The sequence below is a fragment of the Xanthobacter oligotrophicus genome (assembly GCF_008364685.1).
Taxonomy (GTDB): Bacteria; Pseudomonadota; Alphaproteobacteria; order Rhizobiales; family Xanthobacteraceae; genus Xanthobacter; species Xanthobacter oligotrophicus.
Window position 1 is genome coordinate 56,432 of sequence record NZ_VTTL01000008.1, and the last position, 57,000, is coordinate 113,431.

Consider the following 57,000-nt stretch of genomic DNA (forward strand, 5'->3'; position numbering starts at 1 on the left):
CGCCGCCGGCGTGGTCGGCTCCTTCGCCATGACCAGGCTCTGGCACCTGGTGCTGCTGTGGGGCGTGGTGGTAGGGGTTGGCACCGGCCTCACCGCCATGGTGCTGGGCGCCACTGTGGCGACGCGCTGGTTCGCCCAGCGCCGCGGCCTCGTGCTGGGTCTGCTGACGGCGAGCACCGCCACCGGCCAGCTGGTGTTTTTGCCGCTCCTTGCCCGGCTCACCGATGCGCTGGGCTGGCGCAACGCCCTCGGCCTGGTGCTGGCCATGCTGCTGGTGGCGGTGGTGTGCGTGCTCCTCTTCATGCGCGACCGGCCGTCCGACGTGGGCTTGCTACCCTATGGCGCCAGCGTGCCGCCGCCGGTTCCGGTGCTGCCCACGACGTTCGGCGCCATGCTGGCCTCGCCCTTGGTGGCGCTGCGGGATGCGGCGCGCACGCCCACCTTCTGGGTGCTGTTCGCCACCTTCTTCATCTGCGGCGCCTCCACCAACGGGCTGGTGCAGACCCATTTCGTGTCCCTGTGCGGCGACTACGGCATGGCTGCGGTGACGGCGGCGGGCATGCTGGCCATGATCGGCATCTTCGATTTCATCGGCACGGTGGGTTCGGGCTGGCTGTCCGACCGCTTCGACAGCCGCTGGCTGCTGTTCTGGTATTACGGGCTGCGCGGACTGTCGCTGCTCTATCTGCCCTTCACCGATTTCAGCTTCTACGGACTGTCCCTGTTCGCGGTCTTCTACGGCCTCGACTGGGTGGCGACGGTGCCGCCCACGGTGAAGCTCACAGCCGACCGCTTCGGCGAGCGCGCCAACCTGGTGTTCGGCTGGATCTTCGCCGGCCATCAGCTCGGGGCGGCGGCGGCAGCCTATGGCGCGGGCTACAGCCGGACCTTCTACCAGACCTACCTGCCCGCCTTCTTCGTGGCCGGCGTGCTCTGCATCCTCGCGGCGGCGGCCATCGTCGCGGTCCGCGAGCGGCGCCCCGTCCCGGGCGCCGCGTGAGGCTCAGTTGAGGCCGGACCCGCGCACGGCCTCGGCGGCGCGGCGAATGACCTCCGCGCGGCGGATCACCTGGGGCGGCTGCCCGAAGGTGCGCACGAAGGCCCGCCGCATGCGCTCGCGATCGGCAAAGCCGGTCTCGCGGGCCACCTCGTCCATGGAGCGATGGCCCTCCTCCATCAGCATGCGCGCCGTCTCCAGGCGCAGGTGCTCCACCGCCTTGGCCGGCGACTGGCCGGTCTCCTCACGGAACAGGCGGCTGAACTGGCGCGGGCTGAGGTTGGCGGTCTCGGCCAGTTCCTCCACCGAGAGCGGATGGGTGAGGTGCTCCTTGGCATAGACCAGCGCGCGGCGGATGCGGTCCGATTTCGGCTCCAGCTCCAGCAGGGTGGAGAATTGCGACTGGCCGCCGGGCCGGCGCAGATAGACCACCATGTTGCGCGCGGTGGCCTTCGCCACCTCCTGCCCGAAATCGTCTTCCACCAGCGCGAGGGCAAGGTCGATGCCCGCGCTCATGCCCGCCGAGGTCCACACATTGCCGTCGGCGCTGAAGATGCGGTCTGCCTCCACCCGCACGCGCGGATAGAGGCTCTGCAAGTGGCGCGCATGGGCCCAGTGGGTGGTGGCACGGCGGCCGTCGAGCAGCCCGGCTTCCGCCAGCACATAGGCCCCGGTGCAGATGCCGGCGACGCGCCGGGAGGCGGCGCCGGCGGTGCGCAGATAATCCAGCAGCGCGGGCGAGGAGGGCTTCACCACCAGCGACCCGATGGTGATGGTGGTGTCATGGATCTGCGCCCCGAACGGCGCAGTCTCGATGGCGAAGCCGAGGGAGTTGCGCACCGGACCGCCATGCTCGGAGAGGACATGCACCTCATAGGCCGGCCGCCCCAGGACGCCATTCGCCATCTCGAAAACCGAGAGGGCGGCAAGGCCCATGATCTGGAAGCCGTCGAACACCACGAAGCCAATACCTGGCATTTCGACCTCACCCCCTATTGACGCAGACGCTGCCGCCGGGCCTTCCGGCGGCAGCTCATGGATCAGGCCGCAGCTGTCGCAGTATAGCGCGGGGCGACCTTGGCGCTGGAGAGGTTGGGCAGCATGGCCTGGCGCGCCGCCTCATAGGCCTCCCATTGCGCGCCGTCCTGAAGCGAGGGGATGGTGACGAACTCGCCCCGGTCGAGGCCGGCCAGCGCCGCGTCCACCAGATCCGCCGCCGACATTACCCAGGCCTGCGGCAGCTGGTCGACGGGCAGGCCGGCGGCATCCCAGAAGGCGGTGGCGGTGGCGCCCGGCAGCACCACCTGCACGGCGACGCCGGTGTCGGCCAGTTCCTTGCGCAGCGACTGGCTGAAGCCGAGCACGAAGGCCTTGGTGCCCCCGTAGACCCCGTTCAGCACCTCCGGCCCGATGGCGACGATGGACGAGATGTTGATGATGGTGCCAGCTCCGCGCGCCACGAAGCGCGGCGCCACCGCATAGGTCAGGCGCATGACGGCGGTGACGTTGATGGCCACCATCTCCTCCATGCGGTCCACGTCGGACTGGAGCAGCGTCCCGGCCCCACCGAAGCCGGCATTGTTGACGAGGACGCTGATGGTGTCGTCCTCCCGAAGCAGCGCCTCCACCTGCCGCAGTTGCGCCGCATCGGTCAGGTCGGCGTTGAAGACGCGGACGGAGACGCCATGGCGCGCGCCGATCCGCTCCGCCTGCTGCGCCAGCCGCTCGGCGTTGCGGGCGACCAGGATCACGTCGTGGCCGCGCGCGGCGAGCCGCTCCGCATAGATGGCGCCGATGCCGGAAGACGCGCCCGTGATGACGGCAGTTCCCTTGGTGCTCATGTGCCTGTTCCCCTCTGTCCGGCCCCGTCGCCGGCTCTGATGGGAGAACCATAGGTCTGGCGGCCTATGTCTCAAATGTCGAATAAGCCACGATTTAGGACATGACGGGAGAGCCGAGACGCTGCGCCCGCCACCCGCGCGCGGGCGGCCCCGCCCACCGGCCCCAAGCCGGCGGCGCCGAAGCCCCGCCCCTGCGACAGTTTGGCCGTCGCTCCCCACGCGGGGCCGGCCGGACTGGACAATTTGTCCATCCGCGCCCGGCCGAGCCAAGCCAAGCCCTTGACGGATCAAGCCCCCGCTCGCTGGCCCTGCCCTTGCTAGGCGGGCGTGCCGCGCGTCGGCCAAAGGCGGCGCGCCAAACAAGAAAAGCTGGAGGAAACATGTCCGTCACCGCGTTCGCGCCACCCCCGTTTCTGAGCCGGGAGCGCACCGTCGCCTCGGCCGGCTTCAATCGCTGGCTGGTGCCGCCGGCGGCCCTCGCCATCCATCTGTGCATCGGCATGGCCTACGGCTTCAGCGTGTTCTGGCTGCCGCTGTCGCGGGCCGTGGGCGTCAGCGCGCCCGTCGCCTGCCCGGCCGACATGAGCGCGGTGGCCGCCCTGTTCGCCACCTCCTGCGACTGGCAAATCTCGGCGCTGGGCTGGATGTACACCCTGTTCTTCGTGCTGCTCGGCTCCTCCGCCGCCATCTGGGGCGGCTGGCTGGAGACGGCGGGGCCGCGCAAGGCCGGCCTCGTCTCCGCCTTCTGCTGGTGCGGCGGCCTCGTGATCTCGGCGGCGGGGGTCTACCTGCACCAGATCTGGATGCTGTGGCTCGGCTCCGGTGTCATCGGCGGCATCGGCCTCGGGCTCGGCTACATCTCGCCGGTGTCCACCCTCATCAAGTGGTTTCCGGACCGGCGCGGCATGGCCACCGGCATGGCCATCATGGGCTTCGGCGGCGGTGCCATGATCGGCGCGCCCCTGGCCAACATCCTGATGCAGCATTTCGCCTCTCCCACCTCGGTGGGCGTGTGGCAGACCTTCCTGGTGATGGCGGCCCTCTATTTCGTGTTCATGGTGGGCGGCGCGCTCAGCTATCGGGTGCCACGCGAGGGCTGGGCGCCCAAGGGCTGGACGGCGCCGGCCGCCGCCGCCAACGCCATGGTCACCCACCGCCACGTGCACCTGAACGTGGCCTGGCGCACCCCGCAATTCTGGCTGCTGTGGGCGGTGCTGTGCCTCAACGTGTCGGCGGGCATCGGCGTCATCGGCATGGCCTCGCCCATGCTGCAGGAGGTGTTCGGCGGGCGGCTCATCGGCCTCGACCTCACCTTCTCCCAGCTCGATGCCGGCCAGAAGGCGCAAATCGCCGCCATCGCCGCCGGCTTCACCGGCCTGCTCAGCCTGTGCAACATCGGCGGGCGGTTCCTTTGGGCCTCCTTCTCCGACAAGCTCGGACGGAAGATGACCTACGCCATCTTCTTCGTGCTGGGCTTCGGCCTCTATGCGCTGGTGCCCACCACCGCGCACATGGGCTCGGTGGTGCTGTTCGTGGGCGCCTTCTGCATCATCCTGTCGTTCTACGGCGGCGGCTTCGCCACCATCCCCGCGTATCTGGCCGACATCTTCGGCACCCACATGGTGGGCGCCATCCACGGCCGCCTGCTCACCGCATGGGCCACCGCCGGCGTGCTCGGCCCGGTGCTGGTGAACTATCTGCGCGAATACCAGATCGCCTCCGGCATCCCCCGCGAGGCCGCCTACGACCAGACCATGTACATCCTCGCCGGGCTGCTGGTGCTGGGCCTCGTGTGCAACCTCCTGGTCCGTCCCGTGGCCGAGCACCTCTACATGAAGGACGAGGACCTCAAGAAGATGAGCAAGGCCGCCCTCGCCAAGGAGGACGCCCACGCCGACTTCGAGGACTTCGAGGAAGAGGCGAAGGATGGCGGCGTCACCATCCTGGCGCGCGGCTCCACCCCCGTGGCCTCCGGCTCCACCCCGCTGCCACTGGTGGTCGCGGCGTGGCTGGTGGTGGGCGTGCCGCTGGCCTGGGGCGTCTGGATCACCCTGCAGAAGGCGGTGATCCTCTTCCACTGATCCCCGCCCCTTTCCGGCGCGCTCCCGCCCTGAGCAAAGGGCGCGCCGGACCTTTCGCCATTTGCCCGTTGCCGCGATTTGCGCGATGGATGGGGCGATGACCGGCGATCCCGCGCTCCACAAGACGCGGCGGCGGCATCGGGGAGGAAAGGCGGGACGGATGGCGCGCCAGCGGCGGGCCACACGACGCGTCTTTCGCGCAGGACCCTCAGCGGGCGCCGGATGGGGTGCCGGCGGGGGTCGCAGAAGGACGATCGAGACCTGATGGCCACCACCGCCGATGCCCCGCAGGAGGCGACCCAGCACGCCGCCGGCGACATCGCCTTCAGCCCGCATCTCGCCGGCGCCTCCATCCTGGTGGTGGACGACGAGCCCGGCATGCGGAACTTCCTCGTGCGCATGCTCGCCTCCCGCTGCCGGCACGTGGCGGAGGCGGCGGACGTGGCGGCGGCCTCGCGGTTGCTGGAGGCGACGCCCTTCGACCTCATCATCCTCGACAACATCATGGCCGGGCGCACCGGCCTCGAATGGCTGGAGGAGCTGCGCGGCTCGGGCTTCTACCGGGACGTGATCCTCATCACCGCCTTCGCGGACCTGGAAACCGCCATCAAGGCGCTGCGCGCCGGGGCGGCGGACTTTGTGCTGAAGCCGTTCCGCTCCAACCAGATCCTCAACGCCATCGCCCGCTGCCTCGACCGGGGCCGGCTGATGCGCGAGAATTTCGTGCTGCGCCGCGAGCTGAAAGCCCTGCCCGGCGTCGGCGCCATGGTGGGCGCTTCCAACGCCACCCGCACCGTGCGGGGCATGATCGAGCGCGTCGGCCCCATGCCCACCACCGTGCTGGTGACCGGCGAATCCGGCACCGGCAAGGAGGTCACCGCCCGCTCCCTGCACGATGTCTCGCCCCGCGCCGGCAAGCCGTTCGTGCCGGTGAACTGCGCCGCCATCGCCCCCGAGATCATCGAGAGCGAGCTGTTCGGCCACCTGAAGGGCGCCTTCACCGGCGCCGCCTCCTCCCGCGAGGGGCTGTTCTTCTATGCCCAGGGCGGCACCCTGTTCCTCGACGAGGTGGGCGAGCTGCCGCCCGCCATGCAATCGAAGCTGCTGCGCGTCATCGAGGACAAGAAGGTGCGTCCGGTGGGCGCCGAGCGCGAGGTGCCGGTGGACGTGCGCCTGATCGCCGCCACCAATTGCGACCTCGCCACGGCGGTGGCGCAGGGCCGCTTCCGGCAGGATCTCTATTACCGGCTCAACGTGGTCAACATCCACCTCGCGCCCCTGCGCGAGCGAGCGCCGGACGTGGAGCCGCTGGCCCACCTGTTCATGGCCGAGCTGTCGGCCCAGCTCGGCGTGCCGCCCCTCGACCTGACGGCGGGAGTGCTGCGCGCCCTCGCCCGCTACGACTGGCCCGGCAATGTGCGCGAGCTGCGCAACGTCATCGAGCGCTCGCTCATCCTCGGCGAATTCCCCAGCGACGTGGTGCCCGACGCCGACGAGGAACCGGCGGTGGAGGACACGGACGCCCTCCCGCAGGCCCTCGGCGCGGTGGAGAAGGCCCATATGCTCAAGGTGCTGGGCGAAGCCGGCGGCAACCGGGCGGAGGCGGCGCGTCGCCTCGGTGTCTCGCGCAAGACCCTCGACCGCAAGCTGAAAGCCTGGAATGCCTGAACCGGCGGCGCAGGCCGCACCGAGGCGCCTGTTCTCCCGCCTGCGCTCGGTGCGGGCGCGGCTGCTGGCCATCGCGCTTTTGCCGACGCTGATCATCATGCCGGCGGTTCTGGCGCTGGTGGTGACGTGGTGGACGCGCCAGTTCGACCACCTGCTCATCTCGAAAGTCGCGGGCGACCTCACCATCGCCCGGCAGTATCTCGACCGCCTCATGGAGCGATCCGACGAGACCCTGCACGCGCTGGGGGAATCGGTCGCCTTCGCCCGGGTGGCAGAGGCCGGCGACGGCGCCGCCATGGCCGACTTCCTCGATGCCCGCCGCCGCACCATGGGGCTCGATTTCCTCTACCTGCTGGACCCGCAGGGCCGCCGTATCGCCGCCTCCCCGCCCTCGGTGCAGGATGGTCCGGAAGCGCGCCTGTGGCTGGTGGAGCGCCGGGCGCTTGAGGGGCAGGCCTCCACGCAGATCGACATCTTCGGTCCGGACCAGCTCGCCCGCCTCTCCCCCGAGCTTGCGGCGCGTGCCCATATCGCCCTCGTCCCCACCCCCGGCGCCGTGCCCACCGCGCGCGATGCCGAGGACCGGGGCATGGTGGTGCAATCCGGCACCCCGGTGCAGCTTTCGGACGGCACGCGGAAAGGGGCGCTGGTGGGCGGCATCCTGCTCAACCAGAATCTCGATTTCATCGACACCATCAACGACCTCGTCTACCGCCCCGGCAGCCTGCCCGAGGGCAGCGCCGGCACCGCCACCCTGTTCGTGGACGACGTGCGCGTCTCCACCAACGTGCGCCTGTTCGAGGGTCGCCGGGCGCTGGGCACCCGCGTGTCGAAGGAGGTGCGCGACGCGGTGCTGGGCGAGGGCCGGGTGTGGCTCGACCGCGCCTTCGTGGTGAACGACTGGTACATCTCCGCCTACGAGCCGGTGGTGGACAGCAAAGGCCAGCGCATCGGCATGCTCTATGTGGGCTTCCTGGAGGCGCCGTTCCTGGCGCTGAAGCGGGCGAGCCTTGCGGCGGTGGGCATCGGCTTCCTGCTGGTGGCGCTCATCGCCAGTCCCGTGCTACTGCGCTGGGCCGCCGGCATCTTCCGGCCGCTGGAGGCCATGAACGCCACCATCGCGCAGGTGGAGGCCGGCACGCTCTCAGCACGCACCGGGGTTGCCGCCACCTCCGACGAGATCGGCCGCGTCGCCCACCATCTCGACGGCATGCTGGACCTGCTCCAGCAGCGCGACGCCGAGCTCAGGCGCTGGGCGCAGGAGCTCGACGGCCGCGTCGCCGTCCGCACGGCGGAGCTGAAGGCCGCCAACGCGGAGCTTGCCGCCACCCAGCGCCAGCTGGTGATGTCGGAGAAGCTGGCGGCTATCGGCGAGATCACGGCGGGGGTGGCCCACGAGATCAACAATCCGGTGGCGGTCATCCAGGGCAACCTCGATGTGGCGCGCGACGTGCTGGGGCCGGCGGCTGCCCCCGTGCGCACCGAGTTCAACCTCATCGACCAGCAGGTCCACCGCATCACCATCATCGTGTCGAAGCTGCTCCAGTTCGCCCGGCCGGCCGAGTTCGCCGGGCACCTCGAGCCGGTGGCGTCGTCCGAGGTGATCGGCGATGCGCTGGTGCTGGTGCAGTACCTGCTCGGGCGCGGCGAGATCGAGGTGGTGCGGGACGAGAGCGCGACGCGCCTCGTCCTCATGAACCGGGTGGAGCTGCAACAGGTGCTCATCAACCTGATGGTCAACGCCGCCCACGCCATGCCGCGGGGCGGGACCCTCACCCTGCGAACCCGCGATGCGGCGCACAACGGGCGCGCGGGGGTCTCCATCGCGGTGGCGGACACCGGCCCCGGCATCGCGCCAGAGCATGTGGCGCGGGTGTTCGATCCCTTCTTCACCACCAAGCCGCAAGGCGGCGACAAGGCCGGCACCGGCCTCGGCCTCTCCATCAGCTTCACCTTGGTGGACCGGGCCGGCGGCACCATGAGCCTTGCGAGCCCGCCGGGACAGGGTGCCCTATTCGCCATCTGGCTGCCGCAGGCCGATGCCGCCGCCGCGCAGGGCGGCTGACAGCGGCGTCAGCGATAATAGGCGCCGAGCCGCGCGCCGTTCACCTCGTGCACCGCCACCTCCATGTCGTAGATGGCGCGCAGCACGTCCTCCCGCATCACTTCGTCCGGCCCACCGGAGAACAGCAGCCGGCCGTCCTTCATGGCGACGATGCGGTCGGCGTGGCAGGAGGCGAAGTTGATGTCGTGGATCACCACCACCACGGTCTTGCCCAGCTCGTCGGCGGCGCGGCGCAGGAGGCGCATGGTGGCGGCGGCGTGCTTCATGTCGAGGTTGTTGAGCGGCTCGTCGAGCAGCAGGCAGGCCGGGTCCTGCGCCAGCACCATGGCGATGAAGGCGCGCTGGCGCTGGCCGCCGGACAATTCGTCCAGGAGGCGATCCGAAAGCCCAGCGAGGTCGACGTAGGCGATGGCCTCGGCGATCTTTTCCCCGTCCTCGCGGGTCAGGCGCCCGTGGGAATAGGGAAAGCGCCCGAACGCCACCAGTTCGCCCACTGTCAGGCGCGGCGTGATCTGGTTGGCCTGCCGCAGGATGGCCATGCGCCTGGCCAGCACCGCGCCGGGGGTGGCGAACACGTCGAGCCCGTCCACGTGCACGCTGCCATGGTCCGGCGGCAGGAGCCGCGCCGCGATGGACAAAAGCGTCGACTTGCCCGCCCCGTTGGGGCCGATGACGGCGGTGAGGCCGCCCGCCGGCAGGCTGAGGCTGACATCGTCGAGGACGCGGGTGGCGCCGTAGGATTTCGACACGTGGGCGATCTCGATCACGGCCGGGTGCCCCTCAGAAGCAGCAGGATGAAGACGATGCCGCCGGTGAACTCGATCACCACGCTCAGCGCCCCGTCGTATCCGAGCCCGCGCTCGAGCACGGTCTGGCCCCCGGCGAGGCAGGCGACGGCAATCAACGCCGCGCCCGGCAGGGTGTAGCGATGGCGGTCGGTGCCGAGGGCGAGATAGGCGAGGTTCGACACCAAAAGGCCGAAGAGCAGCACCGGCCCCACCAGCGCCGTGGAGACCGAGACCAGAACGGCGATGACGAGGAGGAGCAGGGTGACCATGCGCCGGTGGTCGACACCGAGATTGATCGCCGTGTCCCGCCCCAGCGCCAGCACGTCGAGGGTGGGGGCGAGGCGCCACGCCAGCACCCCGGCGGCAAGGATCGCCCCCGCCGCCACCGGCAGCAGGCTGGTGTCCATCACGTTGAAGCGGCTGAACATCAGCGATTGCAGCACCGAGAAGGCGTTGGGATCGATGATGCGCTGGAGGAGGTTGGCGAGCCCCCGGCACAGGATGCCGAAGACGAGCCCCGCCAGCACCACGAGATGGAAGCCGCGCCGCCCGTCGAACAGGAAGCGGAAGATGCCGAGTGCCACCACCGCCAGCACCAGCGCCTCGCCGGCAAAGCGCAGGCGGGGATCGAGCGATGCCGCCCCATGTCCGCCGAGGACGAACACCAGAGCGGTCTGGAGCGCCACATAGAGCGCATCGAAGCCCATCACGGCGGGGGTGAGGATGCGGTTCTCGGTCAGGGTCTGGAACAGCACGGTGGCCACCGCCACCGCCACCCCCACCAGCACGAGGCCCGCCAGCTTGCCGCCGCGCAGGGACAGGACGAAGCCCCAATTGCCCCGCGCCCCAACCGTCATGAAGCAGGCCATGGCGACCAACGTCGCCAGCGCCAGCAGGAGGAGCACCCGCCGTGCCCTTATGGTGTGCGCGTCAGCCAAGGCGCAGGCGCCGCCCCAGCAGCAGATAGAGGAACACCGCGCTGCCCACGACCCCCGCCACCGTGCCCACCGGGATCTCGTAGGGATAGCGGATGAGGCGGCCGAGGATGTCGCAGGCGAGGAGGAAGGCGGCGCCGGACACCGCGATCCACGGCAGGGTGCGGCGCAAATTGTCGCCCATGATGAGCCCCACTCCGTTGGCGACCAGCAGGCCGAGGAAGGGCACAGTCCCCGCCGTGGCGATGGCGGCCGCCGTCGCCAGCGCGACGATGACAAGTCCCAGAGCCACGATGCGGCGATAATCCAGCCCAAGATTGCGCGCGAAGGTGTCGCCGAGCCCGGCGACGGTGAAACGGTTCGCCGCCGCATAGGCGATGACGGCCAGCACCACGCAGAGCCACAGCAGCTCGTAGCGCCCGCGCAGCACGCCGGAGAAATCCCCGGTGGTCCAGGCCGCGAGGGACTGGAGCAGGTCCGTGCGATAGGCGATGAAGGTGGTCAGGGCGTTGATCACGCCCCCCAGCATGAGCCCCACCAGCGGCACCACCACCGCCCCGCGGAAGGCGATGCGATCGACGATCCGCAGGAACAGGAAGGTGCCGGCCAGCGCGAACGCGGCGGCCACCAGCATCTTGCCGAGCAGCGGCAGGCCGGGGGAAAGCAGGGTCGCGCAGAGCAGGCCGAGGCTCGCCGCATCGGCGGTGCCGGCGGTGGTGGGTTCGATGAAGCGGTTGCGGAACAGCATCTGCATCAGCGCCGCGCACACGCCCATGGACAGGCCTGCGAACAGCAGCGCCAGCGTGCGTGGCACGCGGCTCGCGAGCAGCAGCAGGAGCCCATGCCCGCCCTCGCCGCCGGCGCCACGCCCGGACACCAGTGCCGCAAGGCCCATGTCGCCGACCCCCACCCCCACGCTCAGCGCCGACAGCGCCAGAACGCCCGCCAGCGCGAGGCCGAGCCGCGCCAGCTCCGCGCGGTCCGACGGCGCCGGACCGGGGCCCGGCCTCGGGTCCGCCATCGTTATTTGCCCTGCCGGGCTTCGAGGGCCGCCGCCAGATCCTCGGTGATGGTGGGCAGGGCCGCGCCGCCGCTGCCGACGATGTACCAGCGCACCGGGTCGAGATAGAGGATGCGCCCGGACTTGGCGGCGCGGGTGGCGGCGATGAGATCGTTGTCCAGCACCGCGCGGGCGGCCGCGCCGCCGTGCCCCACCGCCGCGTCGCGGTCGAGCACCAGCAGCCAATCGGGATCCGTCTTCAGGATGTACTCGAAGGAGATGACCTCGCCATGGGCGACGGTGGTGGCGCTGCTCGCCGCGGGCGTCAGGCCGAGATCATCATAGATCCAGCCGTAGCGCGAGCCGGCGCCGAAGGCGGTGAGCTTGCCGCCGTTGACCATCACCATCAGCACCGTGCCGACCTTCGGTGCCAGCGCCTTCACGCGGGCGATGGCGGCATCCATGCGCGCGGTGAGGGCTTCGGCCTGCGGCTGCCGGTCGAAGATGCGCCCGAGCAACTCCACATTGGCCTTGGTGCCGGCGACGAAGCGGTCGGACGGCACCGTCAGGTCGAGGGTGGGCGCGATCTTCGAAAGGTCGGCATATTTCGCCGCCGAGCGGGGACCCACGATGATGAGGTCCGGCGCGGCGGCGTTCACCGCCTCGTAGTCCGGCTCGAACAGGGTGCCGATCTTGAGATAGCGGGGGTCGCGATACTTGGCGAGATAGTCCGGCAGGTTGGATCCCGGCACCCCCGCCACCGCGATACCCAGCGCATCCAGCGTGTCGAGGGCGGCGATGTCGAACACCAGCGTCGTGCGCGGATGCTCGGGAATGGTCGTCCGGCCACGGGCGTGATCCACGACCCTGTCGGCGAAGGCCGGCAGGGTCGTGAACGGGGCAAGGGCGAGCGGGGCAAGGGCGGCGGCGAGAACGCCGAGGGCCGCGCGCCGCGTCAGGCGGCGGCCGCCTTTCGGGGATGCAATCTGCAAGGCGCAAACACGTTCGGCTTCGCACGTTTCAATGGCACGCATGACGATCTCGCAAATAAAACGGCCGCTCGCACGAAGAAAACGCGGCTCCTCATCAGGTATCGAACGCGGGGATGGGCCGCACCTCATCGCGCGGCTTTGGGCGGCATTCCGAAGGCGCGCTTGAAGGCGGTGGAGAAATTGGCGGCGGAGGTGTAGCCGGCGACGGTGGCGGCCTCGGTGACGCTCACGCCTTCGGTGAGCAGCGCGTCGCGGGCGCGCTCCAGCCGGCGGCCGCGCACATGGTCGAACACGGTGGTGCCGAAGGTGGCGCGGAAGGCGCGCTGCAGGCTGGTGACGCTCATACCCGCCTCCTGCGCCACCGCGTCCAGGCTCAGGCTGTCGCAGAGATGGGCTTCCAGATAGTCCTGCACCTGCCACATGCGCTGCTTCAGGCGCGGCCGGGGGCGTTCCAGCGGAGGGCCGGCATCGCCCACGGCCGAGAAGGCCTCGAACAGCATCTCCATCACCCGGCTCTCCACGTAGAGGTCGCGCAGGAATGCCCCGTAGGGCGGCACGGCCAGCACCTGCTCGGCCAAGGCTAGGAGCCGCGGCGAGGGTTGCCAGCGCAGGCTGGAGAGATGCTCGCCGCTGACGCGCCGCACCGCGCCGGCGCGATCCATCTGCTCGAACTGCGCCTGCTCCAGCCAGTCGGCCGGGATGGTGACGTTCACCTTGCGCACGCGCAGCCCGCGCTGCCCCTTGCGGACGAAGAGGTCGGGCTCGGCGCGGACCAGCAAGGCCGCCTCCGCCTCGCCGGTCCGCGCCGGCCCGAACCGGAACGGACGGCCGCCCAGCTGGACATTGGCGTGGCCTTCCAGGAACAGGCTAAGGGTCACGCCCTCCGCGTGCACCACCTGGCTGGTGAGATCGTGGAGGTCCCGCGCGTCGGTGGCATGAAGCACAGCGCCGCTGCGCAGGGCGGTCATCAGGTAGCGGCCCCGCAGCACGGCACCGTCCCTCATGGCGCGGGGCGCGGTGACGGCGAATTCCGTGCCGGCGAGATGGGACAAGGCGGCGATGTCCGCGCAGCGCACCAGATGGCCGGCGGCCTCGCCCGACCCGGCGCCGACACCCGTGGCCGCCGCGCCGCGCATGGTCGGCGCGGCCGCCGGTGCTGCACGACGGCGATGGGGAGGGCGGGGTTCGGTCATACCCCCAAGAAGGACTTGGTGGGCCACACGCTGTCAACCGCTTTGCGCCACCATGTATTTATTATTATTCAAAAATAGAAGGTGTCTGCCTGGATCGAGTTCGATCAGTTCCATATTTTTGACGATGGCACAAACGAATTGCAACGTCCGGCAAAAGAACATATTGGCGAAAAACGTAAAACTCCCCCTCCAGCGGTACAGCCTTGATTGCTTGGTCATGAGACGGGGAGTGTTATGAGGCCATTTCGACTTTCGGCGCAGGTGCCGGCTTCTGCCACACGGCCTTCATGTCTCGCGGGCGTCGCCCTCGTGTCGTCAGCGGTTTTGTCGTCAGCGATTTTGGCCTCGGTGCTTCTCGCCGGCCGCGCCGAGGCCCAGACGGCGGACGTCAGCCTCGACACCGTGAACGTGGAGGGCACGCAGGACAGCGCGGTCCTCACCGAGGGCAAGGACACTTACACGGCCTCGCAGACCACCATCGGGGTCGGCAGCCCGACGCCGGTGCGCGAGATCCCGCAATCCATCTCCACCGTCACCAGCCAGCGCATGGACGACCAGAACTTCACCCAGCTGGAGGACGCCATGCGGCGCACCACCGGCATGGTCGTGCTGGCCAACGACCAGGGCCGCTCGTCCATCTTCTCGCGCGGGTTCGAGATCGACACCCTGCTGGTCAACGGCCTGCCGGCGCCGCTCTCCTCCATCCTCGGCACCCAGCCGGACCTCTTCATCTTCGACCGGCTCGACGTGCTGAAAGGCCCCGCCGGCCTGTTCTACGGCGGCGCCGGCGGCAACAATGCGGGGCCGGGCGGCATCATCAACGGCACGCTGAAGCCGGCCACCGAAAAGTATTTCCTGAACACGGATTTGAGCTACGGCTCGTGGGACTTCCTGCGCGCGGAAGTGGATGCAGGCGGCAAGCTCAATGAGAAGGGCACGGTGCGCGCCCGCATCGGCGGCGCCTACCAGGACCGCAACTCGTTCGTGAACTACAACGAGAACCAGGTCTGGGTCGGCTACGGCACCCTCGCCTTCGACATCACCGAGAACACCACCCTGTCGCTCTACGCCTGGCATCAGGAACGCGACATGCTGCCGTTCAACGGCCTGCCCGCCATCAATCTGGGCGGCGGCGTGGGCCAGCTGCTGAACGTGCCGCGCTCCACCTTCGTGGGCGGCCTGTGGAACCGCTTCAACAACGAGACCACCGACTATCTGGCGGAGGTGAAACACGACCTCGCCAACGGCGGCGAGGCCAAGGCCTCGCTGCGCTATTCCGACCGGAACATCGACTACAAATACGCCTATGGCGCCTCGGCCGTGAGCACCGCGGCCGCGACCCGTGGCAACTTCACCATGCAGTACACAGCGGCCAAGGTGCAGGAGACCTCGCTCTCGGGCGATGCCCATGTGTCGACGCCGTTCACGGTACTGGGGCAGGAACACAACCTCACCGTGGGCGCCGACTTCCGCGCGGTGGACCAGACCCAGTGGGCGCCCACCTCCACCAGCCTGCCCGGCACCTACAACATCTATGCCTTCAACCCGTGGGCGGTGGCCGAGCCGGCCACCATCTACAACCGCGAGAGCGTCACCGATCCCAACCAGTACGGGCTCTACACCCAGGCCCGCATCAACCCGCTGGACCAGGTGCACCTCATCCTCGGCGGGCGTCTCGCCTGGTATGATTCCACGTCGGACGTGACCACCCTCACCGTCGCCACCAACAAGATCACCGCCACCTCCAGCAGCGTGGATATCGACAACAAGGTCCTGCCCTATGCGGGCTTCGTCATCGACCTGACCAAGGACGTCTCGTTCTACGGCAGCTACACCGCCACCTTCACCCCGCAGACCGAGCTGGACGCGGCCGGCGATGCGCTCCAGCCCCGGCAGGGCTACCAGTACGAGGGCGGGCTGAAGGGCTCCTTCCTCGACGGCGCGCTCAATGCCTCGGCCGCCATGTTCCTGATCCGCGACAACAACCGCGCCCTCGCCACCAACACCGCCAACGTCTACGTGGCATCCGGCGAGGTCCAGGTCTCGGGCTGGGAAGTGGAGGTCAGCGGCAAGCTGGCGCCGGGCTGGGAAATCTATGCCGGCTACACCTATTCGGAGACCGAATATCTCACCGCCACCGCGGCGCAGCTCACGGCGGGCTTCAGCACCTACACGCCGAAGCACAATTACAACCTGTGGACCAAGTACGAGTTCCAGGACCCCATGCTCAGGGGGTGGCACGTGGCCGGCGGCGTCAAGATCCTCTCCAGCTTCTACACCAAGTCCGGCGGCGTGACGCTGACCGAGAACGGCTACACCACCGTGGACGCCCAGGTGGGCTACAAGTTCAACGACAACTGGAAGGCGACCTTCACCGCCACCAACATTCTCGACGAAGTCTACTATACCCGCGTCGGCTCCACATCCGTGTTCAACTTCTATGGCGAGCCACGCGGCTACTGGCTGAAGGTGAGCGCGAGCTACTGACTATGATCCGCACCCTCGTCCATCTGGCGGCGGCCGCCGCCACCCTTTCCACCCTCGCCGGCATCCGGCCCGCCACGGCCGAGCCGGTGACGCTGCCGGGGGTTGAGGAGCGGGCCTTCGTCTCCAGGGACGGGCTCGCCTACCGCATCTTCATCGCCGTGCCGAAGGTGCCGCCGCCGCCGGAGGGCTATCCGGTGGCCTATGTGCTGGACGGCAACTCGGTGGTGGGCACCCTCGCCGATATCGCCCGCGGCGGCACCCTCGCCCAGGGCGGGATCATGGACCCAGCGGTGCTGGTGGCCATCGGCTATCCCGGCGACGCGCCCATCAACATGCCACGGCGGGCGAAGGACCTCACGTCCGCGCCCGCCACGCCCGAGCAGGGCTCCTGGACCTATCTCACCCCCGAAGGCACCGGCGGTGCGGACGCCTTCCTCGCCTTCATCGAGGACGAGCTGAAGCCCGCCATCGCCGCATCCTTCAAGGTGAACCCGGCGCGGCAGGCGCTGATGGGCCATTCCTTCGGCGGGCTGTTCACGTTGCACGTGCTGTTCACGCAGCCTGAGGCCTTCTCCACCTATGTGGCGGCGAGCCCCTCCGTGTGGTGGGCGAATGGCGCCATCGCGCAGGAGGAGGCGGCCTTCGCCCGCCACCTTGCCGGCCACCTGCCGAAGGAGTCGCCGACTTCGCGCAAGCGCCTCGTCCTCACCGTGGGCGCCTACGAGCAGGAGCTGCACCCCGCCCTGCGGACCGGCGCCAACGCGGAAGCCACCGCCCGCAAGCAGGCCGAGCGCCGCATGGTGGACGGCGGGCGCGAGCTCGCCGCGCGGCTCCAGGCGCTGCCCGGCGCGCCGGTGGACGTGACCTTCACCATCTTTCCCGGCCAGACCCACGCCTCGGCCGCGCCCCACGCGCTGCTGCTGGGGCTGGAGACGTTCCTCGCGCCGCAACCCCGACAGCCACCCGTCGAGGCCGGCAAATGAGCACGCTGATGACAGCCGAACCGCGCGCGGCGCGCTATCGCGGCATCCGTGTGCTGGAAGTGCTGCGCACCGAGCAGATCACGCCGCGCCTGCGCCGCATCGTGCTGGGCGGCGCGGAGATCGAGGGCTTCGGCACCGGCCCCAACATCAAGCTGCTGATCCCGCCCGAAGGGGTGCAGCACCCCCAATGGCCCCTCGCCGGGGCGGACGGGCGCGCCATCTGGCCGGCCGAGGGGTTCAGGCCGGCGGTGCGCACCTTCTCGGTGCGCCGGTTCGATCCGCTGCGCGGGGAAGTGTCGGTGGACTTCGCCTGCCACGGCGGGCACGGCCCCGCCGCGCGCTTTGCCCGGCGCGCCCGGCCGGGCGATGTGGTGGGGGTCGGCGGGCCGGGCGGGCGCACCCTGCCGCCGGCGGATTTCCACATCCTCGCCGGCGATGCTTGCGGCCTGCCCTCCATCGCCGCCATCCTCGAAAACCTGCCGTCCCACGCGCAGGGCGCGGCCCTGCTGGAGGTGGAGGACGAAGCCGATGCGCTCGCGCTCCACAAGCCCGACGGCGTGAGCCTGACGTGGCTCTACCGGCGCGGCGCGCCAGCCGGGACCACCACGCTCATCGCCGATGGGATCCGCGCGCTCCGGGTGCCGGAGGGCCTCGCCGTCTCGGCCTGGATCGCGGCGGAATCCGCCGCCGTGCGGGACGCGCGGACGCACCTTGTCAACGAGCGACAGGTGGCGCGCGCCGCGGTGGTGGCCATCGGCTACTGGAAGCGCGGCATCGCCGAGCCCGATTACGACGCCGCCTTCCGCCACGACCGCGAGGAGGAGCCGCAGCCAGCCGGCTAACCCGCCCCCGGATTCGAAACCGTCTGCGCTCAGAGCCGCACGAAGGCGGCCATCATTGCGGCGTAGAGGGCGAGGATGACGCCGATGCCAAGCGCATTGGTGCGCGGCGATGCCGCCTGCACCCACCAGTCGAAGCGGCGGCTGGCCCAGGGCACGAGGCGGGCGAGCATCAGCACGCTCGCCCCGTTGCCGATGAACAGCGCCACCGCGAACGGCAGCCCGGCCCGGTCCATGAGCAGCGGGATCTGCACCAGCTGGCCGAACAGGAACACCACCGGATAGAGCATGAGCAGAACCAGCATGTTCTGCTTCCACGGCGCCGGCGGCTTGCCCTTGGGCGCGGAGAACCATTGCTCGAAGCCGGTGCGCACGGTGCGGGTGTGGAACTCCTCGATGAAGGCTCGCGCCTCCTCCAGCATGGCGGTGCGCTGGGGCGAGCCGAGCCAGGATTCCAGATGCTCCTGGGTATCGAAGCGCAGGATCGCCAGGAAATCCTCCTGCACGCCGGGAATGGGCGCCTCCAGCCGGTAGCCCTCGAAGCCCGGCGCGCGGCTCTGCAGCGCCGTCATGCGCTGTTCCCAGGCGCGATAGGCCGCCTCCTGCCCGCTTTTCAGCCGGGTGGAGATGACCACCGACACCGGCGAGGGCAGCACCCCGGCGGCGCCGTCGCGCACCAGGTGCACGTCGTCGCGCCCCGCCAGCATCTGCTGCACGCCGGAGATGCGCGCAAGGCGCTCCGGCGACTTCAGCCAGCCCACCGCATCCTGCGTGCTGGCGAAGCGCTGGAGGATCACCCAATCCACCTGCGCCGGCGGCGCGGGGGGCGCCACCGATTGCTCGATGAAGCCGGGAAAGCCGGCGATCACGCGCTTGGTCTCCTCCTGCCAGTCGGCGAAGGCGTGGTCCTGGCCCTTCAGCACCCGCGTCTGCGTGACGATGGTGACCGAGCCTTCGGGCGCCCCGCTCATCTGGGCGCGTCCGCCGCCCGGCCGAGCCGGTCGAAGATGCGGTCGGGGGTGAAAGGCAGGTGGGCAAAGCGCACGCCGGTGGCTTGGGCCAGCGCGTTCGCCACCGCCGGCGCCACCGCGTTGATGGCGCATTCGCCCTGGGCCTTGGCGCCCAGCGGGCCGATGGTGTCGTGGGTGTCGGCGAACAGCACGGTGGTGCGCGGCGTGTCGGCGAAGGCGGGGATGTGGTAGTTGCGCAGCGCCGCGTTCACCACATTGCCCTGCGCGTCATGCACCATGTGCTCGGTGAGCGCCCAGCCCAGCCCCATGGCCACAGCGCCCTCGATCTGCCCCCGGCATTGCAACGGGTTGATGAGGCGGCCGATGTCGGCCGCATGCACGCTGTGGAGGATGCGGATCTCCCCCGTCACCCGGTGCACGGCAAGCCGCACCCCCTGCACGTTGAAGCCGATGGTGCGTGGCGAGAGATAGGCCTTGCGCTTGGCCTCCAGGCGATGGCCCTCGGCGGCGGCGAGCCGGTAGAGTTCCGCGAGCGGGATGCGCGCCGTGGCGCTTTCCACCGCGTCGGCCGACAGCCGCCAGTCCTCCGGCGCCGTGTTGGTGCGGCGCGCGGCATAGCCGAGGATCTCGGCCGCCAGCGCCCGCGCCGTCAGCTCCACCGCCTGCCCGGCCACCACCGTGCCGGTGCTGGCAAAGGTGCCGGTGTCGTAGGGGGCCAGATCGGTGTCGGCATTGATGATGGCGATGGCGTCGGCTCGCGTGCCCAGCACCGCGGCCGCGATCTGGCGATGGGCGGTGACCGAGCCGTTGCCCATCTCGGTGGAACCCACGGCGAGGTGATAGGTCCCGTCCGCCAGCAGCCGCATCTCGCCGCCGGAACGATGCTCGGTGGGCGGCCCGGCCTCCAGCACCGCCAGCGCCACGCCGGTGCCCTCGGCCCAGTCGCCTTCGGGCGCCCGCTCGCCCTTGCCGCTGGCGAGTTCCGCTTCCACGAGGTCGAGGCACTGGTCCAGCCCGTAGCTGCCGAAGGACACGTCGCTCGGCTCGGCCCACACCGACTGGATCACGTCGTCCGGCCGGATCATGTTCGCGCGGCGGATGGCAAAGGGGTCGATGCCGAGCTTGGCTGCGAGGTCGTCCAGCGCGCATTCGATGGCGAACGAGGTCTGCGAGGCGCCATAGCCGCGAAAGCCACCGCCGGGGATGACGTTGGTATAGACCGCGTGGCCCTCGGCCTTCTTGGCAGGGCAGCGATAGGCGGCGAGCGGGCTGCCCAGCGCCGCCGCCAGCGTCTCCCCGCCATGGCCGCCATAGGCGCCGGTGTTGGAGACCACATGCACCTCCAGCGCCGTCAGCGTGCCGTCCGCCGTGGCGCCGATCTTCACCCGCGTGGTCATCTGGTGGCGGGTGGTGGCGCCGAGGAATTCCTCGGGCCGGGTGAACTCCCACTTCACCGGCCGGCCGAGCTTGAGCGTGGCGAACACGCACAGATCTTCCGTCAGCATCTCCTGCTTGCCGCCGAAGCCGCCGCCGACCCGCTCGGTGAACACATGCAGGTCGTGCGGGAAGATGCCGAACAGATAGCAGAGCTTCTTGTGGGTGATGAACGGCGCCTGGGTGGAGGTGCGCACATGGATGCGCCCGTCGCCGTCGCGCCAGGCGATGGAGCCGTGGGTTTCAAGATGCGCGTGCTGCACGCGAGAGGTGGAATAGGTCTGCTCATGGACCACGGCGGCCGCCGCGAAGCCCTCGGCGACGCTGCCCACCTCGCCCTTGATGGCGAGGAAGACATTGCCCCGCGCCGCGCCGCCGATGCCGTCATTGCCGGGATGCAGCAGGGGCGCGCCCTCGGCCATGGCCTCGACCGGATCGAACACGGCGGGCAGGATCTCGTAGTCCACCTCCAGCGCCCGGCAGCCGGCCTCGGCCGCGCCCTCGGTTTCCGCCACCACGGCGGCGATGCGCTGGCCGACGAAGCGGGCCACCTCGTCGAGGATGAGGGTGTCGTCGGGATCGACCAGATGGTCCTCGTGGGTGGCAGTGCTGAAGAGCTTGTTCGGCACGTCCTCGTGGGTGAACACCGCCACCACGCCGGGGATGGCCAGCGCCTTCGCCTTGTCGATGCGCAGGATGCGCGCATGGGCGTGGGGCGAGCGCAGCACCTTCAGGTGCAGGAGGCCGTGGAGCGCGGGATCTGTGGCGTCCACGTCCATGGTGTAGCGCGCATGGCCGGTGACGATGCCGGCGCTGAACGGATTGGGCAGGCTGGCGCCACAGGCCGCGCCGGCCACGTCCGCCTCAGTGGCGCCCACGCCATGGACCGCATCAGCGATGGACCGATAGCCGGTGCAGCGGCACAGATTGCCCTTCAGCGCGCGCGGCAGGTCGGCGCGCTGGGCGTCATCGAGGGCGGCGACCGTCATGATCATGCCGGCGGCGCAGAAGCCGCACTGGAACGCCTGCGCCTCCAGAAACGCCTGCTGCACCGGATGCAGGTCGTTGCCCGGCGCGAGGCCCTGCACGGTGGTGACCTGACGCCCCTTCGCCCGGAAGGCGGGCATGAGGCAGGAATGCACCGGGCGCCCGTCGAGCCACACGGTGCAGGCGCCGCAATCCCCCGCGTCGCAGCCCTTCTTCACCCCCAGCGCGCCGCTCTCGCGCAGGAAGGTGCGCAGGCACTGGCCGGGACGCGGCTCGGAGGAAACGGTCCGCCCGTCGATGCTGTAGGTCACGCCACGCCCCCGGATGCTGCAAGTTCGGCGCGGATCTCTTCCGCGAAATGCATGGTGAGATGGCGCTTGTAGGCGGGCGTACCGTTGACGTCGTCGAACCAGCCATCGGCCGGGATCGCCGCCGCGAGCGCGGCCTGCACCTCCTGCGCGCTCGGCGTCGCCGCGAAGCGCAATTGCACCGGGCGCGGAGTGGCGGCGGTGATGGTGAGGACAAGATCGCCCTGCGGCCCGCTGGTGCCGATGAGCAGCGCCGCCGAGCGCCCGAGCTTGGTCAGCGACGCCCGGCGCAGGGCGAAGCGCCGCTTCAGGGCCGCCGCCGGAATATGGATGGCGCGCAGCAATTCGCCGGACCTAAGCACATTGGCATGGTTGCCGGTGACGAAATCCACCGCCGCCACCGAGCGCGGCGCGCCGGCGCGGGGCCACAGCACGTAAGTAGCTTCCAGCGCCACGGTGAGGGCGACCATGGCTCCAGCCGGCAGGGACATGCAGATGTTGCCGCCCACGGTGGCGACACCGGCCACCTTGAACGACATGAGCAGCGCGTGGGCGCAGTCCCGCAGCAAAGGCGCGGCGGTCCAGTCCGGCGGGGCGGCGAAATCGGCGAGGGCGCCGATGGTGGCGGTGGCCGCGATCTCCAGTCCCGCGTCCGACGCCACCATCGGCGGCCAGTCGAGGCCGAACAGGTCCACCAGCGTGTCGATGCCGGGCTGCGGCTCGGACATGAGCCAGGTGCCGCCGGACAGCCAGGCGTGGCCCGCGGGCCAATCGGCAACCTCGTCAGCGCTGGAGGGCGACTTGACCTGCCGCACGGTGTTCAAATCCATTCGTCGTTCCGCCTTGGCCGCCGCAGGACAGGTTTTGCTAGAAAATCGGGCGCGGGAAATCAGGCCGTTTATCGAGACGGCAATGCGCTTTCTCGCCCGAAAAGCAGAAATAAAGATCCGTCAAAGAAAAAGGCGGCGCACATCTGCGCCGCTAGAGCCGCACCGATCGGTGTGCACACATTCGTTTCCCCGCCCCTCCGGCCCCTTGGGCGCCGGCATTGATCTTTGTTCTATTTCAACGCTACCACGCCCTCCCGGCCGCAGCCAAGGGGCGTCTGGCGCGCGTCACCAGCGGCGAGGGGGTGCCGGGGTCCGGTCCGGCGCCGCACCCCGGTGCCTCGAAATCGCCTGAGTTTCTCCCCCGACTGACCCTCATCCCGTAAGCAGGACGTAAGCTTGCCCCCGCAAGGTCCGCTCAACCTGAAGAACAAGGATGAGCGGACATGAGTTCAGCCTGCATTGTCCGACCGCTCGACGATGAGCGTGCCGAAGTCGAAGCCTTTATTGCGCAGGTCTACGCCTTCCAGTTCGACGCGAAGCTCGATCACTTTGCCGAACAGCTGATCTTCCGGCGCGACGCGAGGGGAAACCTCTCCTGCGCCGCCGGCCTGCGGGTCGCCGCCGACGGCTTCTTCTCGGAAGCCTACCTGAGGGAACCGGTGGAAGGTGCGCTGGCGCGGGCCACCGGCCGACGGGTGGCGCGGGAGGATGTGTTCGAGGTCACCACCCTTGCCAGCCGCTCGCCCCGCGAACTGTCCGCCTTCATCGACGACATCATCGCCTTCGGCGCGCGCAACGGCCACAGCTGGGCCTTCTTCACCCTCACCCGGCGCCTCAGCCTGCTGGTGCAGCGCCGCAACCTCGCGCCCATCCCCCTCGCCGACGCCGATCCGCGCCGGGTCGCCGACCCCGCCGCCTGGGGGCGCTATTACGAGACCGAGCCGAAGGTCTATGGCGTCTGCGGCGCGCGCCTCACCGGCCGCAGTGCCCACGTGGTGGAGGCTTCGCCCCATGCGCAGCTTCTTTGAGGCGGTGGCGTGCCATGCGCGCCGCGAGCCCGACCGCATCCTCTTCACCGACGCCGCCGGCAGCCTGACCCGGGCCGGCCTGATGGCCGACGCGGCGCGCCTTGCCGCCCGGCTGCCGCCGCAGGCGCGCGTCATTGGCCTGCTGCTGCCCAACGGGCGGGAATGGGCGGTGGCGCAGATGGCCTGCCTTGCCGCCGGGCGCATGGCGGTGCCGCTGCCCACCTTCTTCAGCGCGCTGCAGTTGAGCCATATCCTCAAGGACGCGCAGGTGGATCTCGTCCTGGTCCCGCAGGCGAACCCGCCCACCCTGCCTTCCGCCGTGCCCGTGCTGCCGGTAGCCGCAGGCGGCGAGAGCGGCGCAATGCCGGACTTCCAAAAGGGGTTCCAGGAAGGGTTCGGACAGATCATCTACACCTCCGGCAGCTCCGGCCAGCCGAAGGGCGTGCGGCACCAGAGCGGGCAGATCGCCTGGTCGGCGTCGGCGCTGGCGCAGGCCATCGCGGCCGATGCGGAGGACACCTATCTCTCCGTGCTGCCCCTGTCGCTGCTGCTTGAAAGCATCTGCGCCGTGTTCATCCCCGCGCTTGTCGGCGGGCGCACCCACTTCGACACCCAGCTCTCGGAGGCCATCGGGCGCGGCGCGGCGAGCGGCGTCGCCGCCGCGTTCGAGGCCCATCGGCCGAGCGTCGGCGTGGTGGTGCCCGAACTGCTGCGGGTTTGGGTCCACGAGCTCCTCGCCACGGGCCGCAAGGCGCCGGATAGCCTGCGCTTCGTCGCCGCCGGCGGCGCCCGGGTGCCGGAGCGCCTCGCCGAGGCGGCTTGGCAGCTCGGCATTCCGGTGCATGAGGGCTACGGCCTGTCGGAATGCTGTTCCGTGGTGGCGCTGAACCGACCCGGCGCCCGCGTGGCGGGGACGGTGGGCGCTCCCCTTCCCGGGCTCCAACTCACCATCCGCGACGGCGAGATCCTGGTAGATGGCCCCGGCGTGATGGACGGCTATCTCGGCGGTCCGGAGGCCCCGCGCCCCTGGCCCACGGGTGATCTCGGCGCGCTGGATGGGCAGGGGCGCCTCACCGTGTTCGGCCGCAGCGACAATCTCATCGTCACCGCGTTGGGACGCAACATCAGTCCGGAATGGGTGGAGACCGCCCTTCTGGACGATCCCGGCATCGCCGCCTGCGCGGTGGCGCAGGCGGACCTGGCGCAGGTGGATGTTGCGGGGGCGGATTTGGCGGACGCGGACGGCGCCCTCGCCGCCCTCGTCATCCCCACGCCGCAGGCCCAGGGCTGGTTCGACGACGCCGGCCCGGAGGGCATCCGCGCGCGCATCGCCGAGCGGTGCGCCGCCCTGCCCGCCTATGCCCGGCCGACGCGCATCACGGTGCTGGACCTTGCCGACGCCAAGGCGCGGGGGCTGCTCACCGCCAACGGCCGCATCCGCCGCCCCGCCGCCCGTGCCGTGCTGGCGCAGAGGACCGGCGCCACCCCCTGCCCCGTTCCTCCCCTTCCCTCCCAGGAAAGGCCCCTGCCATGACGTTCTACGACTGCCTCATCCGGGAGACCGCGCGCGAGCGCGAAGCCTTCCTTGCCATCCCCCTGGTGCGGGAGGCGCTGGCCTCCGGCGCGCCGAGGAGCCTTTATGTGGCTTTCCTCACCCAGGCCTATCACCATGTGAAGCACACCTTCCCGCTGCTCGCCCTCGCCGCCTCCCGCACCGGCGACGCGCGCTACCAGGATGCGCTGGTGGAGTACATGGAAGAGGAGCGCGGCCACGAGAAGTGGATCCTCGACGACATCCGCGCCATGGGCGGCGATGCGGATGCGGTGCGAGAAGGCATGCGCGACGGGGTGGCCGGCCCGGCCTGCCGGATCATGGTGGGCTTCTCCTATTATGCCATCGAGCATGTCAGCCCCTATGCGCTGCTCGGCAGCGTGCATGTGCTGGAAGGCATGTCGGTGCTGCTGGCCGACCGCCTCGCCGATACCCTGAAGCGCAGCTTCGGCGCGCAGGCCGAAACCGGCTTCTCCTACCTGCGCTCCCACGGCAGCCTCGACCAGGAGCACGTGGCCTTCTTCCGCACCCTGGTGGACGGCTTCGACGATCCCGCCGCGCAGCAGATCATCATCGACCATGCCCGGCTGTTCTACCGGCTCTATGGCGACATCTTCCGCGACCTCGGCGCCGGCCTGGAGCTGAGCCATGCGGCGTGACGCGCAGCACGGCACGCGCCGCGTCCTCATCACCGGGGGCGGGTCCGGCATCGGCCGCGCCCTCGCCCTGGAGGCGGCCGGGCGCGGCATGGAGGTCGCCCTGTGCGGCCGGCGGCGCGGCGCGCTGGAAGACACCGCCTCTGCCCTGCCCCCAGGCGCCCGGCCGCTGGTCATCTCCGCCGACATCACCTGCGCGGCGGATCGCGCCCGGATCGTGGCGCGGATAAAGGCCGAATGGGGTGCCCTCCATGTGCTGGTCAACAATGCCGGCGTGGTGGACGGCGGCCCGCTGGAAAGCTTCGACGACGCGGCGCTGGACGCCACCTTCCGCACCAACGTGCTCGCCCCCATGGCGCTGACGCGGGACCTGGCGCCGCTGCTTGCGGCCGCAAGCCCGTCGCGGGTGGTGAACGTGGGCTCGGTGTTCGGCGACATCGCCTATCCCGGCTTTGCCGCCTATTCGGCCTCCAAGTTCGCCTTGCGCGGCTTTTCCAGCGCCCTGCGCCGGGAGTGGCGCCCCCTTGGTATCGGCGTCACCTACGTGGCGCCCCGCGCCACCCGCACCGACGCGGCGGCGGCCTTCGATGATCTCATCGCCACAACCGGCATGCGCCTCGATGCACCGGACAGTGTGGCGGCGCAGATCTGGCGGGCGGTGGAGCGCGGGCGCGACAGCGCCTATCCGCCCGGCGTGGAACGCCTGTTCGTGCTCATCCAGCGCCTCGCCCCCCGGCTCATCGACCGGGCGCTGGCCAAAACCACCCCTGCGGCGGCCGGCGCGGCCCGCGCCGCCGCCTGAGCCCTCGCGGCACTTGAGCGAAGCCCTCTCGGCACCGGTCGAAGACCGGGGCCATCTGCATGCTCCCATCAAATGAAAGGAACACCCATGCGTGCCAACCCGCACACCCTGCTGCGTGCCATGCTGCTTGCCGCCATCGCCCTCGGCGCCCCCGCCGCGCAGGCGGCCGACGATGGCCTGAACGCCCAGGTCAAGCAGATCCAGACCCGGTGGGAGACCATCAAGTTCACGGTCCCGGAGGGCGACAAGCAGACCGAGCAGATGAACGCCCTCGGCGCCGAGGCCGACGCCATGGCGGCCAAGTATCCCGACCGGGTGGAGGCGCTGGTGTGGGACGGCATCCTCACCAGCGAGCGGGCGTCCATGGTCAATCCCATCAGCGCCCTCTCCCTCGCCAAGCGGGCCCGCGACACGCTGGAGAAGGCCTATGGCATGAACCCCACGGCGCTGGATGCGGGCGCGCCCACCAGCCTCGGCGTGCTCTATTATCGCGTGCCGGGCTTCCCGGTGGCGTTCGGCGACAAGGTCAAGGCCCGCCAGCTGCTGGAGGAGGCCACCCGCGACGCCCCCAACGGGCTCGACGCCTGGTATTTCTACGGCGACTTCCTGCTGAGCCAGGGCGAATATGCCAAGGCCCGCGCGGCCTTCACCCACGCCTTGTCGATCCCGCCCCATGCCGAACGGCCCCTGTGGGACGAGAACCGCCGCCTGGTGATCCACGAGAAGCTCGACCAGATAAAGGCCAAGCTGTGAACCGGCCCGAGCGCGCCCTGATGGCGAAGGGGGGTCAAGGCCGGCCGGGCGGGGGCCTGTGGCACCGGCTCGGCCGCCAGCTCGCCCGGCCGCAGGGCCGGGCTGGCGCCCTTGCCGGCCACCTCATGGCGTGGGTGAACCGGCGGCCCAACGCCCTCGCCATCGCGGCGCTGGAGGTCCGTCCCGACGACCATGTTCTTGAGATCGGGTTCGGGCCGGGCGATGGCCTCGCCACGCTGGCGCGGCGGGCGGGCCTCGGGCACATCCACGGCATCGACGGCTCGCCGGCCATGCTGGCACAGGCCACGCGGCGCAACGCGCAGGCCATCGCCGAGGGCCGCATGTGCCTTGCCACCGGCGACATGCGCCGCCTGCCCTTCCCGGACGCCAGCTTCGACAAGGTGCTGGGGGTGAACGTCGCCTATTTCTTCGATCCGGACGGGGGCGCGGTGGGCGAGATCCACCGCGTGCTGCGGCCGGGCGGGCGGGTCTCGCTCTACGTGACCGACCGCGCCACTATGGCCGGCTGGCCGTTCGCGGACCCCAGGACCCATGTGACCTATGACTGGGTGGACCTGAAGCACCTCATCGCCCGTGGCGGCTTCGAGCCGGCGCGGGTGATGATCCGCGCCCTCGACCTGCCCCTGGGGGTCAAGGGCCTCATCGCCACCGCCCGGCGGTGAGGCGGGTCTCAAACCCCCTCGGCGCCGAGGGGCGGGAAGCACATTTCCGCGCAACCGCCCACGGTGCCATTGGAGAGTTCCAGCCGGCCGCCGTGCACCATCATGGTGCGCTCCACGATGGCGAGGCCCAGCCCCACCCCGTTGCGGCGATCGCTGCGCACCAGGCCGCGCCGCCGGCGCTCGGCGTCCAGCACCTCGGCGGGAAAGCCCGGCCCGTGGTCGCGCACCCGGATGGCGGGCGCATCCGTCACCTCGACGCTGATGGTGGTGGCCTCGGGGGCATGGTCCAGCGCATTCTCGATGAGGTTGCGCACCGCCCGGAACACATCGTCGCGACCGCCGGCCACCACCACGGGAGCTGGACCCGCGATCACCTCGATGGAGCGGTTGCGGGCGATCACCTGCGGCGCCAGATAGGCAGCGGCCTCCCGCGCCGCCTCGCGCAGCTCCACCACGTCGCCGGGCTCGATGCGGAAGCGGCCGAGCCGCACCCGGTCGAGCAATTGCTCCACCAGCCGCTCCATGGCGACGAGTTCTTTCTCCAGCACCCGGGCGTAAGGCTCGTCGGTGAAGGCGAGCTGGGCCTTCATCACCGCGAGCGGGGTGCGCAGCTCGTGGGCCATGTCGCCGACGAACTCCTCCTGGGCGCGATAGCCCTGCCGCAGCCGGCCGAGGGCCTGGTTGACGGCGCGCACCAGCGCCAGCACGTCGTCCGGCAGCCCTTTCTCGCTGAGGGTGACCGAGACCCCGCCCGGCTGGATCGCCTCCGCCTCCTCCACCGTCTGGCTGAGGGGCCGCAGGGCGATGTGGGCGACGAGGAGGTTGGTCGCCAGCATCAGCAGCATGAAGGGGATCCACAGCCAGGCGATGTCCTGCATGAATTCTTCGAGGACGGAATCAAACACCACGTCGCTGCTGGGAAATGCCACCTGCACATAGGCGGGCTGCGCGATGCCGTGGATGCGCAGGGAGATGCCGTAGAGCGCTTCCGGCGAATTGCCCTTTGGCAGCTCGAAATAATGCTCCGCCATCTCCTCCACCGGCACGAACGGGTCGTGCACGTCGGCGGAGCCGGCCAGCCGCTCGCCGGACGGGCCGAGCACGATGAAGTGGCCGCCCTCCTGGGCGATGCGATGCACCGTGGACTGGCGGATGGGCGCGGTGACCACATGGCCCACCGCCCGCACGTCCTTGGCGATGCTCATGGCGAAGCTGTGGAGCGTGCCCTCGCGGAAGCGGGTGTTGATGGTGTCGAAGCGGATGTAGAGGAATACGGCGGTGACGCAGACCGCCACCACGCTCACCGCCACCATGCCGATCATCAGGCGGCCGAACAGCCCCCGCACCAGCCGCTTCACGGCCGCGCCCCGGACAGGAGGTAGCCGATACCGCGCAGGGTGTGGATCTCCACCACCGCGCCGGCCCCCGCCAGCTTCTTGCGCAGGCGGTGGATCAGCACTTCAACGGCGTTGGAGCTGACTTCCTCGCCATAGCCATAGAGGGTTTCCTCCAGCGCCGGCTTGGAGATGACCGCGCCGGTGCGGCGCATCAGCAGCTCCAGCGCCGCCGCCTCCTTGCGGCTGAGATCGAGCCCCACCCCATCGACCCGCGCCTGCCGGGCAATGGTGTCCAGCTCCACATTGCCTTCCTTCAGCGACACCCCGAGCGCCGAGCCGGGACGCCGCAGCAGGGCGCGGACGCGGGCGATCAGCTCGTCCACGTTGAAGGGCTTGCGCATATAGTCGTCGGCGCCGCCATTGAGCCCGGCGATGACCGAGGGCGCGCCGTCGCGGGCGGTCAAAAGCAGGATCGGCTGGGCCACGCCCTTGCGCCGGAGCACATCCAGCAGCTCCATGCCGTCGCGGTCCGGCAGGCCGAGATCGAGGATGATGGCGTCGAACGGGGTGGTTAAGACCGCTTCCTCAGCGTCAGCCGCCGCATGCACCGCATCGACGGCAAAGCCCGCCGTCCGCAGCGCATCCGCGGCCAGCGCCGACATCCGTTCATTGTCCTCGACGAGCAGTATGCGCATGCGCTGGAAATCTCACCCACCGCACCGGATTGCGCCCAGGAATGTGGCAAAAATCAATGTTTACGTTCAGTAAAACGGCGGCAACATATTTGATCCAGATCAAGCAAAATCCGCAAACACCTCAAGCGACGAGAACAGCACGCCGAGATCATCCGACTTTCGTGTGATGTATTTTGCAAAAGGCGTCCGGGACGAAGCCGGAACCGATGGTCTCGACGAACCCGCGACCTGCCCCACGGACGCGTCCGAACCGCCCACCGCTGCAGACCTTCGATGCACTGCAGCATGACCCTTGCCATTGCGGCCGATGGCAGGTCAGATGCCGGCATGAACGGCGCTCAGTCACACGCGGCGGAACCCCAGGCCGCCGCACGCCACGCCTCGGGACGCGACAGCCTCGGCTGCGCGCTGGCCGCGCTCTGCGAGGGTGAGGAACTGAGCGGTAACGGCTTCGTGATCTACCGCAAGTCCCATGACGGCAGCGAGGTGCGGCAGGTGGAAACACCGCCGAGCGACCGGGGCGTGCTGGTCGGCCTGTCCCTCTCCGGCGGCCACCGGCGACGCATCTTCACCGGCAACCGCTCGGCGACTTACGATTTCGCGGCGGACAGCTGCTATATCCGCCCGTTCGCCGACGACTACCGGGCCGACATCGAGACCGGGTTCGAATTCCTCCTGCTGGAGGTCTCCCAGGCCGCGCTCCACCGCACCTGCGCCGAAAGCGGCGTGCCCCTCGCGGACGGGCTTTCCACCACGCCCGGGGCGAGCGACCCGGTGCTCGCCCACCTCGGCCGCGCGCTGCTGCCGGCCCTCGCCCATGCGGCGAGCGCCAGCGCGCTGTTCGTGGAGCAGGTGGTGTGCGCCATGCAGACGCATCTGGTCGCCCGCTACCACGGCGCCGCCGTGCGGGCCGCACGCGGCGGCGGCCTTTCCGACCTGCAGCTTCGGCGCGCCCAGGAGCTTCTGGCGGCGGGCATGGACGGCACGGTACTGATCGCCGACATCGCCGCCGCCTGCGACGTGTCGCGCAGCTATTTCATCCGCGCCTTCCGGCAGGCCACGGGCGCGACGCCCTACCAGTGGCTGCTCGCCCGGCGGGTGGAGCAGGCGCGCGCGCTGCTCACGCGATCGGGCCTGTCGCTGGCGGACGTGGCCATCCAATGCGGCTTTTCCGACCAGAGCCACATGACGCGCACCTTCGCCCGCCTCACCGGATCGACCCCCGGCGCCTGGCGGCGCAGCCGCTGAAGGCTGTTTGTACGCGCAACAGTTGAGATGCCTTCGACGGAAGGTGCCGGGCATCCTCTCCCAAGCACCTTCGATGCCACGCACAAACAGCGCGCATCATTTCAATGTGATAAAATGACAAACCAAAGACGTTGCGCGTATTCCCGGAATGCGCAACCTCACTGAGGCTCGCGCCAACCCACCGGGTCCGATCGTCCAAGAGCGCAGACTTTCCTTCAAGACGCTCACCCGGCCCGGCGCGATAGTTCGCGCGACCTGACACCAGCCGGAGGTCGAAGCCATGATCGCGACCCTGGGACCCGACCAGCGCGTGCGCCGCCGGACCGCCACGCACGCTCCCCCCTGAACCGGAGACCGCCGCATCCACCCGAGCCCGCGCCCCGGCCGGGCAAGGCCCTGTCAATACAACGGCTTAATGCATCAGAGCCGGACCTCCGGCACGCCGAAGGCCTCGTTGCGGGCCAGCGCGGCATCCACCTCGTGGCCGTTCGCGGTCAACGCATATTCCACGTGTCGCACCCGGCCTTCAAGTTCGCGGCGCGTCACATAGCCGGCCGACTCGAGATCCTTGAGCCGCGCCGACAGCACGCGGGCGGAGATGGCGCCGGGGAGCGCCCGGCGCAATTGACCGAACCGCAGCGTGCCGTTGCGCGCGAGCGCGGCAATGATGTGGCCCATCCATTCCTGGGCCATGAACTTGAGGAAATGCTCGGCTGGGCAATGCCCGAGGCCGATCTTCTTGCGCTCTGTTTCGTCATCCATGGGTGAAACCAGTATCTCGCAGGTAACTAATGGCCGCCGCGCCGATGTGGCGCTAGCTTCCCGTCCGCCCGTCAGTCCCCACCATCACAGCAGGAGATTTCCCCGTGTCAAATGCCGTCGCTGCCCCCGGCGGGATGTTGTTGTCTCCCAACGACCACACCCTGATCATGATCGACTTCCAGTCGCAGATGTCGTTCGCGACCAAGTCCATCGACGCCGTGAACCTGCGCAACAATGCCGCCCTCGTCGCCCATGCGGCGGCCGGGTTCGGCGTCTCCACCATCCTCACCACGGTGGCGGAGAAGAGCTTCTCCGGCCCCATGTTCTCCGAGATCACCGAGGCCTTCCCCGGCGAGAAGCTGCTCGACCGCACCTCCATGAACACCTGGGAGGATGAGGCCGTCATCGCGAAGGTCAATGCCATCGGCAAGAACCGCATCGTGCTGTCGGGCCTGTGGACCGGCGTGTGCATCGTCGGCCCGGCGCTGTCGGCCATCGAGCAGGGCTTCGAAGTCTATGTCATCGCCGATGCCTGCGGCGATGTCTCCGACGAGGCCCACGAGCGTGCCATGCAGCGCATGATCCAGGCTGGCGCCCGGCCCATGACCTCCCTGCAATACCTGCTGGAACTGCAGCGCGACTGGGCCCGCACCGGCACCTACGACATGACCACCGGCATCGCCAAGAAATTCGGCGGCGCCTACGGCCTCGGCATCATCTACGCCAAGACCATGTTCGGCGCCTCGGAAGGCCACTGAACATGGACCACGCCTCATCGGCCACCGGCGCCCCGGCCGGCGGCCTCACGCGCCGCACCGCCCTTGAACTTGGCGCCGGCGCGGCGCTCGCCGCCGCCCTCGGCCTGCCCGTGCCCGCCGCGGCCGCCACTTCAGCCACGACCAAGGGAGCCACAGCCATGCCTTTCGTCACCACAAAAGACGGCGTCGAGATCTTCTACAAGGACTGGGGTCCCAAGGACGCTCAGCCCATCGTGTTCCACCACGGCTGGCCGCTATCGTCGGACGACTGGGACACCCAGATGCTGTTCTTCGTGCAGCACGGCTATCGCGTGGTGGCCCACGACCGGCGCGGCCACGGCCGCTCCACCCAGGTCAGCGACGGCCACGACATGGACCATTATGCCGCCGACGCCTTCGCGGTGGTCGAGCATCTCAACCTGAAGAATGCCGTCCATATCGGCCATTCCACCGGCGGCGGCGAAGTGGCGCGCTATGTGGCCAAACACGGCCAGCCCGCCGGCCGCGTCGCCAAGGCAGTGCTGGTTTCAGCGGTTCCTCCACTGATGCTGAAGACCGCGGCCAATCCGGAAGGCCTGCCCATCGAGGTGTTCGACGGCTTCCGCAAGGCCACCGCGGACGACCGCGCCCAGTTCTTCCTCGACGTGCCCACCGGCCCCTTCTACGGCTTCAACCGCGAGGGCGCGAAGGTCTCTCCCGGCGTGATCCAGAACTGGTGGCGGCAGGGCATGATGGGCAGCGCCAAGGCCCATTACGACGGCATCAAGGCCTTCTCCGAGACCGACCAGACCGACGACCTGAAGACGATCACGGTGCCGACGCTGGTGCTGCATGGCGAGGACGACCAGATCGTACCGATCGCCGATTCCGCGCTGAAGTCCATCAAGCTGCTGAAGCACGGCACGCTGAAGACCTATCCGGGATTCTCGCACGGCATGCTCACCGTCAACCACGACGTGATCAACGCCGACCTGCTCGCCTTCATCAAGGCCTGACCCCGACGGCGCCGGCCCGGCCGGCGCCGGCCCATCCAGGACGCACATGGCATGAAACTCTACCTCGCCTCGCTGGGCGCCGGCCTTCTGGTCGGCATCGTCTACAGCCTCATCAACGTGCGCTCGCCGGCGCCGCCGGTGGTGGTGCTGGTGGGGCTGCTGGGCATCCTCATCGGCGAGCAGATCGTGCCCGTGGCGAAGAACCTCCTCGCCGGCGACAGCCTGCGCACCGCCATCGGCCTTGCCGACTGCTCCGACCATGTGCTCGGCCAGTTGCCCGGCCGGCAGAGCGCGGCAGCGGAGCCGCCGCAGGACGCGCCTCTCAGAGACACGCCGCCCCACACCCCTCCCGGATCCTGAGCGGAGCGCCGCCATGCCCGACCAGAAGACGCCCGATCGCCGCCAGTTCATCGCCGCCGCGGGGCTCATGGCCGCCGCCGGCCTTGTCCCCACTTCCCCGAAGGCGCAGACCATGAGCGAGACCGCCGACCTCATCCTCTTCAACGGCAAGGTCACCACCCTCGACCGCACCAATCCGCAGGCCGAGGCGGTGGCGGTGAAGGGCGGGCGCATCCTGTTCGCCGGCACCACCGCCGACGCCATGCGCCACGCCGGGACCACCACCAGGATCATCGATGCGGGCGGACGGCGGATCATTCCCGGCCTCATCGACAGCCACATGCACATCATCCGCGGCGGGCTGAACTACAATATGGAGCTGCGCTGGGACGGGGTGCGCTCCCTCGACCACGCCATGGAAATGTTGAGGAAACAGGTGGCCGTGACCCCGCCGCCGCAATGGGTGCGCGTGGTGGGCGGCTTCACCGAGCACCAGTTCGCCGAAAAGCGCCTGCCGACGCTGGAGGAGCTGAACGCCGCCGCGCCCGACACGCCGGTGTTCATCCTCCACCTCTACGACCGCGCCCTGCTCAATGCCGCCGCGCTGCGCGTGGTGGGCTACACCAAGGACACGCCCAACCCGCCCGGCGGCGAGATCGTGCGCGATGCCGCCGGCAATCCTACCGGCCTGCTGCTGGCCCAGCCCAACGCCACCATCCTGTATTCGACGCTGGCCAAGGGCCCCAAGCTGCCGGCCGAATACCAGAAGAATTCCACCCGCCATTTCATGCGCGAGGTGAACCGGCTGGGCGTCACCAGCGTCATCGACGCCGGCGGCGGCTTCCAGAACTATCCGGACGACTATGCGGTGATCGAGGAGTTGCACCGCGACGGCCAGCTTTCCGTGCGCGTCGCCTACAACCTCTTCACCCAGAAGCCGAAGCAGGAGCTGGCGGATTTCTCCGGCTGGTCGAAGCAGGTGAAGCCCGGCCAGGGCGACGACCTTTACCGCAACAACGGCGCCGGCGAGATGCTGGTCTATTCCGCCGCCGACTTCGAGGACTTCCAGGTGGCCCGGCCGGACATGCCGCCCAACATGGAAGGCGACCTCGAACCGGTCATCCGCCTGCTGGCCGAGAACCGCTGGCCGTGGCGGCTGCACGCCACCTATGACGAGACCATCTCGCGCGCCCTCGACGTGTTCGAGAAGGTCAACAAGGACGTGCCGCTGAAGGGCCTGAACTGGTTCTTCGACCACGCCGAGACCATCACCGACCGCAACATCGACCGCATCGCGGCGCTGGGGGGCGGCATCGCGGTGCAGCACCGCATGGCCTACCAGGGCGAATATTTCGTCGAGCGCTACGGCTCCGCCAAGGCGGAGCGCTCCCCGCCCATCCGCCGCATGCTGGACGCCGGCATTCCCGTGGGCGCCGGCACCGATGCCACCCGCGTCGCCTCCTACAATCCCTGGGTGTCTTTGTCCTGGCTGGTGACGGGCAGGACCTTGGGCGGCCTCTCCCTCTACCCGCCGTCCAACCTTTTGGACCGAGAGAGCGCGCTGCGGCTGTGGACTGAGGCCAACACCTGGTTCTCCTCCGAGCCCGACAAGAAGGGCCAGGTGAAGGCCGGCCAGCTAGCCGATCTCGTGGTGCTTTCGGATGATTATTTCTCCGTGTCCGAGGACAAGATCCAGGACATCACCAGTGTGCTCACACTTCTGGGCGGCACGCCGGTGCATGGCGACGGCGACTTCAAGACCCTCGCCCCGGACCTGCCGCCGCCCATGCCCGACTGGTCGCCGGTGCGCACCTTCGGCGGCTACCAGAAGCGGGCGGAGACCGGCGAGCGCAAATACGCCTTCGCCGCCGCCTGCGGCTGCGCCACCGCCTGCGGCGTCCATGGCCACGCCCATGCCAGCGCGCTGGCGGCCAGCGTGCCCGCCTCCGACGAACGCTCCTTCTGGGGCGCGCTGGGCTGCGCCTGCTGGGCGTTCTGATGGGGATGTACGGGAATGGTCTCGCCGCTTGGTGCCTCCGTCCGTACGGGGGCACCGCTGCCGCTCCCTCTCCCGCTTGCGGGTGAGGGGTGGGGAGGGGGCAGAGGCAGCGGGATGGAACACCAGCGGTGGGACAGCCGAGAAGGCCCGCCCCCACCCTGCCCTCCCCCGCAAGCGGGAGAGGGTTCCCGTTGGCCCCAGTCACGACGGTCGATGTTCGAACTGAGGCATGCCGGTCGTGATCAGACCATCCTTCGCATTCCAAAGGACTGTCATGGCCGGGCTTGTCCCGGCCATCCACGCGGAGAGGCTGGGATCAGTTTTCGAACGTTGCCGCCAGCGGATGGGCGTGGATGGCCGGGTCAAGCCCGGCCATGACGGCGTGGAAGTCCCGGCCCGCCCCCTCTCCCGCCCGAGGCCGGATATTTCCGGCCTCGGGCGGGAGAGGGTTCCCCGTTGGACCCGGCCGCCAAGACCACCATCCAAGCCGCCGATCCAACACCACCACCCCTCGACCCGCTTCAAACCTTCGGAACCACGCCAGCCATGGCTGAAAGCGCAAGCAACGCTCCCCTCACCACCCTCGCCCGGCGCCTGATCTCGCCGGCGCCGGTGCGGTTTCTCGCGCTGCTCGCCCTGTGCGGCGCCTACATCCAGGGCGGCCTCGCCAAGGCGCTGGACTTCAACGGTGCGCTGGCGGAGATGGCCCATTTCGGGCTCACCCCGCAGGCGCCCTTCGCCGTAGCCGTCATCGTTCTGGAGCTGGGCGCCTCCGCCCTGATCCTCAGTGGGCGGCTGCGCTGGCTGGGGGCGCTGGGGCTGGCGGGCTTCACGGTGCTGGCCGCCCTCCTCGCCAACCGCTTCTGGGCCATGGCGCCGCCCGAGAGCACCATGGCCGCCAACGCCTTCTTCGAGCATCTGGGCCTTGGCGGCGCCTTCGTTCTGGTGGCGTGGTACGATCTTGTCCACGGCGCCTCCAACGGGACCAGCCTGCACGGGAGAGACCTGTGAGCGACCACACCCACGGCGCGACATCCCCCGCCTCTCCGGCTGCCCCGCCTCCCGCAGCCGGCGGCGCCTTCGCGCCGCTGCGGCGGCCGGTGTTCGCCGTGCTGTGGGGCGCTACCGTGCTGGGCAACACCGGCAGCTTCATGCGCGACGTGGCCAGCGCCTGGATCGTCACCGATTTGTCCGCCTCCCCGGCGGCGGTGGGCATGGTGCAGGCCGCCGCCATGCTGCCGGTGTTCCTGCTCGCCATTCCCGCCGGGGTGCTCTCCGACATCCTCGACCGCCGCCGTTTCCTCATCGGCATACAGATCGCCCTCGGGGCGGTGAGCGCGGCGCTCATGCTGCTGTCCATGAGCGGCCTCATGACCGTGTCGTCGCTGGTGGCGCTCACCTTCCTCGGCGGCGTGGGCGCGGCGCTGATGGCACCCACCTGGCAATCCATCGTGCCGGAGCTGGTGCCGCGTCCCGAGCTGAAGAGCGCGGTGGCGCTGAACTCGCTGGGCATCAACATCGCCCGCTCCATCGGCCCGGCGGTGGGCGGCCTGCTGCTCGCCTCCTTCGGCGCCGCGGTGACCTATGGCGCCGACGTGGCAAGCTACGTGCTCGTCATCGCCGCCCTGTGGTGGTGGCGCCGGGATGCCGGCGCGCAGGACGAATTGTCCGAGCGCTTCACCGGCGCCTTCCGCGCCGGCCTGCGCTATGCCCGCGCCAGCCGCGAGCTGCATGTGGTGCTGCTGCGCGCGGTGTTCTTCTTCTTCTTCGCCAGCGCGGTGTGGGCGCTGCTGCCGCTGGTGGCGCGCGAGTTGCTGAAGGGCGACGCCGCCTATTACGGCGTGCTGCTGGGCTCGGTGGGGGCCGGCGCCATCGCCGGCGCCCTGCTGCTGCCGCGCCTCCGGGGCCTCGCCAATGCCGACGGGCTGGTGCTGGGCGCCGCCTTCGTCACCGCCGCCGCCACCGCCGCGCTCGCCTTCGCACCGCCGCGCTGGCTCGCTCTGGTGGTGCTGCTGGCCATGGGCGGGGCATGGATCATCGCGCTGACCACCCTCAACGCCACCGCCCAGTCGATCCTGCCCAACTGGGTGCGCGGGCGGGCGCTGGCGGTCTATCTCACCGCCTTCAACGGCGCCATGGCCTGCGGCAGCATCACCTGGGGCCTGGTGGCGCAGCAGATCGGGCTGACGGCGGCGCTGCTGGTGGCCGGCGCGGGCCTCGTGGTGGCCGGGCTCATCCTCCACCGGGTGAAGCTGCCGGCGGGCGAGGCCGACCTCACCCCCGCCATGCACTGGCCCGAGCCCCTGCTCGCCGCCCCCGTGGAGAACGACCGCGGCCCGGTGCTCATCCTCATCGAGTACCGCATCGCGCCGGAGGACCGCCCGGCCTTCCTCGATGCCCTCTACCGCCTCTCCGCCGCCCGCCGGCGCGATGGCGCCTACAATTGGGGCGTCACCGAGGATGCCGCCGACCCGTCGCTGATGGTGGAGTGGTTCATGGTGGAATCCTGGGCCGAGCACCTGCGCCAGCATCGCCGGGTCTCCCATGCGGATGCCGACGTGCAGTCCGAGGTCCTGAAGTTCCATCAGGCCGACGCCCCGCCCCGCGCCCGCCACCTGATCGGGGCGGAGCACCCCGCCCGGCTGCCGGGCGGGCATCCCTGACCGCGCCCCCGCGCGCATCGCGACCTGAACCGGGAGGGGCGCCGGACACGGAGATCCCGCGTCCGAAAATACGGAAAATGATACCGTCAAACCGAACCTCTAGCCGAAGGGCGACCTTTCGCCCAGAGTTCTCCGGGAATCGCATGCCGATGTTGGAGAAGGTCATGAACCGCCCCGCGGCCCTGCCGCTCGCCTGATGCCGGCCCCGACCACCCTTACAGCCGAACGGCGGCCCGCCATCCCGAGGACCGTGTGGGCACTGGGTTTCGTCAGCATGTTCATGGACATCTCCTCGGAGATGATCCACGCGCTGCTGCCCCTGTTCCTCACCGCGACGCTGGGGGCAAGCGTGGCGATGGTGGGCCTCATCGAGGGCATCGGCGAATCCACCGCCGCCATCGTGAAGGTGTTCTCGGGCTATCTTTCCGATCGCCTCGGTCGGCGCAAGCCATTGATCCTGCTTGGCTATGGACTGGGCGCCGCGTCCAAGCCCCTGTTCGCCCTGGCGGGCGCGCCGGGGCTGGTGCTGGCCGCACGCTTCGCCGACCGCATCGGCAAAGGCATGCGCGGAGCCCCGCGCGATGCCCTGGTCGCCGACGTCACGCCGCCCGAGATCCGCGGCCGCGCCTATGGGGTGCGCCAGGCCCTCGACACCGCCGGCGCCTTCATCGGCCCGCTGCTCGCCATCGCACTGATGGCGCTCCTCGCCGACGACATGCGCGCGGTGTTCTGGTTCGCCCTCATCCCGGCGGGGCTGGCCGTGCTGTGCGTGGTGATCGGGGTGGAGGATCGCGCCGCCCCGCAGGAGGGAGCTGAGCGCCGCCCGCCGGTACGCCTCGCCGACCTGCGGCAGCTCGACCGGGCATTCTGGGGCGTCGTCGCCATCGGCGTGGTGTTCACGCTGGCGCGATTCAGCGAGGCGTTCCTGGTACTTAAGGCCAACGACGAGGGGCTGCCCCTGGCGCTTGCCCCGCTGGTGCTGGTGGCCATGAACGTGGTCTATTCGCTGGGCGCCTATCCGGCCGGGGCGTGGTCGGACCATGCCCCGCCGCAGCGCCTGCTGCTCGCCGGCATGGGTGTCCTGATCGCCGCCGACCTTCTGCTCGCCTTGGTGCCGGGCCTTGCCGGCGCCTTCCTCGGCATCGCCCTGTGGGGCGTCCACATGGCGCTGACCCAGGGCCTTTTCGCCAAGCTCGTGGCCCAGAACGCACCGGCTTCACTGCGCGGATCAGCGTTCGGCCTGTTCAACCTCGCCACCGGCATCGCCATGCTCGCGGCCAGCATCGTGGCCGGCCTGCTCTGGGAGACGCACGGCGCCACAGCGACATTCATCGCGGGTGCGATCCTGGCCTGCGTCGCGGCGGCGCTGGTGGCGGGCCTTGGACGCACCGCCCCGCCGCGGGGCGACTGAGCCGCGGCGGGGCGATCACCTCAGGTCGGGTTCTCCAGGTTGAACTGGCGGGTGTGCTCGTCATAGCCGAACAACTCACCGTAGCGCCCCCAGGTAATGAGGGCGCGCAGGGTGTTTTCCGCGAAGTCTTCGGACATATAGTCCTCCAGCTCCTCGGAAAAGCGCGTGAACGGCGCCTTGTGGCTCGGCCGCTCGTCCAGCACCCGGCGGATGAGGGCCGCCAGCGGCACGTAGGCCAGAAGATGCTCGGCGAACAAGCGCTTGCGCGCGTCGACATCCAGGTCCACGAACCGCCGCCCGGCCTCGGTGAGGGTCACGTCGCCCGCTTCCAGCTCGGCGAAACGCATCAGCTGCAGCGTCTCGACGATGGGGAACAGCTCGTCCACCTCCATCTGCAGGGTGGCGGCGAGATCCGGCAGGTCGGCCTTGCCGGCGTAGGGCGGCGCAGCCAGCGCCTCCATCAAGCCCGAGATGAGGTTGGTGGAGATGTGGGGCAGCGCCATGCCGATACCGGTGCCCGGCAAGGCGCCTTCGTCCCTGCGTGCCTCCTTGTCCGCCGGGGTGCGCTGGGTCATGCGGCCATAGATGTCGTCCACGATGGCGCGGAACACGGGATCGAGCCGCGAGCGCGGATGCGGCAGGTCGATCCTGATCTCCGCCGCCACCCGGCCGGGATTGGAGGAGAAGATGAGGATGCGGTCGCACATCAGCACCGCCTCCTCGATGTTGTGGGTGACCATGAGGATCGACTTGATGGGCAGCCGGCCCTCGATCCACAGGTCGATGAGGTCGGTGCGCAGGGTCTCGGCGGTCAGAACGTCCAGCGCCGAGAACGGCTCGTCCATGAGCATCAGGCGCGGATGCACCACCAGCGCCCGGGCAAAGCCCACGCGCTGGCGCATGCCGCCAGACAATTCCTTGGGATAGGCGCTCTCGAAGCCGTCGAGGCCGATGAGGTCGATGGCCTCGATGGCGCGGCGGCGCCGCTCGGCCGCCGGTACGCCGATGGCCTCCAGCCCCACCTCCACATTCTCCAGCACGGTGAGCCAGGGGAAGAGTGCGAAGCTCTGGAACACCATGGACAGGCCCTCGCTGGGGCCAGTCACGGGCTTGCCGCGCCATTCCACGCGCCCCGAGGTGGGCTTCACCAGGCCCGAGATGATGCGCAGGAGCGTGGACTTGCCCGAGCCCGAGCGGCCGAGCAGACCCACCACCTCGCCCTCGCGGATGGTGAGGGAGACGTCGTCCAGCACCACGAGGTCGGCATTGTCGCCCTTGGCGTAGACCTGCCGCACACCCGTGGCGTTGACGAGGAAGGCGCCTTCGGTTGCGGGGCGCGGCGCGGCGCGATCGATCACAGCCATTGTTTCCTCCTTCAGTCGAGGCGCAGGCGACGGCCGGCGAACGTGAACATGGGACGCCACAGCAGACGGTTGAAAAAGATGACGAAGATGGACATCACCGCGACCCCGAGCACGATGCGCGGATAGTCGCCGGCTGCCGTCGCGTCGGCGATGTAGGCGCCCACCCCATGGGCCCTGAGCGTGGTGTCGCCCCAGCTTGCCACCTCGGCGACGATGGAGGCGTTCCATGAGCCGCCGCTCGCGGTGATGGCGCCGGTGACGTAATAGGGAAAGATCCCCGGCAGCATCACCTTGCGCCACCAGTTCCAGCCGCGGATGCGGAAGGTGGAGGCGGCTTCCTTCAGGTCGTTCGGGAAGGCGCTGGCACCGGCCACCACGTTGAACAGGATGTACCACTGGGTGCCCAGCACCATCAGCGGCGACAGCCAGATGTCCGGGTCCAGCCCCAGCCGCACGATGGCCACTACGGCGAACGGAAAGACGATGTTGGCCGGGAAGGCGGCGAGGAACTGGGCCAGCGGCTGCACCCGCTGGGCCCAGCGCGGCCGCAGCCCGATCCACACCCCGATGGGCACCCAGATCAGGGTCGCCAGCGCGATCAGCACGATCACCCGGATCATGGTGAGGACGCCGAGGCCGAACACCTGGGCCACCTCGGGCAGGCTCAGCTCGGTGGCGACGAAGGCGACGATCACATAGAGCGCATAGCCGGCCACGGCGAACACCAGCGCCAGCCAGATCCCCTCCGCCCAGCGGCTGGCCCAGGCCCCCTCCACGACGCGGCGGGTGTCCAGCGACACCGGCGCGGAGAAGGAGAGGCGCTGGCGCGGCACCGCCGCCAGCATGGCGCCCAAGGGCTGGAGCACGCGCTGGAACACGAAGGTGCGGCGGGCGGCGGACAATAGCCAGGAGCGCGGCGCCGGCCCGCCGGCGGAGGTCTCCACCCGGAACTTGTCGGCCCACGCCACCAGCGGGCGGAACAGCAGCTGGTCATAGAGCAGGATCACCGCCAGCATGGCGAGCACCGCCCAGCCCACGGCGGCGAGGTTCTGCTCCTTGATGGCGAGCGCCACATAGGAGCCGACGCCCGGCAGGGTGATGGTGGTGTCGCCCACCGAGATGGCCTCCGAGGCCACCACGAAGAACCAGCCCCCCGACATGGACATCATGGTGTTCCACACCAGGCCCGGCATGGAGAACGGCACCTCCAGCCGCCAGAACCGCTGCCAGCCGGTGAGGCGGAAGCTGCGGGTGGCCTCGTCGAGGTCGCGCGGCACCGTCTTCAGCGACTGGTAGAAGCTGAAGGTCATGTTCCAGGCCTGGCTGGTGAAGATGGCGAAGATGGCCGCCAGTTCCACCCCCAGCACCCGGCCGGGGAACAAGGACATGAACCCCACCACCGTGAAGGAGAGGAAGCCCAGCACCGGCACCGACTGGAGGATATCCAGCATGGGCACCAGCACCATCTCCGCCCGCCGGCTCTTGGCCGCCAGCGCACCGTAGACGAAGGTGAAGACCAGCGAGGCCACAATGGCCGCAAGCATGCGCATGGTGGTGCGCAATGCATAGTCCGGCAGCATGGCCGGATCGAGCGAGACCGGCGCAAGGTCGAGCGCCGCCAGCGGAGCCAGCGTCTCCTTGCCGCCGTGGACCACGAGAATGAGCCCGCCGAACAGCAGGCCGAAGGCGAGCGCGTCCCAGAGGTTCGGCGCGAACGTGCGCCGGCGGCCCGCTTCCAGGGCCGGGTGATGCATCGTCATGAGGTCAGGATCCGATTTCGGCGTGAGGGATCGGCCGGCGGAAGCATACCGCGCACTGCCCGGGAACAGCGCGGGCGAGAACAGCATGCTCAACGCATTGAATTCGAAGTGCTCTTCACCCGCGCCCGTTGGGGCCTTGCCGGTTGGAAGACGCGTTCGACCACGGCCACACGGCGCCGCGCGCGGCGGCGTCAGTGCCGACTTCGGTCCCGTCCCGCAGCGCTGGTCCGGCAGGTGCGATGCCTGCGAAACAGGGGCTTGCGCAAAGGATGTGTGCGGAAAGGAAGCGTCCGCATGGGTTCACCTTTCATCCCGGAGCCTGCAGGCGGCGGGAGGACGAACCGGACGCGAAAGGTCAGGTCCGTGCCGCTGCGAGCAGGCTCGAGCTAGATCGACTGGAACTGTCCATCAGAGGAACGACTTTCGATTGACCGGCACGGGGCCGTCGCGCCCGCCTATCGCGCCGGGAAACGGCGAGGTCAAGGCCTTTTTGCAATGCGGCAACACGCCTGCGCGAGCCGCCGCAAGGGCAGCGGCCGCCCCGGCACCGGCGTCCGGTCGCGCTCCCTGCGGCAACGCGGCACCAACCCTGTGGTGCACAGGGGGACATCCCGTATCGACGCCGTCCCGGTAGGCGGATATCGTCCGTGCGTTTTCCGGGACATGCTGCGCCCGGGCCGGAGCGTCACACCGGCGGGAGCAGAAGGCCGGCCTGGGCATTGTCCAGATCGGGATCCAGTCGGCGGCGAGGGTTCAGGTCCCTGTCGCGCCACGGCGGATCCGGTCGGACCACCTCATGCCGGTCACCCTGGGCGAACGACAAGGAGCGGACCCGATGGATTTCGATCCGGTGACCCTCGCGCGCATTCAGTTCGCCTTCACGGTCAGCTTCCACATCATCTTCCCCGCCTTCACCATCGGGCTGTCCGCCTTCATCGCGACGCTGGAACTGATCTGGCTGAAGACCGGGCGCGACGTGTACCATCGCCTCGCACGGTTCTGGACCAAGATCTTCGCGGTCTCCTTCGCCATGGGCGTGGTCTCCGGCATCGTGCTGTCCTACCAGTTCGGTACCAACTGGAGCCGCTACGCGGAATTCGTGGGCTCTGTGGTGGCTCCGCTCATCGGCTTCGAGGTGCTCACCGCCTTCTTCCTGGAGGCGACCTTCCTCGGCATCATGCTGTTCGGCTGGAACCGGGTGCCGCCGTGGCTGCATGTGCTGTCGTGCTGCGTGGTGGCGTTCGGCACCTTCATGTCGGCCTTCTGGATCCTTGCCGCCAACAGCTGGATGCAGACCCCCGCGGGCTTCGAGCTGCGCGAGGGCCTCGCCTATCCGCTGGACTGGCTGAAGATCATCTTCAACCCGAGCTTCCACTGGCGCCTGCCCCATATGCTGCTGGCGGCCTATCTGACCACCTCACTGGTGGTGCTGTCGGTGGGTGCGCGCTACCTCCTGGCGGGCAAGTTCCCCGAGGAATCGCGGGTGATGATGGTGATGGGCATCGGAATGCTCGCCATCGTCGGCCCCATCCAGGCCTTCGTGGGCGACAGCCACGGCCTCAACACCGCCCACTACCAGCCGGCCAAGATCGCCGCCATCGAGGCCCACTGGGACAGCAAGGAGCCGGCGCCTTTGGTGCTGTTCGCCTGGCCCGATGAGAAGGCGGAAAAGAACCTTTTCGAAATCTCCATCCCCCGTGGCGCCTCGTTGATGATCACCCACAGCCTGGACGGCTTGTTCCCCGGGCTGAAGGACTTCGCCCCGCAGGACCGCCCGCCGGTGCTCGGCCCCTTCTTCGGGTTCCGGGCCATGGTGGGCGTGGGCGTGGTGATGATCCTTCTGGGCTGGATCGGCGCCTGGTTGATCTACCGGGATGAGGAGACCATCACCCGCTGGTACCTGCGCATCTGCTCCTGGGCATGGCCGCTGGGCTTCATCGCCATCCTCTCGGGCTGGGTCGTCACCGAGCAGGGCCGCCAGCCCTGGGTGGTGGACGGCCTGCTGCGCACCGAGGACGCCATGTCGCCCCTCGCCGGCTGGACCGTGGCGCTGACGCTGGTGCTGTTCCTCATCGTCTACGGCATCATCTTCGCCACCGGCCTCTATTTCATGAACCGCCTCATCACGCGCGGTCCCGGCGGCACGCTGATCGAGCCGCCCGGCACCGAGCGGCCCACCCGGCCCATGGCCGCCGCCCACGGCGAAGGCCAGATGACGCCGGGCACCTGAAACATCGTCCCGTCAACCGACGTGTGAGAGGATAGAAGCCATGGAATGGTATCTCCCCGTCATCTGGGGCGTCATCATCGGCGTCGCGGTCATCATGTATGTGGTGCTCGACGGCTTCGACCTGGGCATCGGCATCCTCTTTCCGTTTGCGAAGGAGGAGCGCGAGCGCGACACCATGATGAACACGGTGGCACCGTTCTGGGACGGCAACGAGACCTGGCTGATCCTCGGCGGCGGCGGCCTGTGGGTCGCGTTCCCCAAGGCCTATGCGGTGGTGATGCCGGCGCTCTACCTGCCGGTCATCATCATGTTGCTTGCCCTGGTGTTCCGCGGCGTCGCCTTCGAGTTCCGCTGGGTGGCCATGACCAGCCGGCGCTGGTGGAATGCCGCCTTTGCCGGCGGATCGCTGGTGGCGGCCTTCTCCCAGGGCGTGATCCTGGGCGGGCTGGTGCAGGGCATCACAGTGAAGAACGGCGCCTTCGCTGGCGGCCCGCTGGACTGGGCGACACCGTTCGCCGCTTTGTGCGGCATTGGCGTGGTGCTGGGCTATGCGCTGCTCGGCGCCACCTGGCTGCTCATCAAGACCGACGGCGTGGTGGCTGAGCGGGCCCGCGCCCACGCCATTCCCCTGCTGCTGGCGGTGATGGCCATGATGGCGGTGGTCAGCCTTTGGACCCCGATCGCCTTCGACCGCATCGCCACCCGCTGGTTCTCGCGGCCCAACATCTTCTTCCTCGCGCCGGTGCCCGTCATCACCGTGCTTGTCGCACTGGCGGTGCTGCACTGGCTGAAGTCCGGGCGGGAAATGCTGCCGTTCTTCGGCACGGTGGGGCTGTTCGTGCTCGGCTTCCTGGGCCTTGCCATCTCCACCTTCCCCTATCTGGTGCCGCCGAGCCTCACCGTGTGGCAGACCGCGGCCGCCGCGCCGAGCCAGATCTTCATGTTGTTCGGCGTCATCTTCCTGCTGCCGGTGGTGCTGGGCTACATGGCGTTCGTCTACTGGATCTTCCGCGGCAAGGTCCGCGAGGGAGAGGGGTATCACTGAGGGGGCTTGCGCTGAGGGGGATGCCCCCTCAGTCCGCCTCTTCCAGTTCCCCCGCTGCCTGGAACAGCCCGAGCTGCTGCTCGCGCACCGGCGCGAACGACCGGCGGTGGTGCAGGCACGGCCCGTGCGCCTTCAGCGCCGCGCCATGCTCCCGCGTGCCGTAGCCCATGTGGCGCTCGAACCCGTAGGCGGGAAAGGCAGCACCGACGCCCGCCATCAGCCGGTCGCGCACCACCTTGGCCACGATGGAGGCCGCCGCGATGGAGGCGATGAGCCCGTCGCCGCCGACAATGGCCTCGACCTCGCAGTCGACCCGCGGCGGATCGTTGCCGTCCACCAGAAGGAAGGCCGGCCGGCACGGCAGGCCCCGCACCGCGCTCGCGAGCGCCCAGAGCGTTGCCTGGCGGATGTTGTCGCGGTCGATGCGCGCCGGCGGTGCGAGGGCAATGGCGACCTCGGCGGTGGCGCAGATCTCGAGATAGAGCGCCTCGCGTTTTGCCCGCGTCAGCTTCTTCGAATCATCGAGCCCCTGCGGCACCCGCGTCGGATCCAGCACCACGGCCGCCGCCACCACGGGGCCGGCGAGCGGCCCCCGGCCCACCTCGTCGGCACCGGCGATCGGGGCGATTCCCTCGCCGTAGAGCGCGCGCTCGCGGGTGAAGTCGAGGCCCACCCAGCCTGTCGGGCCAGCCCCCGCCTTTGGCGGCCGGCCGCGCGCCCGCGCTGTCGCAGGGCCGGGATTGGAGGACTGGGGCTGGGCTTTCGGGCGCGACGCCATGGGGGCAGTGAAACCTTGATCTGACCATGATCGGGACGCCCCCGGACGATGAGCGGCCCGGGTGTCTTGATAGCATGGAACCCCGGGGACGGGCTGGGCATTGCTCCCGTCACGATGTAAGCCCATGTTCGAGAACGCGTCCAAGGCCGCCCTCGGGAGCCTGGACGTGACCTGATCAAGGCCGGAAAGCCTGTGCGGGAGGCGCGCGATGCGTTGGGACGATTTCCGCTCCAGCGATAATGTGGAAGACCGGCGGGGCGACGGCGGTGGTGGTGGCGGCTTTCAGATGCCGGGCGGCCGGGGCGGCCTCGGCATCGGCACCATCATCATCGTCGGCATCGTCGGCTGGGCGCTGGGCATCAACCCGGCGGTGCTCATCGGCGGGCTGGAGGCCATCAACGGCATGGGCGGCGGCAGCGCGCCGCAGCAGCAAGCCGCGCCGCGCACCGCCCCCCAGGGCGCACCCAAGGATGAGCTTGGCCGATTCGCCGCCGCCGTGCTCGCCCAGACCGAGGACGTGTGGACCGAGCTGTTCCGGGCCGAGGGCAAGACCTACCAGGATCCCAAGCTGGTGCTGTTCTCCGGTGCCACGCGCTCGGCCTGCGGCGGCGCGCAATCGGCCATGGGGCCGTTCTATTGCCCGCTCGACCAGAAGGTCTATCTCGACCTCTCCTTCTTCCAGGAGATGAAGACCCGCTTCAAGGCGCCGGGCGACTTCGCCGCCGCCTATGTCATCGCCCACGAGGTGGGCCACCACGTGGAAAACCTCATCGGCATCCTGCCCAAGGTGCAGCAGGCGCAGGCGCGCGCCACATCGCGGGCGGAGGCCAACAATCTCTCTGTCCGCGTGGAGCTGATGGCCGATTGCCTCGCCGGGGTGTGGGCCTACCACGCCAACGCCCGCTTCCGCATTCTGGAGCAAGGCGACGTGGAGGAGGCGCTGAACGCCGCCACCGCCATCGGCGACGACAAGCTTCAGAAGCAGTCGCAGGGCTATGCGGTGCCCGACAGCTTCACCCACGGCTCCTCGCAGCAACGGGTGAACTGGTTCACGCGCGGGCTGAAGGGCGGCTCCATGCAGCAGTGCAATACCTTCTCCGGGCCGATCTGAACCGGCCTGCGCCTGATTGCGCAGGGATGCCCCGGCACGTCCGGGCCAGCCGCCGTCGTGTTCGCGCGACGGCGCGTGCTGGAGAAGCCGGCAGGTCACGACGACCATCCCTCCAGCGCCTTGCCGCTCCCCCTTGCATTGAATCGATAAAGCCCGCACCAATTTGCCAATGTCGGACCCGTGGGCATGCACCTGCGGGCCGGCCGGTGCCGGCGCACCGCTCCCGAGACGAGGAGCCGGGCCCCGGCGGGGAAACGCCATGGACTTCACGCCCCTCGCAGACGAAGTCTCGAACCAACCGCCGCCCTACGCCGACATCAATCTCGCCGCCGGCGACCCAGCGCTCACCGCCGCGGCAGACCGGGCCGGAATGAACGGGGCTCTCCTCGCCTTCGGCGCCCAATGGGGCGGCTCGGACCAGCTTGCCCTCGGCCGCCTCGCCAACGAGAACCCGCCCGAGCTGCACAGCCATGACCCCCAGGGCCGGCGCTGCGACGTGGTGGAATTCCACCCCGCCTATCACGCTTTGATGGCGCAGAGCATGGATGCGGGGCTCCACTGTTCCAGCTGGGACGGTCCGGCGCGGCCCGCAGAGGCGCGGCGCGGCAATGCCCAGCGCGCGACGCGGCTCTATGTGGTGAGCCAGGTGGAGGCGGGCCATGTGTGCCCCCTGACCATGACCCACGCCGCCCCCGCCAGCCTTGCCGCGGCGCCGGAGCTGCTGCGCGATTTCCTGCCGCGCATCCGCGCCCGCAATTATGACGGCCGCTTCGTACCGTTCTGGGAAAAAGCCTCCATCACCATCGGCATGAGCATGACCGAGCGGCAGGGTGGCACCGACGTGCGCACCAACACCACGCAGGCCGTGCCCACCGGCGGCAGCGAATACGAGATCACTGGCGCGAAGTGGTTCCTCTCGGCCCCCATGAGCGACGCCTTCCTGGTGCTCGCGCAGGCGCCCGGCGGCCTCACCGCCTTCCTCATGCCCCGCTTCCGGCCCGACGGCGGCGTCAACGGGGTGCGCCTCACCCGGCTCAAGCGCAAGCTCGGCAACCGTTCCAACGCCTCCTGCGAGGTGGAGTTCGAGCGCGCCTTCGCCTGGCGGGTGGGCGAGGAGGGGCGCGGCATCGCCACCATCATCGGCATGGTGCAGATGACGCGGCTCGACTGCGCCGTCTCCTCAGCCGGCCTGATGCGCGCGGCGCTGGCGCGGGCGCTCCACCATGCCCGCCATCGCACCGCATTCCAGAAGAAGCTGGTGGACCAGCCGGCCATGGCCATGGTGCTTGCGGATCTCGCGCTGGACCAGGAGGCCTTCGCCGCCCTCGCCTTCCGGCTTGCCTCGAGCTTCGACGAGGCGAGCGGCTCCGGCACCGAGGCCGCCCATGCCCGGGTGCTGACGCCGGTGGCGAAATTCGCGGTGTGCAAGGCGGCGCCGGCCTTCATCGCCGAGGCCATGGAGGTGCTGGGCGGCAACGGCTATGTGGAGGACTGCGCCCTGCCGCGCCTCTATCGCGAGGCGCCGGTGAACGCCATCTGGGAGGGCTCGGGCAATGTGATGGCGCTCGACCTCGCCCGCGTCGCCTTCCGCGAGCCGGACCTGGTGCAGGCGATTCTCGCCAACCTCAAGGAGCGCACCCGCGGCCTGCCCGGCGCCGCCGCCACGGCAGAAACCGTATCACAATGCCTCCACTCTGGCGACCGGGAGGCCCGCGCCCGGCGCGCCGCCGAGGCCCTGGCCCTGCTGGCAGCCGCGGCCGCGCTCGCCGAATCGGCACCGACTGTCGTTGCGGAAGCCTTTGCCGCCACGCGCCTCGCCACAGCGCGCGGCAGCTACGGCGCCAACGCGATCGACGCCGTGCGGGACCTCATGCTCGAACGGACGCTTGCAGCATAACGTAACGGCAAGTCCAGTGCCGTCGCGGCGCGCGCTCCTCTCCTGCTGTTGCCTCCTGCTCTTGCCTCCCGCGGCCAAGCATGCGAAGGACGGCCAATCGCACGGCGCCGCCGCGGAGAACCCTTCGCGCGGGCCGTTCGGCGTCGGCCATTGAAACCTCTTGCAGCCTTCGCTATAGGGGCCGACAACTCATTTCCGAAGGGGCCATGCGGCCAGCCCTCGGCCCTGAACGCAGACCTTGCATGATGCCCAAGGGCGTGATGCGCGGGCCGGCGGCGAGCAGAGCGGCCGAGCACACGAGAGGCGTCAGTCCATGTCTTCGACGTTCGACACGGTGGCCAATATCATCGCGGAAACCTGCGATATTCCCCGCGACACCATCACGCCGGACAGCCACGCCATCGACGATCTGGGCATCGACAGCCTCGACTTCCTGGACATCGCCTTCGCCATCGACAAGGCGTTCGGCATCAAGCTGCCGCTGGAGCAGTGGACCCAGGAAGTCAACGACGGCAAGGCCACCACCGAGCAGTATTTCGTGCTCAAGAACCTGTGCGCCCGCATCGACGAGTTGGTCGCTGCGAAGGCCGCGTGAGGCGCCTAGATGCGTCCTGAAGTCTTCAAGATGATCGACCGGGTCGTGTCCATCGACCCGTCGCTTCAGAAGATCCACTGCCAGGGACTGGTACCGGAAGAGAGCTCCATCTTTGAGGGGCACTTTCCCGGCTATCCCATCATGCCCGGCGTGCTGCTCATCGAGGCCATGGCCCAGACCACCGGCTGGCTGGTGCTTGCCCGCAACCGTTTCAACAAGATGCCCTTCCTCGCCACCGTCAAGGAGGCGAAGCTGCGCACTTTCGTGCTGCCGGGGCAGAATCTCGACCTTTATTCCGAGATCCTCCACGAGGGCTCGGGCTTCGTCGTGGCGAAGACCAACGCCACCCTCGAAGGCAAGCCCATCTGCTCCGCCGAGCTCACCTTCCGCGTGCTCCCCTGGCCGGAAGGCAAGATGAAGCCCGTGGTGATGAAGGTGGCCGAGCACGTCTCATTCCCCCTTGCGGACTTTGCAGATGCCTGACGTGAACGCTGGCCGGCGCCGGATCCACCGCGACGTGTGGATCACCGGCATCGGCCTCGTCTCCTCCCTCGGGGAGGGGCTGGACGCCCATTGGGAAGCGCTCGCCTCCGGCGCCTCGCCTGTGACCGACGCCACCACCTACGCGCCCTATGTGGTCCACCCCCTCGTCAAGGTGAACTTCGACACCCAGATCCCCAAGAAGGGCGACCAGCGGCAGATGGAGCCCTGGCAGCGCATCGGCACCTATGCGGCCGGCCTTGCGCTCGACTCGGCGGGGATCGCCAAGAATACCGAGATCCTGTCGAAGACCGACATGATCGTGGCGGCCGGCGGCGGCGAGCGCGATTTCGCCGTGGACGCCTCTATCCTCAACGAGCTGTCCACGTCCAACGATGCCGGCCGGCTGCTCAACGAGCGCCTGCTGTCGGACCTGCGGCCCACACTGTCGCTGGCGCAGCTGTCCAATCTTCTGGCCGGCAACATCTCCATCGTGCACGGCGTCACTGGCTCCTCGCGCACCTTCATGGGCGAGGAGAGCGCCGGGGTGGACGCGACCCGCGTGGCCTATTCGCGCATTGCCGCCGGGCAGAGCGAGATCGCCCTCGTGGGCGGCGCCTACAATGCCGAGCGCGAGGACACGCTGCTCCTCAACGACCTCGACAATTTCTGCCTGAAGGGCGACCTCAAGCCGGTGTTCACCGCGCCGGGCATCGCCTCCGGCTCCATGGGCGCCTTCCTGGTGCTCGAATCGCCGGAGCACGCCACGGCGCGCGGGGCCAAGCCCATCGCCAAGCTGTCCGGCGTATGGTCGGAGCGGGCGAAGCGCGCAGTGGAAGGCGCCGTCGCCGAAAAGGTGAGGGCGCTTCTGGCCACTGCCGGAACGCCAGCCGGAACCGCCATCATCTCCGGCGCCACCGGCGGGCATGACGCCACCGAGGCGGAGCGGGAGGCGCTGGCCGCCTCCGGCCTGACGGTGCGCGCGGTGGCGAACCGCATGGGCCACGGCTTCGAGGCGCAGTTCATCGCCGGCCTGGCGCTGGCGGCTCTCGCCGTGTCGAAGGGCACCCTGTTCCCGCCGCTCGCGGGCGATCCGCTGGAGCAGGAGGGCGACGCCGCCGAGCGCATCGTGGTGACGCAGGTGGGCCACTGGCGCGGCGAAGGCGCGGGGCTGGTGGAGAAGGCGTGAGGCGGGACCGGGCCGCCTTCTGCCTCAGCATTTTGCGGCGCTCTCGACCGGCTTTTGTATTGTCATCGCCCCTCCGCTCCGGCGGGCTCGGGCTACGACATGACGGTCGCGGGAATGATGCGCAACCGGCCCGCGGGACGGGACAAGGCGCCAACGCATTGTCCTTTCCGCCGCCTTCGGCTTATTTTCCGGACCCGTCGGCACCAACGCTTGCGCAGCCGCAGCCTGCGCGGGGCCGGGGGACACCATGGACGGCGCCTGGGGCGGGCGCGCTTCACTTAAAGGAGCCGCGAACATGACGCAGGCGCATCTTGACAAGTTCGGCCGCCCCATCGTGGTGGTAACTGGCATCGGCATCGTCACCTCCCTGGGCCAGGGCAAGGAAGACAACTGGCGCCGCCTCACTGCCGGCGAGTCGGGCATCCACACCATCACACGCTTCCCCATCGAGGGCATGCGCACCACCATCGCCGGCACAGTGGACTTCCTGTTCGACGGCCGCGTCGCCGCCCCGAACCTGTCGGAGAAGCTGGCGACGCTGGCGGCGGAGGAGGCCATTTCCGAGGCCGGCATCGGCTCGGAGGGGGATTTCCCCGGCCCGCTGTTTGCGGCCGTGCCGCCCGTCGAGCTGGAATGGCCCGAGCGGCAGCAGCTCGCCGATGCGGTGGGCCACTACCCCATCGTCTATCACGACCTGCTCGGCGCGGCGGCCTCCGGCAAGTTCCGCCCGTGGCACGAGCGATTCCTGTTCGGCTCGGTGGCGGATCGGCTCGCCGACCGCTTCGGCACCCGCGGCCAGCCCATCTCGCTCTCCACCGCCTGCGCGTCGGGGGCGACCGCCATCCAGCTCGGCGTCGAGGCCATCCGCCGCGGAGAGACCGATGTGGCGCTCTCCCTCGGCACCGACGGCTCGGTACACCCGGAAGCGCTCATCCGCTTCTCGCTGCTCTCGGCGCTGACCACCGCCAACGACAATCCCGAGGGCGCCGCCCGCCCCTTCGCCAAGAATCGCGACGGCTTCGTCATGGCCGAGGGCGCCGCTGCCCTGGTGCTGGAGAGCTATGAGCATGCGGTGGCGCGCGGGGCGAAGATCCTCGGGGTGCTGGAAGGCTGCGGCGAGATGGCGGACAATTTCCACCGCACCCGCTCCAGCCCCGACGGCCGGCCCATCATCGGCTGCATGACCAATGCCTTCGCCGACGCGGGCGTGACCCCCGACGACGTGGACTACATCAACGCCCACGGCACTTCGACGCCGGAAAACGACCGCATGGAATATGTGGGCATGAAGGCTGTGTTCGGCGAGGAGAAGCTGGCGCAGACCCCCATCTCGTCCAACAAGTCCATGATCGGCCACACCCTGACGGCGGCGGGCGCCATCGAGGCGGCGGTGTCGCTGCTCACCATCGCCAACGGCCGCATCCCGCCGACCATCAACTACAACATCCCGGACCCGGCCATTCCCCTCGACGTCGTGCCCAACGTGGCGCGCGACGCGCAGGTGCGGCGGGTGATCTCCAACTCCTTCGGCTTCGGCGGGCAGAATGTCTGCCTGGTGCTGGCGGGGGAGCCGGCGTGAGGCTCCAGCTTCGCGCGGGAGAGGGGACGCAGCGATGACCGCCGCCGCTAAGCCCATCCTCGTCACCGGCGGTGGGCGGGGCCTTGGCGCCGCCATCGTGCGTGCGCTGGCGGCGGCGGGCTATCCCGTCACCTTCACCTACCGCTCGGCGGTGGCCGAGGCGCAGGCGCTGGTGGACGAGACCCGCGCCGCGCACCCCGATGCCGTCCTCTCCGCCCGCGCCCTGGACCTGGCCGACCGCGCCGCGGTGGAGGCCTTCGCCGAGGAGCTGGAGGCGGGGGAGACGCTCTACGGCCTGTGCCACAATGCCGGCGCCTCCTACGACACCCTTGCCGCCATGATCGACCAGGACAAGGCCGAGGCGGTGATGCAGGTGAACCATTTTGCCTTCGTGCGCCTGGCCCGCGCGGTGGTGCGGCCCATGACGCGGGCAAGGCAGGGGCGCATCGTCGCCATCGGCTCGGTGGCGGCGCTCCAGGCCAACCAGGGCAACTCCGCCTATGCCGCCTCCAAGGCGGCGCTGCTCGCCCATGTGCGCGGCCTTGCCATCGAGACCGCCCGGCGCGGGGTGACGGTGAATTATGTGGCCCCCGGCTTCATCGATACCGCCATGCTGGAAAAGTTCGCGGACTATCGCGCCAAGATGGAGGCGCAGATCCCTGCCGGCCGCTTCGCGACGCCCGATGACGTGGCGCAGGTGGTGGCCTTCCTCTTCTCCCCCGGCGCGGGCTATATGACCGGCGCCATCCTGCCGGTGGATGGCGGGCTTTCCGCCTCGCTCGCCGCCCACCGCTGAAACCTGATCCAGAGAAAAAGAATGCGTGGCCTCCAGCTCGTCTCCGACCGCAGCCTCGAACTCGTGGACCTGCCCGAACCCGACGCCCCCGGCGCCGGCGAGGTGCAGATCCGTGTCAAGGCGCTGGCGCTCAACCATATCGACGTGTGGGGCTGGCGCGGCATGGCCTTCGCCAAGCGCAAGATGCCCCTCGTGGTGGGCGCGGAGGCTGCCGGCGAGATCGTGGCGCTGGGCGCTGACGTGCGCGGCCTGAAGGTGGGGCAGACGGTGGCCATGTACGGCGCCATGACCTGCGGCCACTGCGTCAACTGCCTGAAGGGTCGCGACAATCTCTGCCAGAACGTGGGCGGCGTGCTGGGCTTTCACATCGACGGCTTCGCCCGCGACGTGATCAACATGCCCGAGCGCCTCGTGATCCCGGCGCCCGAGGGCGTCTCCTTCGAGGACGCGGCCTGCGCCGGCATCACCTTCTCCACCGTCGAGCACATGCTGTTCGACAACGCCCAGCTGGAGAAGGGCGAGACCGTGCTGGTGCATGCCGGCGGCTCCGGCATCGGCTCCGCCGCCATCCGGCTGGCCAAGGACGTGGGCGCCACCGTCATCACCACGGTAGGCGACGACGAGAAGCTGGCGAAGGCGCTGGCGCTGGGCGCCGACCACGTCATCAATTATCGCAAGGACCGTTTCGAGCACGAGGTCCGCAAGATCACCAAGAAGGTGGGCGTGGACGTGGTGTTCGAGCACGTGGGCGCCGACACCTGGAACGCCTCGCTGCTGTCCATGAAGCCCGGCGCGCGCCTCGTCACCTGCGGCTCCACCTCCGGCGTCAGCGTGCAGATGAACCTGATGCAGCTGTTCCAGCGCCAGTACAAGATCTTCGGCTCGTTCGGCGCCACCATCCGCAACGTGTCGGAAGGCCTTGAGAAGATGGGCCGCGGCATCAAGCCGGTGATCGACACGGTAGTGCCGCTGGAGAACTTCAACGAAGGCCTGGAGCGGCTGGAAAGCCGCAAGGTCTTCGGCAAGATCGTGGTGAAGTTCTAAGAGCCCTGTGCGGCGCGCCCGGCCGTGACCCGCCTCCCCTGCTCCGCCCGCCGCCTGCTGTTCCGGTTGCGCCTTGGTCTGCAGCCGGTGGTGGAGATGCTGGTGGGCGGCTATGTGCGCGCCTCCATCTGGTGGCTGCGCCTTTGGCCGCTCTGGCTGTCGGCCGGGGGCATGGCGTTCTGGGCACGCACGTTCGCCCCCTTCTTCGCGGTGAGCAAGGTGGCGCGGCGCAACCTCACCGCCGCCTACCCTGAGAAGAGCAAGGGCGAGATCAGCGCCCTGGTGCGCGGGGTCTGGGCCAACATGGGCCGTCTCGCCGCCGAGTTCGCCCAGCAGGACCGCCTGTGGGACTACGATCCCGCACGGCCCGGCGAAGGCCGCGTGGAAGTGGTGGGCGCCGAGATTTTCCAGCGCCTGCGCGATGACGGGCGCCCGGCTTTGTTCTTCACCGCCCACACCGGCAATTGGGAAATGTGCGCCATCGCCGGCGCCAAGTTCGATGTGCCCGGCGGCGTGCTCTATCGCGCACCCAACAACAAAAGCGCCGCCGCGCTGATCGAGGAGATGCGCTCCGGCACCATGCCGGGCCTCATCCGCGCCGGGCGCGACGCCGGCCGCCAGATGGCGCGCATGCTGGCCGAGGGGCAGCATCTCGGCATGCTGATCGACCAGTATTGGACCGGCGGGCCGGAAGTGACCTTCTTCGGCCGGCCCTGCGCCACCAACCCGACGCTGGCGCGCCTCGCCCGGCAATTCGATTGCCCGGTTCACGGCATGCGCGTCATCCGCCTGCCCGGCGCCCGCTTCCGCGTGGAGATCACGGAAGAGATCGCCCTGCCCCGCGATGCCGAGGGCAAGATCGACGTGGTGGGTGCCATGCAGGCCGTCACCAGCGTGATCGAGGGCTGGGTGCGCGAATATCCCGACCAGTGGCTGTGGCTCCACCGCCGGTGGCGGTGAGGCCCGGCGCCCCGAGGCGGACAGGAGAGTTGGCCGCAACCCTTGCCCCGGCTGCGGCGATCCTATAAAGCCGCGCTTTCCGTTTTAAGGGG

General features: G+C 69.5%; 48 protein-coding genes (1 of these 48 running past the window's edge). 32 read left to right on the forward strand and 16 right to left on the reverse strand.

The window, feature by feature from the left end; all coding sequences use genetic code 11:
• Window positions 1-1,000: the 3' portion of an MFS transporter gene (locus tag FZ033_RS14270; protein WP_149576790.1), read on the forward strand. Its footprint begins 308 nt before the window's first position; only the last 1,000 of its 1,308 coding nucleotides appear in the window; its start codon lies beyond the left edge, outside the window; its stop codon occupies window positions 998-1,000.
• Between the two features lie 3 nt (window positions 1,001-1,003).
• On the opposite strand, the gene FZ033_RS14275 is transcribed toward FZ033_RS14270, so the two are convergent.
• Together FZ033_RS14275 and FZ033_RS14280 are read right to left on the reverse strand one after the other, a co-directional pair.
• Window positions 1,004-1,975: a GlxA family transcriptional regulator gene (locus FZ033_RS14275; protein ID WP_149576791.1), complete on the reverse strand. Its 972-nt coding sequence runs from the start codon at window positions 1,973-1,975 to the stop codon at window positions 1,004-1,006.
• Window positions 1,976-2,037: 62 nt separating this feature from the next.
• Complete coding sequence (locus FZ033_RS14280; RefSeq protein ID WP_149576792.1) at window positions 2,038-2,838, reverse strand: SDR family NAD(P)-dependent oxidoreductase; 801 nt, start codon at window positions 2,836-2,838, stop codon at window positions 2,038-2,040.
• Window positions 2,839-3,218: 380 nt separating this feature from the next.
• Between FZ033_RS14280 and FZ033_RS14285 the strand changes: the two genes are divergently transcribed.
• From FZ033_RS14285 to FZ033_RS14295, 3 genes are all read left to right on the forward strand, one after another.
• The gene (locus FZ033_RS14285; RefSeq protein WP_149576793.1) at window positions 3,219-4,919 is read left to right on the forward strand and encodes an OFA family MFS transporter; all 1,701 of its coding nucleotides are present in this window, start codon (window positions 3,219-3,221) and stop codon (window positions 4,917-4,919) included.
• A gap of 264 nt (window positions 4,920-5,183) precedes the next feature.
• Window positions 5,184-6,587 carry a sigma-54-dependent transcriptional regulator gene (locus tag FZ033_RS14290; protein WP_188079492.1) on the forward strand — a complete coding sequence of 468 codons (1,404 nt, stop codon included), beginning with the start codon at window positions 5,184-5,186 and terminating at the stop codon, window positions 6,585-6,587.
• The gene (locus FZ033_RS14295; RefSeq protein ID WP_149576794.1) at window positions 6,580-8,652 is read left to right on the forward strand and encodes a sensor histidine kinase; all 2,073 of its coding nucleotides are present in this window, start codon (window positions 6,580-6,582) and stop codon (window positions 8,650-8,652) included. The genes FZ033_RS14290 and FZ033_RS14295 overlap by 8 nt, the downstream gene beginning before the upstream one ends.
• An 8-nt stretch (window positions 8,653-8,660) precedes the next feature.
• Here the strand turns inward: FZ033_RS14295 and FZ033_RS14300 are convergent, their stop codons facing one another.
• The 5 genes from FZ033_RS14300 to FZ033_RS14320 form a co-directional block, all read right to left on the reverse strand.
• Complete coding sequence (locus FZ033_RS14300) at window positions 8,661-9,419, reverse strand: iron ABC transporter ATP-binding protein (protein ID WP_149576795.1); 759 nt, start codon at window positions 9,417-9,419, stop codon at window positions 8,661-8,663.
• Entirely contained in the window at window positions 9,416-10,309 is an 894-nt protein-coding gene (locus FZ033_RS14305; RefSeq protein ID WP_149576989.1) for an iron chelate uptake ABC transporter family permease subunit, read from the reverse strand. Before FZ033_RS14305 ends, FZ033_RS14300 begins: the two co-directional genes overlap by 4 nt.
• Window positions 10,310-10,370: 61 nt before the next feature.
• Window positions 10,371-11,345, reverse strand: coding sequence for an ABC transporter permease (locus FZ033_RS14310; protein WP_232847497.1), 975 nt, complete (start codon window positions 11,343-11,345; stop codon window positions 10,371-10,373).
• A gap of 53 nt (window positions 11,346-11,398) precedes the next feature.
• Complete coding sequence (locus FZ033_RS14315) at window positions 11,399-12,367, reverse strand: siderophore ABC transporter substrate-binding protein (RefSeq protein ID WP_210247899.1); 969 nt, start codon at window positions 12,365-12,367, stop codon at window positions 11,399-11,401.
• A 125-nt stretch (window positions 12,368-12,492) separates the two neighbouring features.
• Window positions 12,493-13,503 carry a helix-turn-helix transcriptional regulator gene (locus FZ033_RS14320; protein ID WP_210247900.1) on the reverse strand — a complete coding sequence of 337 codons (1,011 nt, stop codon included), beginning with the start codon at window positions 13,501-13,503 and terminating at the stop codon, window positions 12,493-12,495.
• A gap of 366 nt (window positions 13,504-13,869) precedes the next feature.
• Between FZ033_RS14320 and FZ033_RS14325 the strand changes: the two genes are divergently transcribed.
• Genes FZ033_RS14325 through FZ033_RS14335 form a run of 3 tightly spaced genes read left to right on the forward strand, consistent with a single transcriptional unit; the run spans window position 13,870 to window position 17,872 of the window.
• Window positions 13,870-16,047, forward strand: a complete 2,178-nt coding sequence (locus FZ033_RS14325) for a TonB-dependent siderophore receptor (RefSeq protein WP_210247901.1) — start codon at window positions 13,870-13,872, stop codon at window positions 16,045-16,047.
• Window positions 16,048-16,049: 2 nt separating this feature from the next.
• Window positions 16,050-17,030, forward strand: coding sequence for an alpha/beta hydrolase (locus tag FZ033_RS14330; RefSeq protein WP_149576800.1), 981 nt, complete (start codon window positions 16,050-16,052; stop codon window positions 17,028-17,030).
• 8 nt (window positions 17,031-17,038) lie between these two features.
• Window positions 17,039-17,872 carry a siderophore-interacting protein gene (locus tag FZ033_RS14335; RefSeq protein ID WP_149576801.1) on the forward strand — a complete coding sequence of 278 codons (834 nt, stop codon included), beginning with the start codon at window positions 17,039-17,041 and terminating at the stop codon, window positions 17,870-17,872.
• 29 nt (window positions 17,873-17,901) lie between these two features.
• On the opposite strand, the gene FZ033_RS14340 is transcribed toward FZ033_RS14335, so the two are convergent.
• From FZ033_RS14340 to FZ033_RS14350, 3 genes are read right to left on the reverse strand one after another with little or no spacing between them, the layout of a single operon-like run.
• Window positions 17,902-18,840 carry an antibiotic biosynthesis monooxygenase gene (locus FZ033_RS14340; protein ID WP_149576802.1) on the reverse strand — a complete coding sequence of 313 codons (939 nt, stop codon included), beginning with the start codon at window positions 18,838-18,840 and terminating at the stop codon, window positions 17,902-17,904.
• Window positions 18,837-21,572 carry a molybdopterin-dependent oxidoreductase gene (locus tag FZ033_RS14345; protein ID WP_149576803.1) on the reverse strand — a complete coding sequence of 912 codons (2,736 nt, stop codon included), beginning with the start codon at window positions 21,570-21,572 and terminating at the stop codon, window positions 18,837-18,839. Before FZ033_RS14345 ends, FZ033_RS14340 begins: the two co-directional genes overlap by 4 nt.
• Entirely contained in the window at window positions 21,569-22,399 is an 831-nt protein-coding gene (locus tag FZ033_RS14350; RefSeq protein WP_149576804.1) for an FAD binding domain-containing protein, read from the reverse strand. The genes FZ033_RS14345 and FZ033_RS14350 overlap by 4 nt, the downstream gene beginning before the upstream one ends.
• A gap of 443 nt (window positions 22,400-22,842) precedes the next feature.
• On the opposite strand from FZ033_RS14350, the gene FZ033_RS14355 reads away from it, so the two are divergent.
• The 6 genes from FZ033_RS14355 to FZ033_RS14380 all read left to right on the forward strand — a co-directional run bounded on the left by FZ033_RS14355 (window position 22,843) and on the right by FZ033_RS14380 (window position 27,873).
• Window positions 22,843-23,427, forward strand: a complete 585-nt coding sequence (locus tag FZ033_RS14355; RefSeq protein WP_149576805.1) for a thermostable hemolysin — start codon at window positions 22,843-22,845, stop codon at window positions 23,425-23,427.
• The gene (locus FZ033_RS14360) at window positions 23,411-24,961 is read left to right on the forward strand and encodes an AMP-binding protein (RefSeq protein WP_188079494.1); all 1,551 of its coding nucleotides are present in this window, start codon (window positions 23,411-23,413) and stop codon (window positions 24,959-24,961) included. The genes FZ033_RS14355 and FZ033_RS14360 overlap by 17 nt, the downstream gene beginning before the upstream one ends.
• Window positions 24,958-25,638: a TenA family transcriptional regulator gene (locus tag FZ033_RS14365; RefSeq protein WP_149576807.1), complete on the forward strand. Its 681-nt coding sequence runs from the start codon at window positions 24,958-24,960 to the stop codon at window positions 25,636-25,638. Before FZ033_RS14360 ends, FZ033_RS14365 begins: the two co-directional genes overlap by 4 nt.
• Entirely contained in the window at window positions 25,628-26,437 is an 810-nt protein-coding gene (locus FZ033_RS14370; RefSeq protein ID WP_149576808.1) for an SDR family NAD(P)-dependent oxidoreductase, read from the forward strand. The genes FZ033_RS14365 and FZ033_RS14370 overlap by 11 nt, the downstream gene beginning before the upstream one ends.
• A gap of 87 nt (window positions 26,438-26,524) precedes the next feature.
• Window positions 26,525-27,190: a tetratricopeptide repeat protein gene (locus FZ033_RS14375; protein ID WP_149576809.1), complete on the forward strand. Its 666-nt coding sequence runs from the start codon at window positions 26,525-26,527 to the stop codon at window positions 27,188-27,190.
• Between the two features lie 20 nt (window positions 27,191-27,210).
• Window positions 27,211-27,873 carry a class I SAM-dependent methyltransferase gene (locus FZ033_RS14380; protein WP_149576810.1) on the forward strand — a complete coding sequence of 221 codons (663 nt, stop codon included), beginning with the start codon at window positions 27,211-27,213 and terminating at the stop codon, window positions 27,871-27,873.
• An 8-nt stretch (window positions 27,874-27,881) separates the two neighbouring features.
• Here the strand turns inward: FZ033_RS14380 and FZ033_RS14385 are convergent, their stop codons facing one another.
• Both FZ033_RS14385 and FZ033_RS14390 read right to left on the reverse strand, forming a co-directional pair.
• Entirely contained in the window at window positions 27,882-29,231 is a 1,350-nt protein-coding gene (locus FZ033_RS14385) for a sensor histidine kinase (protein ID WP_149576811.1), read from the reverse strand.
• Window positions 29,228-29,905: a response regulator gene (locus tag FZ033_RS14390; RefSeq protein WP_149576812.1), complete on the reverse strand. Its 678-nt coding sequence runs from the start codon at window positions 29,903-29,905 to the stop codon at window positions 29,228-29,230. Before FZ033_RS14390 ends, FZ033_RS14385 begins: the two co-directional genes overlap by 4 nt.
• Before the next feature lie 327 nt (window positions 29,906-30,232).
• Here FZ033_RS14390 and FZ033_RS14395 point away from each other — a divergent pair, with 327 nt between their 5' ends.
• The gene (locus tag FZ033_RS14395; protein WP_188079495.1) at window positions 30,233-31,153 is read left to right on the forward strand and encodes an AraC family transcriptional regulator; all 921 of its coding nucleotides are present in this window, start codon (window positions 30,233-30,235) and stop codon (window positions 31,151-31,153) included.
• Between the two features lie 420 nt (window positions 31,154-31,573).
• Here the strand turns inward: FZ033_RS14395 and FZ033_RS14400 are convergent, their stop codons facing one another.
• Window positions 31,574-31,915 (reverse strand): winged helix-turn-helix transcriptional regulator, encoded by a 342-nt coding sequence (locus tag FZ033_RS14400; RefSeq protein WP_149576814.1) that lies wholly within the window; start codon window positions 31,913-31,915, stop codon window positions 31,574-31,576.
• A 134-nt stretch (window positions 31,916-32,049) separates the two neighbouring features.
• Here FZ033_RS14400 and FZ033_RS14405 point away from each other — a divergent pair, with 134 nt between their 5' ends.
• The 7 genes from FZ033_RS14405 to FZ033_RS14435 all read left to right on the forward strand — a co-directional run bounded on the left by FZ033_RS14405 (window position 32,050) and on the right by FZ033_RS14435 (window position 40,080).
• A complete protein-coding gene (locus FZ033_RS14405) occupies window positions 32,050-32,673 on the forward strand; it encodes a hydrolase (RefSeq protein ID WP_149576990.1) in 624 nt (207 codons plus the stop codon).
• 158 nt (window positions 32,674-32,831) lie between these two features.
• Complete coding sequence (locus tag FZ033_RS14410; RefSeq protein ID WP_188079512.1) at window positions 32,832-33,668, forward strand: alpha/beta fold hydrolase; 837 nt, start codon at window positions 32,832-32,834, stop codon at window positions 33,666-33,668.
• 51 nt (window positions 33,669-33,719) lie between these two features.
• Window positions 33,720-34,028, forward strand: coding sequence for a XapX domain-containing protein (locus FZ033_RS14415; RefSeq protein ID WP_149576816.1), 309 nt, complete (start codon window positions 33,720-33,722; stop codon window positions 34,026-34,028).
• A gap of 13 nt (window positions 34,029-34,041) precedes the next feature.
• On the forward strand, window positions 34,042-36,006 hold the full coding sequence (locus tag FZ033_RS14420; protein ID WP_210247902.1) for an amidohydrolase: 1,965 nt from the start codon (window positions 34,042-34,044) through the stop codon (window positions 36,004-36,006).
• 546 nt (window positions 36,007-36,552) lie between these two features.
• Window positions 36,553-37,017, forward strand: coding sequence for a DoxX family protein (locus FZ033_RS14425; protein WP_149576817.1), 465 nt, complete (start codon window positions 36,553-36,555; stop codon window positions 37,015-37,017).
• Window positions 37,014-38,669 carry an MFS transporter gene (locus FZ033_RS14430; protein ID WP_149576818.1) on the forward strand — a complete coding sequence of 552 codons (1,656 nt, stop codon included), beginning with the start codon at window positions 37,014-37,016 and terminating at the stop codon, window positions 38,667-38,669. Before FZ033_RS14425 ends, FZ033_RS14430 begins: the two co-directional genes overlap by 4 nt.
• Window positions 38,670-38,943: 274 nt before the next feature.
• Window positions 38,944-40,080 carry an MFS transporter gene (locus FZ033_RS14435; protein ID WP_232847484.1) on the forward strand — a complete coding sequence of 379 codons (1,137 nt, stop codon included), beginning with the start codon at window positions 38,944-38,946 and terminating at the stop codon, window positions 40,078-40,080.
• 20 nt (window positions 40,081-40,100) lie between these two features.
• Here the strand turns inward: FZ033_RS14435 and FZ033_RS14440 are convergent, their stop codons facing one another.
• Complete coding sequence (locus FZ033_RS14440; protein ID WP_149576820.1) at window positions 40,101-41,444, reverse strand: ABC transporter ATP-binding protein; 1,344 nt, start codon at window positions 41,442-41,444, stop codon at window positions 40,101-40,103.
• A gap of 11 nt (window positions 41,445-41,455) precedes the next feature.
• On the reverse strand, window positions 41,456-43,204 hold the full coding sequence (locus tag FZ033_RS14445; RefSeq protein WP_149576821.1) for an ABC transporter permease: 1,749 nt from the start codon (window positions 43,202-43,204) through the stop codon (window positions 41,456-41,458).
• Window positions 43,205-44,039: 835 nt separating this feature from the next.
• On the opposite strand from FZ033_RS14445, the gene FZ033_RS14450 reads away from it, so the two are divergent.
• Together FZ033_RS14450 and cydB are read left to right on the forward strand one after the other, a co-directional pair.
• Window positions 44,040-45,434 carry a cytochrome ubiquinol oxidase subunit I gene (locus FZ033_RS14450; RefSeq protein WP_149576822.1) on the forward strand — a complete coding sequence of 465 codons (1,395 nt, stop codon included), beginning with the start codon at window positions 44,040-44,042 and terminating at the stop codon, window positions 45,432-45,434.
• Between the two features lie 40 nt (window positions 45,435-45,474).
• Window positions 45,475-46,479, forward strand: a complete 1,005-nt coding sequence (gene cydB / locus FZ033_RS14455) for a cytochrome d ubiquinol oxidase subunit II (protein WP_149576823.1) — start codon at window positions 45,475-45,477, stop codon at window positions 46,477-46,479.
• A 28-nt stretch (window positions 46,480-46,507) separates the two neighbouring features.
• Here cydB and FZ033_RS14460 read toward each other — a convergent pair whose 3' ends face one another.
• Window positions 46,508-47,257, reverse strand: a complete 750-nt coding sequence (locus FZ033_RS14460; RefSeq protein WP_188079496.1) for a ribonuclease HII — start codon at window positions 47,255-47,257, stop codon at window positions 46,508-46,510.
• A gap of 208 nt (window positions 47,258-47,465) precedes the next feature.
• Between FZ033_RS14460 and ypfJ the strand changes: the two genes are divergently transcribed.
• The 9 genes from ypfJ (at window position 47,466) to FZ033_RS14505 (ending at window position 56,908) form a co-directional block, all read left to right on the forward strand.
• Window positions 47,466-48,368: a KPN_02809 family neutral zinc metallopeptidase gene (ypfJ, locus tag FZ033_RS14465; RefSeq protein WP_149576824.1), complete on the forward strand. Its 903-nt coding sequence runs from the start codon at window positions 47,466-47,468 to the stop codon at window positions 48,366-48,368.
• 259 nt (window positions 48,369-48,627) lie between these two features.
• Window positions 48,628-50,265 (forward strand): acyl-CoA dehydrogenase family protein, encoded by a 1,638-nt coding sequence (locus FZ033_RS14470; RefSeq protein WP_149576825.1) that lies wholly within the window; start codon window positions 48,628-48,630, stop codon window positions 50,263-50,265.
• A 313-nt stretch (window positions 50,266-50,578) separates the two neighbouring features.
• Window positions 50,579-50,860, forward strand: coding sequence for an acyl carrier protein (locus tag FZ033_RS14475; protein WP_012113283.1), 282 nt, complete (start codon window positions 50,579-50,581; stop codon window positions 50,858-50,860).
• Window positions 50,861-50,869: 9 nt separating this feature from the next.
• The gene (locus FZ033_RS14480; protein ID WP_149576826.1) at window positions 50,870-51,343 is read left to right on the forward strand and encodes a 3-hydroxyacyl-ACP dehydratase FabZ family protein; all 474 of its coding nucleotides are present in this window, start codon (window positions 50,870-50,872) and stop codon (window positions 51,341-51,343) included.
• Window positions 51,336-52,529 (forward strand): beta-ketoacyl-ACP synthase, encoded by a 1,194-nt coding sequence (locus FZ033_RS14485; RefSeq protein ID WP_149576827.1) that lies wholly within the window; start codon window positions 51,336-51,338, stop codon window positions 52,527-52,529. The genes FZ033_RS14480 and FZ033_RS14485 overlap by 8 nt, the downstream gene beginning before the upstream one ends.
• A gap of 295 nt (window positions 52,530-52,824) precedes the next feature.
• Window positions 52,825-54,108: a beta-ketoacyl-ACP synthase gene (locus FZ033_RS14490; RefSeq protein WP_149576828.1), complete on the forward strand. Its 1,284-nt coding sequence runs from the start codon at window positions 52,825-52,827 to the stop codon at window positions 54,106-54,108.
• A gap of 34 nt (window positions 54,109-54,142) precedes the next feature.
• A complete protein-coding gene (locus FZ033_RS14495) occupies window positions 54,143-54,904 on the forward strand; it encodes an SDR family oxidoreductase (protein WP_149576829.1) in 762 nt (253 codons plus the stop codon).
• A gap of 21 nt (window positions 54,905-54,925) precedes the next feature.
• Window positions 54,926-55,948 (forward strand): zinc-binding dehydrogenase, encoded by a 1,023-nt coding sequence (locus FZ033_RS14500; protein ID WP_149576830.1) that lies wholly within the window; start codon window positions 54,926-54,928, stop codon window positions 55,946-55,948.
• A gap of 24 nt (window positions 55,949-55,972) precedes the next feature.
• The gene (locus tag FZ033_RS14505; RefSeq protein ID WP_149576831.1) at window positions 55,973-56,908 is read left to right on the forward strand and encodes a lipid A biosynthesis lauroyl acyltransferase; all 936 of its coding nucleotides are present in this window, start codon (window positions 55,973-55,975) and stop codon (window positions 56,906-56,908) included.
• Window positions 56,909-57,000 lie beyond the last annotated feature (92 nt).

Bases quoted from the DNA above. Each gene is read 5' to 3' on its own strand.
- FZ033_RS14275 (WP_149576791.1), bottom strand. From the start codon at position 1,975: ATGCCAGGTATTGGCTTCGTGGTGTTCGACGGCTTCCAGATCATGGGC.
- FZ033_RS14280 (WP_149576792.1), bottom strand. From the start codon at position 2,838: ATGAGCACCAAGGGAACTGCCGTCATCACGGGCGCGTCTTCCGGCATC.
- FZ033_RS14285 (WP_149576793.1), top strand. From the start codon at position 3,219: ATGTCCGTCACCGCGTTCGCGCCACCCCCGTTTCTGAGCCGGGAGCGC.
- FZ033_RS14290 (WP_188079492.1), top strand. From the start codon at position 5,184: ATGGCCACCACCGCCGATGCCCCGCAGGAGGCGACCCAGCACGCCGCC.
- FZ033_RS14295 (WP_149576794.1), top strand. From the start codon at position 6,580: ATGCCTGAACCGGCGGCGCAGGCCGCACCGAGGCGCCTGTTCTCCCGC.
- FZ033_RS14305 (WP_149576989.1), bottom strand. From the start codon at position 10,309: ATGGCCTGCTTCATGACGGTTGGGGCGCGGGGCAATTGGGGCTTCGTC.
- FZ033_RS14320 (WP_210247900.1), bottom strand. From the start codon at position 13,503: ATGCGCGGCGCGGCGGCCACGGGTGTCGGCGCCGGGTCGGGCGAGGCC.
- FZ033_RS14330 (WP_149576800.1), top strand. From the start codon at position 16,050: ATGATCCGCACCCTCGTCCATCTGGCGGCGGCCGCCGCCACCCTTTCC.
- FZ033_RS14335 (WP_149576801.1), top strand. From the start codon at position 17,039: ATGACAGCCGAACCGCGCGCGGCGCGCTATCGCGGCATCCGTGTGCTG.
- FZ033_RS14340 (WP_149576802.1), bottom strand. From the start codon at position 18,840: ATGAGCGGGGCGCCCGAAGGCTCGGTCACCATCGTCACGCAGACGCGG.
- FZ033_RS14350 (WP_149576804.1), bottom strand. From the start codon at position 22,399: ATGGATTTGAACACCGTGCGGCAGGTCAAGTCGCCCTCCAGCGCTGAC.
- FZ033_RS14355 (WP_149576805.1), top strand. From the start codon at position 22,843: ATGAGTTCAGCCTGCATTGTCCGACCGCTCGACGATGAGCGTGCCGAA.
- FZ033_RS14360 (WP_188079494.1), top strand. From the start codon at position 23,411: ATGCGCAGCTTCTTTGAGGCGGTGGCGTGCCATGCGCGCCGCGAGCCC.
- FZ033_RS14365 (WP_149576807.1), top strand. From the start codon at position 24,958: ATGACGTTCTACGACTGCCTCATCCGGGAGACCGCGCGCGAGCGCGAA.
- FZ033_RS14370 (WP_149576808.1), top strand. From the start codon at position 25,628: ATGCGGCGTGACGCGCAGCACGGCACGCGCCGCGTCCTCATCACCGGG.
- FZ033_RS14375 (WP_149576809.1), top strand. From the start codon at position 26,525: ATGCGTGCCAACCCGCACACCCTGCTGCGTGCCATGCTGCTTGCCGCC.
- FZ033_RS14380 (WP_149576810.1), top strand. From the start codon at position 27,211: ATGGCGAAGGGGGGTCAAGGCCGGCCGGGCGGGGGCCTGTGGCACCGG.
- FZ033_RS14390 (WP_149576812.1), bottom strand. From the start codon at position 29,905: ATGCGCATACTGCTCGTCGAGGACAATGAACGGATGTCGGCGCTGGCC.
- FZ033_RS14395 (WP_188079495.1), top strand. From the start codon at position 30,233: ATGAACGGCGCTCAGTCACACGCGGCGGAACCCCAGGCCGCCGCACGC.
- FZ033_RS14400 (WP_149576814.1), bottom strand. From the start codon at position 31,915: ATGGATGACGAAACAGAGCGCAAGAAGATCGGCCTCGGGCATTGCCCA.
- FZ033_RS14405 (WP_149576990.1), top strand. From the start codon at position 32,050: ATGTTGTTGTCTCCCAACGACCACACCCTGATCATGATCGACTTCCAG.
- FZ033_RS14410 (WP_188079512.1), top strand. From the start codon at position 32,832: ATGCCTTTCGTCACCACAAAAGACGGCGTCGAGATCTTCTACAAGGAC.
- FZ033_RS14415 (WP_149576816.1), top strand. From the start codon at position 33,720: ATGAAACTCTACCTCGCCTCGCTGGGCGCCGGCCTTCTGGTCGGCATC.
- FZ033_RS14420 (WP_210247902.1), top strand. From the start codon at position 34,042: ATGCCCGACCAGAAGACGCCCGATCGCCGCCAGTTCATCGCCGCCGCG.
- FZ033_RS14425 (WP_149576817.1), top strand. From the start codon at position 36,553: ATGGCTGAAAGCGCAAGCAACGCTCCCCTCACCACCCTCGCCCGGCGC.
- FZ033_RS14435 (WP_232847484.1), top strand. From the start codon at position 38,944: ATGTTCATGGACATCTCCTCGGAGATGATCCACGCGCTGCTGCCCCTG.
- FZ033_RS14440 (WP_149576820.1), bottom strand. From the start codon at position 41,444: ATGGCTGTGATCGATCGCGCCGCGCCGCGCCCCGCAACCGAAGGCGCC.
- FZ033_RS14445 (WP_149576821.1), bottom strand. From the start codon at position 43,204: ATGACGATGCATCACCCGGCCCTGGAAGCGGGCCGCCGGCGCACGTTC.
- FZ033_RS14450 (WP_149576822.1), top strand. From the start codon at position 44,040: ATGGATTTCGATCCGGTGACCCTCGCGCGCATTCAGTTCGCCTTCACG.
- cydB (WP_149576823.1), top strand. From the start codon at position 45,475: ATGGAATGGTATCTCCCCGTCATCTGGGGCGTCATCATCGGCGTCGCG.
- FZ033_RS14460 (WP_188079496.1), bottom strand. From the start codon at position 47,257: ATGGCGTCGCGCCCGAAAGCCCAGCCCCAGTCCTCCAATCCCGGCCCT.
- ypfJ (WP_149576824.1), top strand. From the start codon at position 47,466: ATGCGTTGGGACGATTTCCGCTCCAGCGATAATGTGGAAGACCGGCGG.
- FZ033_RS14470 (WP_149576825.1), top strand. From the start codon at position 48,628: ATGGACTTCACGCCCCTCGCAGACGAAGTCTCGAACCAACCGCCGCCC.
- FZ033_RS14475 (WP_012113283.1), top strand. From the start codon at position 50,579: ATGTCTTCGACGTTCGACACGGTGGCCAATATCATCGCGGAAACCTGC.
- FZ033_RS14480 (WP_149576826.1), top strand. From the start codon at position 50,870: ATGCGTCCTGAAGTCTTCAAGATGATCGACCGGGTCGTGTCCATCGAC.
- FZ033_RS14485 (WP_149576827.1), top strand. From the start codon at position 51,336: ATGCCTGACGTGAACGCTGGCCGGCGCCGGATCCACCGCGACGTGTGG.
- FZ033_RS14490 (WP_149576828.1), top strand. From the start codon at position 52,825: ATGACGCAGGCGCATCTTGACAAGTTCGGCCGCCCCATCGTGGTGGTA.
- FZ033_RS14495 (WP_149576829.1), top strand. From the start codon at position 54,143: ATGACCGCCGCCGCTAAGCCCATCCTCGTCACCGGCGGTGGGCGGGGC.
- FZ033_RS14500 (WP_149576830.1), top strand. From the start codon at position 54,926: ATGCGTGGCCTCCAGCTCGTCTCCGACCGCAGCCTCGAACTCGTGGAC.